Here is a 56,793-nt window from a genome sequence, read left to right as displayed (position 1 = left end):
CTTTCAATTCTTTATGTATTAATTTCGTCAGCTTTTCTGCCCATTTTTTACGAAGTTCAGTTAATTGCTTTGCTTCAAGGCTCAAATCCTTTTTAATGGAAGTTAATTCCTTTTCTAATTCCTCAATATGCGTTTCCTTGTTTTGCAACGTTTCAATCTCTTCTTCGATTTTAGCGGCATACTCCACTATTTCATTAATGTTTTTTCCGTATTTACGTTTTAATTGGTTGATTTCATTTAAACGATCTTCAATTTCATTTAACCTTTGAGGGTCAAACTCTAGTACGTCTAACTCATTTCTTAACGACCGGGCAGCATCCTCAAGCTGATAAAAGCTATTGGAGACCGATTCATAAATTTCTTTATAAGCATTATCGAGGGAAGCTGCATCTTCAAGATGCCCCATGACCAAACTAATCCAATCAAGTCCTTTATGTTCTCCGTTTAAGCCGTTGTAACTTGATTGTACAGCCGCAAATACCTTTTCGAAATTCCCCAGTCTCTTCTTTTCTTCATACAAATCTTCGTCTTCCTGGGGCTTTAAATTTGCTTTTTGGATTTCATCTAACTGAAATATGATTAAATCCAGACGATGAGCCGTTTGTTGATCATTATCACTTAAGGATTTAAGCTTTTGCCTAGTTTGTTCATATCGACGGAAAACTTCCTGATATTCTTCAAGTGAAGGCAGGATATCCTCTGTACCAAATTGATCGAGTAATGGTAAATGCCAGGTTTCATCCATTAATTCTTGGTGTTCATGTTGTCCGTGAATATCCACTAGGGCAGACCCGATTTCACGAAGTGTAGAAATGGTTACGAGCTTGCCATTTATCCTGCATACGCTTTTTCCGGTCTTTGCAATATCACGACGTAAAATGACCATTCCTTCTTCGATATCAATCCCGAACTCCATTGCTTTGAATATTACAGGATGTTGTGGATCATCTATTTGGAATAATCCTTCAATTTCTGCCCTTTCTTCTCCGTGGCGGACAAATTCCGCCGATCCCCTTCCGCCAACGAGGAGATGAATGGCATCAATGATAATAGACTTTCCAGCGCCTGTTTCTCCTGTCAATACGGTTAAACCTTTATTAAAAGAAATCGTTAAGTTTTCAATTATCGCGAAATTTTTAATTGATAATTCTGCTAACAAGGAACTCTCCCCCAATTAAAGCATGTCTAGGAACCGATTGGTTATTACTTCTGTATCCTCAGGTGTTCGGCAAATAATAAGCATCGTATCATCACCGCATATGGTTCCTAATATTTCGTCCCAATCCAAGTTATCGATGAGAGCACCAATAGCCATAGCATTTCCCGGCAGGCATTTCATGACTAGTAAATGTCCTGCAGAATCAATTCGAACAAATGCGTCTATTAATGATCTTTTTAGCTTTTGTAATGGATTAAATCGCTGGTCAGCCGGTAAGCTGTACTTATATCGCCCGTCACTTAGAGGCACCTTTACAAGGTGTAACTCTTTAATATCCCTGGAGACGGTCGCCTGAGTCACATTATAGCCTGCATTTTTTAGTTCATCGACTAAATCGTCCTGTGTTTCAATATCATTGGTGGCAATAATTTCTCTTATCTTTATATGTCGTTGTCCTTTATTCATCACTTTCACCTCGTAGTCGTTCAAACAACAGAGTATTTTGTTCTATTTTGTCGCTTCTACTCATATGTTAGCCCATTTTTCAATCCTTGTACATTTTTTTCTTAATAAATATGCAATGAAATACAAAAAAAGGGTAAGCGAACTTACCCTTTTTATTCTTGCTTTGTATGAAATTCGCTATGTGCATCCTTCACGACATCGGCTGGCAAAATCGGCAACGAGTTTACTCCCGCCTCTCTTTCACCTTCCCATTTCAGATGAAGAAGAAACTCAATGTTCCCATCTCCGCCAGTAATAGGTGAATAAGACAAGTTCATAATTGTAAACCCTTGTTGAATAGAAAAATGAATAATTTTATCAATCACTTGAAGGTGAACTTTTTCATCCCTTACAATGCCCTTTTTGCCCACTTGCTCCCTGCCGGCCTCAAATTGCGGCTTAATAAGGGCAATTATGTCACTCCCTGGTACTAAGAGTGTTTTTAGTACAGGCAGAATTAAAGTTAATGATATAAATGAAACATCAATGGAGGCAAAATTCGGCATTTCTCCGTTCAAATCAGTTGGTGTAACATAGCGAAAATTTGTTCTTTCCATGACAACAACCCTATCATCTTGGCGCAGCTTCCAGGCAAGCTGATTATAGCCAACATCAAGGGCATACGACATTTTCGCTCCATTTTGCAGGGCACAATCCGTAAATCCCCCAGTGGAAGCCCCTATGTCTAATAGAACCTTTCCCTGAATATTTACCTCAAAGGATTTTAATGCCTTTTCGAGCTTTAATCCTCCTCGGCTGACATATGGCAGCATATTGCCTTTAATATTAAGCGGGATATCCGTTTTAACTTTTTCACCTGGCTTATCCAAGCGCTCTTCGTTTGTATAAACCAAACCAGCCATTATCGCCCTTTTCGCTTTTTCACGTGTTTCAATTAATCCCCGTTCCACAAGTAAAACATCTAAACGTTCTTTATTTTTCATTTTTTAAGCCCTTTGTTGTTTTTTTCGTGCAAGAATGGAAATTCGTTTAACTACTTCCTCTGTTGTCAGGCCAATTTCATCAAGAAGTGCACCTACATCACCATGTTCAATAAATTGATCAGGGATACCTAATCTGTCTATTTGTGAATGATAAAAGCCATTTGTCTGGGCATACTCAAGAACAGCACTTCCAAATCCACCTTGCAACACTGCTTCCTCAATTGTAAGAATCGGCATATTTTTTTCTAAGAGATTATTAAGCATTTTTTCATCCAAAGGCTTAATAAAGCGGGCATTAACAATTCTCACAGAAATCCCTTGTTTCTCAAGGCGCTGAGCTGCTTCTAATGCCATTGGAATAGTCGTACCAAAGGTTAAGATCGCAGCATCTTCCCCCTCTTTGAGTACTTCCCATGTACCAATCGGAATACTGTGCAAATCCGTATCCAATGGCACACCAAGTCCATTTCCGCGGGGAAATCTTAAGGCTATTGGACCTTCATCATATTTCAAGGCCGTATAAACCATATGCTGCCCTTCATTTTCATCCTTCGGCATCATTAACACAATATTAGGAACATGCCGTAAGAAAGCAATATCAAATACGCCTTGATGTGTTTCACCATCTGCACCTACCAAGCCAGCTCGATCAATTCCGATAAACACATTTAAGTTTTGCCGGCAAATATCATGAACCACTTGATCATAGGCCCTTTGCAGAAAAGTTGAATAAATGGCTAAAAAAGGCTTCATGTTTTGAGTAGCTAGTCCTGCAGCAACTGTTGCAGCATGTTGTTCCGCGATCCCTACATCATACATTCGGTCAGGGAACTCGCTTGCAAAACCTTCAAGCTTGGAACCCACTGGCATCGCTGGAGTTATAGCAACAATGCGTTCATCCTCACGGGCAAGCCTTCGAACCGTCTCACTTATCAGGCTGCTCCAGGCTGGCGGTTGTTTTTTATCAGGTTTAACAAAAGCACCCGTATCCATCTTATACGGACCCGTCCCATGCCATGTTCCGGTTTTATCGCTTTCAGCAGGTTGAAAGCCTTTGCCCTTTTTCGTAATCACATGTATAAGTACTGGGCCTTCTGTTTTTTTAGCATAGCTAAGGTTTTCAAATAAGTCATCAAAGTTATGACCATCAATTGGGCCTAAATAAGTAAAACCAAGCTCTTCAAAAAACATGCCAGAAACAAATAAATATTTTAGGCTGTCTTTTACTCTCTCAGCCGTTGCAGCCAATTTCCCTCCAACAGCAGGGACCTTCTTTAATAAGACTTCTAACTCATCTTTTACCCATTGATATTTTCCTGCTGTCCTTAATTGACCAAGGATATTATGCAGGGCACCTACATTCGGCGCAATCGACATTTCATTATCGTTTAAAATCACGATCATATCTTTCTTCTCGTGACCAATATGATTTAAGGCTTCTAAAGCCATACCTCCGGTTAAGGCACCATCACCAATAACAGGAACAACGAACGATTTTTCCTTTTTTAAATCTCTGGCAATCGCCATTCCCATTGCAGCAGAAAGAGAAGTGGAACTATGTCCCGTTTCCCATACATCATGCTCACTCTCAATTCGTTTTGGAAAACCGCAAAGGCCCTTGAACTTTCTTAATGTATCGAACTCACAAGCTCTTCCCGTTAATATTTTGTGGACATAGGATTGATGGCCTACATCCCAAATAATTTTATCGGTTGGGCTGTCAAAGCATTTATGTAAGGCAATGGTTAATTCTACTACACCTAAATTAGGTCCAATATGGCCTCCAGTTACAGATAGCTTTTCAATCAAGAATTGGCGAATTTCCTGACTTAAAGCCTCTAGTTGTTTGTTTGACATCCTTTTTAAAAAGGATGGGTCTTTTATTGATAACAGATCCATTTTTGGACCACTCACTTTCATACTTTATCATTCTAAAAAAAGCCGCTAACACGAAAGTGATAACGGCATGAGAACGTTTCTACATTGAAAACAATTATAACACACTTATTTCATTGCCTCAAATAGCCCTTCTTAATGGTCTCTTGAAGCGACTAAATCCGTTAATTCCATTAGTAAATTCGTATCTAAACCTGTCTTTTCCAAATAATCCTTTGACAGTTTTATTTGCCTATGTAAAGCATCTCTAGCCCCATCTAAAGATAATAATTTTGGGTACGTACTTTTTTGATTCGTCTTGTCACTTCCAACAGGCTTTCCAATTAAATGTTCATTTCCGACCACATCCAGGATATCATCCTGAATTTGAAATGCAAGACCAAGATGATGGGCAAACGCTGATAAATTTTCTATCTGACTTTGAGTGGCACCAGCGATAATGGCACCAGCCAGAACACAATATTTCAACAGTTTCCCAGTTTTATGAATATGAATATATTCCAATTCCTCAAGGGAAAGAGCTTTCCCTTCTCCCTCCATATCTGCTACTTGACCGCCTACCATTCCTTCCGTCCCTGCAGCCTTTGCCATTTCTATCGTTAACTTTAGTTTTGTCTCAGGGCTGGCATATTCATTTGGAATTTTACCAACAACCTCAAAACTATAGGTTAGTAACGCATCTCCAGCCAGAATTGCGATTGCGTCTCCAAACACTTTATGGTTGGTCGGTTTCCCTCTTCGAAGATCGTCATTATCCATACTGGGAAGGTCATCATGGATTAAAGAGTAAGTATGTATCATTTCAATTGCTGCAGCTGCTAGAAGGCCGTTTCTTGGGTCCAACCCAAACGCATCCAAGGTTGCGAATAATAATAAGGGACGTATTCTTTTTCCGCCTGCTTCAAGGGAATAGGTCATTGATTCCTTGATGATAGAGGGTGCATCGAGTTCTTCAACCAGAGATTTAAGTTCATTCTCAAGGAGCTGTTTATAATCTTGTGAAAATGTGTGAAGTAAACCGGTTTCCAAGTCTATTCCTCCTCAGCAACGGAAAAATTCTCCGTGCGTCCATCCTCCGTAATAATTTGCGTCAGCTGTTCTTCTACGCTTTTTAATTTATCATGACAAAGTTTGGATAATTCCATACCTTCTTTATAGAAGATAATCGCTTCCTCTAAAGGAACATCCCCTTCTTCAAGTTTATCAACGATTTGTTCGAGCTTCGTCATCGCATCTTCAAAGGATAATTTGTTTTCATTCGGCACTTTTTTCGCTCTCCTTTATGTTCTCCACTTTACAGTATACACTGCCATCTGTTAATTGAATCTGTACTTGTTCATTCACCTTTACCTGGCTGACACTTTTGACCAGACGATTTTCTGCTGAATAAGCTAAACTGTACCCGCGTTCCATTATTTTCAACGGACTTAATGCTTGCAATGTTGATACTAAACGATCAAAATCTGTTTGTTTTTTTGATAAAATTTTGTGCATTGCACGGTCCATGTCTTTTTGTGTTCGGTCAAAACTTTTTTGGGCTGCGGCTAAGGCTTCGCTCGGGTGATTTCTCAGCAAACGTTTATGAAGAAGGTCATGTTGTCCCTTTTTAATCAAAGTCAAGCGAGAACTTCCACGGACAAGCAATTCAGTCAGTTTATCAACCTGCTCCAATTTTTGTTCATATAATCGATGAGGATAGCGGAAAGCATACGATTTTTGCACTCTGTTTAATCGTTCCTTTTCGAACCGAAATTTTTCCTGCATCGCCCTAAGCAGCCTTGTTTGCCGCTGAAGGACCCTTTCCATTAGTTCCTCAATATGGGGAACAGCAAGTTCAGCCGCACCGGTTGGAGTCGGCGCCCTTAGATCCGCTACAAAATCGGCTATCGTAAAATCCGTTTCGTGTCCAACTGCTGAAATAATTGGAATCCGCGATTGATGAATCGCCCGTGCTACCAGTTCCTCGTTAAAAGCCCATAACTCCTCAATTGATCCACCGCCTCGGCCAACAATCAATACATCAATTTCGTTCATGGTATTTGCTTTTTCAATTTGTCTGGCGATGGACGGGGCTGCATTCTCACCCTGCACAAGTGCAGGAAAGACAAGAATATTAGCAATGGGATACCGTCTTTTAATTGTTGTAATAACATCCCTTATTGCTGCCCCGGTTGGAGATGTGATGATTCCTACCGTTTTAGGAAATAAAGGAAGGGCTTTTTTAGTTTCAAGAGCAAATAAGCCTTCTGCCTCCAGCCGTTGTTTTAATTGCTCAAAAGCCAAAAATAATTCTCCAATTCCGTCCGGCTGCATTTCTTTTATATAAATTTGATATTGACCGCCTGGCTCGTATACGGTGATGTCACCTTTGACTATCACTTTCATTCCGTTTTCAGGCGAAAACTTCATAAACCTTGAATGACCAGAGAACATAACTGCAAGTATGCGGGCTTTTTCGTCTTTTAAGGTAAAATACATATGTCCACTCGAATGCTGTTTAAAGTTCGAAATTTCTCCTCTTACATGGATATCACGTAAATGAGGGTCCGCATCAAATTTTCTTTTTATGTATTTGGTTAATGCATTAACTGATAAATATCGTTCTTCCTGCATGGCCGCTCCTTTTTTTATAGGAAGGTATTTATATTGACTTTGAAAATTGTCCAGCTACAGCGCGCTTCCGCTTTTCTAATAATAAAACTGTCCTTATCGACGATAAGGACAAGATCCTGCTTAAAACCCTCCGATACTTTCAGAAGCCGATTTTAAGGTATTATACATAAGCATTGTAATCGTCATCGGACCTACTCCCTTTGGAACTGGAGTAATATAGCCGGCTTTATCGCTAACCTCATCAAAAGCTACATCACCACAAAGCTTGCCTGCCTCATTACGATTAATTCCGACATCGATGACTACAGCGCCTTCTTTTACATGATCAACTTTGATAAAATTCGGAATTCCCACAGCAGCAATTAAAATATCTGCCTGCCTTGTATGTACCGCTAAATCTTTTGTTTTGGAGTGACAATACGTTACAGTTGCATTTTTATTTAGGAGAAGCTGTCCTACCGGCTTGCCCACAATATTACTTCTTCCAACAACAACCACATGTTTTCCTTCTAATTGGACACCTGTTTCTTCAAGCAGGACTATGATACCGTAAGGAGTACATGGTAGAAAGGCATTCTGGCCAGTCATCATTCTGCCAATATTTATCGGATGAAAGCCATCAACATCTTTTAATGGAGAAATCGACTCAATTACACGTGTTTCATCAATATGTTTTGGGAGTGGAAGTTGAACTAATATTCCATGGATGGAAGGATCTGCGTTCAACTCTTCAATTTTTGCTAAAAGTTCCTCTTCAGAAACTTCTTCTGGCATCGTAATTAAAAGGGAGTACATACCAAGCTCTTCACATGTTTTTTGTTTGCTCCTTACATATGTCTTGGAAGCATCGTTATTTCCAACAAGAATAACGGATAATCCCGGGGTGACTCCCTCGCTTTTAAGTTTTTGAACCTCTTCAGCAATTTCTAATCGTTTCTTTGCAGCAATTTCTTTTCCATTAATAATTTCAGCGGTCATTTCCTTCTCTCCCTTACCCTAGAGAAAACCCAGTAATTAATCGTTTAGAATTTTTTCTTTTACCTTTGAAAGAACACCGTTAATAAATTTGCTTGATTGGTCATCTCCGAAAATTTTTGCAATTTCTATGGCTTCATCTAAAATAACTTTTTCCGGTACTTCAGAACGATAAAACATTAGTTCACATACTGCAATTCTTAGTAAGTTTCGATCAACTGTTGCCAGCCGGTCCATAGACCATTTTTCAAGGTTTTCAATAATTAATTTATCAATTTCAGCTTTGTGTTCTACCACACCTAAAACAAGCTTTGATAAATACTGGTCGCCTTCCTCTCCTTCCAAAACATGTTCAATAGCTGATGCTGGTTCAGTATTGCTTACATCAATTTGAAAAAGCGCCTGCAACGCTTTTTCCCTGGCTGTTCTTCTTTTCATTATACCTTTATCTCCTTTAGGGATATTAAGTAAATTTTGTCTATTTTATATACAAGATATAGTATTAAGGTAATCGTGAAACCTTACACATAAAATGATAATAGCATAACTAAAAACGATTCGCACATTTACAAAGACAATTTTCTAATTTGCAACCGCTTTTATTTAAAAAAAATGAAAACCAAAGGAATTAGCTCCTTTGGTTTTTCCATTTTATACTTCTGAATCGATTTCAGGCTCGATTTTTTGTGTTTCAAATTGAATGCCGACAACATGGATGTTAACTTCTTCCGCATCCAATGCCGTCATATTTAGCAGTGCCTGACGAATATTATCTTGGATTTCCCCAGCAACCGTTGGAATAGAAACGCCAAATTTCATTAAACAATAGACATCTACTTTTATTCCTGTTTCGGTTAGTTCCACTTTAACGCCTTTACCATGGTTTTTCTTCCCAAGGCGCTCGACTACACCTGTTGCAAAATTACCACGCATGCCTGCAACACCTTCGACTTCGGCTGCGGCAATACCAGCAATAACTTCAATTACTTCAGGAGCAATCTCAATTTTCCCAAGACCGTTATTACCTTGTTCCATTTCCAAGATGCTAAATTCGCTCATCAAAAACACCTCCAGATTTTAGACTGATTTCATCACATCATGCAATTCTAAGAACTTCGTATTAAACTGGCCTTCTACGAATTTATCGTGCTCAAGAAGTTTTAAATGAAACGGAATGGTTGTTTTGATACCTTCCACAACAAATTCACTTAAAGCACGCTTCATTCTTGAAATTGCCTCTTCCCTGCTGCTTCCATATGTGATAACTTTCGCAATCATCGAATCGTAGTATGGTGGAATTGTATATCCTGGGTACGCTGCTGAGTCAATCCGAACACCCAGCCCGCCAGGAGGTAAGTACATTTTGATTTTTCCAGCGGAAGGGAGAAAATTCTTCTCCGGATTCTCTGCATTAATCCGACATTCAATTGCCCAGCCTGTAAAGGTGACATCCTGTTGTTTTAAGGAGAGCTTTTCGCCATTTGCAACACGAATTTGCTCTTTAATTAGGTCGATTCCCGTGACCATTTCGGTAACAGGGTGCTCTACCTGAATCCTAGTGTTCATCTCCATAAAATAAAACTTTCGATTGCGATAGTCATAAATAAATTCTACCGTGCCTGCACCTGAATAATCAACTGCTTTCGCCGCTTTAACAGCCGCATTTCCCATTTCTGTGCGAATTTCGCCATCTAATGCTGGTGAAGGAGTTTCTTCGAGAAGTTTTTGTAGTCTCCGTTGGATGGAACAATCCCGTTCTCCTAAATGAATCGTGTTTCCATAATTATCAGCTAACACCTGTATCTCAACATGGCGGAAATCCTCAATATATTTTTCAATATAAACACCTGGATTCCCGAATGCTGTTAATGCTTCTTGCTGAGTAATATTGATTCCTTTAATTAATTCCTGCTCATTTTTAGCAACGCGGATGCCTTTACCGCCTCCGCCGGCAGTTGCTTTAATAATGACTGGATATTCTATCTTTTTCACAAGCTCAAGGGCTTCATCAATATTATTAATGATGCCTGTTGACCCAGGGACAATTGGGACACCTGCTTCCCGCATCGTTTCCCTTGCGATATCCTTGGTTCCCATTTTATTAATGGCCTCTGGACTTGGTCCAACAAAGGTGATATTGCATTCCCTGCATAACTCTGCGAAATCTGCATTTTCGGCTAAGAATCCATATCCTGGATGAATGGCATCACAAGCGGTTAACTTTGCAACACTAATAATATTTGTAACGTTTAAATAACTGTCTTTTGATGAAGTTGGTCCAATACAGTAGGCTTCATCGGCAAGCTGTACATGTAATGCTTCACGGTCTGCTTCAGAAAATACGGCAACTGATTCAATTCCCATTTCCCGGCAGGCTCTAATAATCCTAACTGCAATTTCTCCTCTGTTTGCAATTAACAGTTTTTTAATCATCCTGTTATCGCTCCTTATTCAGGCTTTACTAAAAATAAAGGCTGTCCGTATTCTACTAATTGGCCATTCTTAACAAGAACTTCTACAATTTCTCCATTTACTTCCGCTTCAATTTCGTTAAATAATTTCATTGCTTCAACGATACAAACAATGGAATCCTTAGAAACTTTAGATCCTGCTTTTACATAGACATCAGCATCTGGTGTTGGCGAAGCATAAAATGTTCCCACCATCGGCGAAGTGATCTTATGTAAGTTAGCTGTATCAGCTTGAGAAGGTACTTCCACTTTTGGTGCTTCCTGTTTGACTTCCTCTACTGCAGCTGCAGGTGCAACTGGGATTGGTTGAATAGGTGCAGCTGCCACTGGAGCAGCGGCATGTGGAAATGGTTGTACAGCCGTTACCACTTGAGCCCCATTCTTTTTCATTTTAATTTTTGAACCGTCAATTTCATATACAAATTCATCAATGCTAGACTGGTCAACTAATTTAATCAATTCACGAATTTCTTGTACTTTTAACATTATGTAACACCCCTTGTACTACTTTTAATTAGGACTTACTACTAATACTATACGATATTACCTCATAAAAGTTCAATAATCTATACCTGAAGGCAGGAGAATTTTGAGAGAATATATCAATTCAAAATATTATTTTCTCCTTAAAAAGTTAAATTAAACCATTTAAAAAGGAAAGTCTTTGACTTTCCTTTTTGTGCAAGCTATTTAGCTGGCTGGAAGGTTACAGCTACGAAATTAGTATCACCAATTTCTTTTTTCACTTCTTTAATAATTTTATTGGCCTCAGCAGCACTATGTTTCTTCTTAGATTTAACGGTTACGTTAACTTTTTCACCATTTGCTCTGACAAGGACATCATCATAGCCCATTGCTTTAATAAGGGTTTCGAGAATTTCTTCTTGTTGAGCTGTCTGCGTTAATTTATCCATTTGATCTTTTGCTTTGCTCCGTTCGTCAGGAGTTAGATCAGTAGAGGCAAGGGTTGCTGTTAGCTTTTCCTTCTCCTCACTTCGTGCATCTTCAAGCTTCATACGTAATTCTTCAAAGGCCGCATCCCCTGCAATTGAGGAAACAACTGTTTTTCCATCCTTTGCCTGGGTCTTCGTTTTTGCCTGTTTTTGGTCCATTTGGTCTTTAGGATTTTGTTGCACAGCTGCGAGATCATTGCTTTTTTGTTCCGGTGAAGTAATGTAATACACCGATAATACGACTACTAAGCTCAACATTGTTAATAACCAAACCGTTTGTTTTTTCAAAAGCATTATTAAAATCCCCCTTTTATTTTTTAGGCATAACAGCAACTCTATAGCTCGGAACTCCTAAGACACGTGTTACTGCTTCGACAATCCATTTTTTTACTTGAATATTATCTGCACCCTTTGCAACTACCAAGACACCGCGAATGTCGGGTTTCTTTGTTTCTACAACAATCGGAACCTCTTTATCTCCGTTCCTGATAATCACGAGCTGTTCATCTGAAGAGGTTTCCTGAACCTTTCGCTGTCCGCCTTCACGATCTGTTTCGTCGGTGGTTTGCGTTTTTGAAACCTTATTTTTTTCAAGCACCTTTTTATCTGTAGAATCTATATTTACAACAACGGTGACATCATCAACACCTAACATTTCCTTCAGTGCTTTCTCTAGCTGAGTTTCGTATTTCTCTTCATATTCAGCTATTGCTTTATTACCTGAACTCTTTTTTATCCCAAATGCAGGCACATCACTTGTTCCGCCCTTATCACTAGTTGTTGCAGGTACATTAGAAGAATTGGAGCCCGTTTTAAAGATGACATTGCCTGCCAGCATAAAGGCTGCTCCGATACAAAGGACAAGAAGCATATATTGATATTTCCCTGGTTTCTTTTCAGATTTCCCATCAAGTTTGAGCCATTTTTTCAAGATTGATAATGGTCCTTTATTATTATCCATTCTTTTTATTGATCCCCCCTTCAATCGAAACTTCAACTGTTTTTTCTTTTACATTCCATTTTTGCGATAGAAATGCGGCTATTTGCTCTGTTTCTTCTGTTGATTTTTTTGATGGAAGAGGTGTTTCTGTGTTAATTTCGATTTGTTTAATCGCTTCGACTGTCTTCACTTTTGTTTCTGGCTGTTTCAGAAGAACCATAACCTTTTGGAGGTTTTCAGGGAATGCTAGATCACTTTCTTCGTTTATGGCGATATCGATATTTGCTATCTCCAATCCGTATTGTTCCATCAACTCCTCTTTAACGTCCTTTTTGAGTCGGACAGCCATTTCTTCTAAAATATATGCATGTTGGGAGGCTTGTATTTCTTTTTTCTTTAAATCTATTGAATTTTTCATATTTTTTTCTCCAGGGGCTTGATATGAAGGGATTGAACCAATAGCTGTTTCGAAGTCCTTAGAGATTAATTTGAAGATTGGGGTTAAAATAATGGCAATTAACAGCAATCCGGTTACCATCTTCGTATATTTTTGCATACTTGAATTTGGAAGGAGCATATCGATTACTGTTGCTAAAAGAATAAAAAGAATAATATTTGTTACCCATTCTTTCAAAAAGTCCATTGCTAAGATCTCCCTCCTATCTCATCATCATCGTTAAATTTCCGGCCGCGACAATGACAGTAATACTTAAAAAGAACATAAGGGATACAATGCCAAGGGCGGCGAAGACGTAAATCACGCTTTTGCTTATAATGTCCAGACATTTTATGACCGGCCCTCCCCCGATTGGCTGAAGGATAGCGGCAGCAAACTTATAAATGAAGGCAATCATTAAGATTTTAATAGCCGGAAAAGCGACAATGATTAAAAGGATGGCTACCCCAGCAATGCCAACCGTATTTTTTAACAGTACGGACGCACTAACGACGGTGTCTGTTGCGTCCGTGAACATTCTGCCGATAACAGGAATGAAATTCCCTGTCACGAATTTAGCTGTTCTAATGGTTACCCCATCCGTTACTGCTGCTGATGCACCTTGTACAGAGATAACGCCAAGAAATACGGTTAGAAATAGCCCCATTAACCCGATGCTCCAGTTTCTTAATAGAGCCGCCAATTGTGACACTTTGTATTGCTCTGACATTGTACTGACGATGCTGAGCAAAGTGGCTAAAAATAGGAGCGGCAGAATAATATATTGCATGAATACTCCGCTCATATTCATTAAGAAAAGAATAACTGGATGAAAGAAGGCAGCTGAGATGAGTCCACCGGACGCGGCAATTAAAGCCAGCAGCAATGGGACGAGCGCTAGTATAAAGGAAATCATAGTCCCTATTGCTTCATTGGTGTAATTAATAGCAATATGAAAGCTATTTAAGGCGAGTATAACAAGTACCATGTAAACGATAGAATAAGCAACCTTACTTATGGCACTTTGTTCAAACGCATTTTGCATGGATTGAAGAAACATGCTAAAAATGGTCAGCATGATTAAAGATCCAAGTAATTTACCGTTTGCAACAAATTCATGGAAGGCAAACTTTAGTACCCCCTGCCCCCATTGTTTAAAAGAGAACTTTTTTTCACCGCTTACAAAGTCATACAAGCTTCCCTTTTGGCTTTCTGGCAGGAAACCGCCATATTTATTGGAAATATCCTCCCAATATTGTTTAAGTTCTGTTAAATCCAAGGATTTAAGCTGTTCGTCAACCAATGCCTGAGGTGAAATTGGAGCAGCTGGGTCTTTAGATTCTTCGGCAGCTTGTACACTTGGAATAAATAAAAAGGAGAATAAGAGAACGATAATGGGAATAATCTGCAGCCTAGCCTTCAATTTTTACACCTCATTAGCTCGGAATTAGTTTGATTATTGTTTCGATCAGTACCGTCAGAATCGGTATCGCCATGGCAAGTATGATAATTTTTCCTGCTAATTCAATCTTTGATGCCAGCGCCCCCTGCCCAGCATCCTTGGTGATTTGCGTAGCAAATTCAGCAATATAGGCAATGCCAATTATTTTTAGAATGGTTTCAACATAAACCAAGTTTACCTTTGCATTGACGGCCAATTTTTCGAGCATATGAATAATTTCATAAATTTTATCTACTAAAAAAAGGAAAATGGTACAACCAACAAAGACGATTAATAGGAAGGCAAAATTAGGTTTTTGTTCCTTTACAATTAAAGCCAGAAAGGTTGCAACTAGAGCTACGCCGATAATTTTTATGATTTCAATGGCAGAGCCCTCCCTTCTATTGAAACAAAAATACTGATTTTATTTTCTGGAAGAGATCATCGACTATTGAAGCTACCTGAAATAAAATGTAAATAAACCCAAATAGGGTAACCCATTGTGCATATTCCTTTTTTCCAACCTGATCAAGAACTGTATGCAAAAATGCAACGACTATCCCCACTCCAGCTATTTTAAAAATAATATCCACTTCTAAGCCCATTGCTTTTCCCCCTAAAATAATAGAATGATCAGTAATAATCCCGATAAGAACCCGAGACTCTTTACCATTTTTTCGTATTTTGCCTGTGCTTGAATCGCGTCAGCTTCTTCTCTTTCCAAATGGGAAAGAGTCAGTAATATATGTTTCTGTTGGGAAAAGCGATCATGACGGCCAAGGGTTTCCCCAAATTGCTTCATAATTTCAAATTCTCCCTGCTTTAAAGCCGTTGACTTCCATATCTCTTTTAAGCTGGTTTCCCAAGCCTCTTTTACTGTTGTTTCCGTATCCGTTAATCTCTTGGCAAAACTATCAAAGAAAGAGGATAGTGGTTTTGACAGCTGGACGGCCAATCTTCTTGCTGCTTCATGTAATGGTGTATGGCTGTACATAATTTCAGCCTCAAGAGATTGCAAAGCAGACCTTAGTGCACGAAGCTGCTTAGGCCGTTCACTAAAATGCCGGGCCGCCTCAAATCCAATGACAGTGGTTGCAACAATTATAAAGATGGCTCCAATAAGCTTAACCATTTATGTCACACTCACTTTTTGTTTCATTTCTTTGCCTGTTTCATCTAATATTTGGGTAATGGTACCAGGACCACTTTTTCGGCTAAGAACAACAAATCGCTCGAAAATTTTTTGATCAAGGATTTCCCTTAAGGAAGGTCTGCTCCTTATTTCCTCCAAGCTCGTCCCATGTGTTGTCATTATGAGTTTTATTCCCGCGTGAACAGCCTCCTGAATGGCTTCAGCATCCTCTTTCCTGCCAATTTCATCCACAACGAGGACTTCCGGACTCATCGAGCGAATCATCATCATCATTCCCTCTGCCTTTGGACAAGCATCTAAAACGTCTACCCGGTGGCCAAAGGTCAGCTGCGGCACTCCATTTACACATCCGGCAATTTCACTGCGTTCATCTACTATCCCTACCTTATTAGACTCAATGCCTTTCACTCTATCCCCTGCAGAGATAATTCTTGCAATATCACGAAGCAAGGTTGTTTTTCCCGTTTGAGGCGGGCCGATAATCATGGTGTGCTTCCAGCTTCCGTTAAACAGATACGGAATCATCGGGTCTGCAATCCCAATCTTTTCTCTGGCGATCCGAATGTTAAAAGAAGCGATGTCTCTGATTGCCTTCACTTTTTCGTCTTCAAGAATAACTTTGCCGGCAAGACCGATTCTGTGTCCGCCTGAAACGGTTATATACCCTCGTTTAAGTTCCTCTTCAAGGGTATAGATGGAGAATTGACTAATTTTATTCATTAGATGGAAGGCATCATCGGGCTGGATGATATATGAAAGGAATTTTGGTGTACCCTTCATCGTTATTTCAATTGGCCGGTCGATACGAATCCGTATTTCTTCCAAGTTTTCTTTTTGATCAGAGGGGATTTGTTTAATTAGGCCGGCGATATTTTTAGGTAAAAAGTTTAGGATCGTTTCCACAAAAAGCTTCCTCCTCTTAAATGCCTGTCTCATTAATTAAAATGTATGCCTGCTAAGACACATTATGACTTTCAAATCTGTCAAAATATGTTTTCAATCTATTAATAAGCGGAACCTTTATAAAGGGGTATCGTATTTTATAGGAAAGAGAAAAGCTTTTGGAGGGGAGATATGTGTACTATTACCATCCATCGATTCGTAACGGTTTTCCAAGAGTTGGGGAATCTTTAATCAAAGTGAATGGCGAAGGAGAATTAGCGGTACAACCGGATTCAGCTTCGGTAAACTTAGGGGTCATAACGGAAGAAAAGGAGCTAATAACCTCGCAGCAGCAAAATTCTCAGGTATCTACAAAGGTAATCAATGCTTTAGTATCGCAAGGAGTCAGTAAAAATCAGATCCAAACCTTCGATTACCGTATTGAATCAGATTATGATTACGAACAGGGAAAACAAATATTCCGCGGATATAAAATCACTCATATACTCCAAGTGAAGATAGACGATTTATCGAAAATCGGAAAAGTAGTGGATACAGCAGTCCAAAACGGAGTTAATTATGTCTCTAATGTTCAGTTTAAAGTAAAAAATAAAGATGCCTATTACCAGCAAGCACTGAATCTTGCGCTGGCCAATGCAATCCAAAAAGCAGAAACGATTGCCGGCTCTTTAAATGTGACATTAATACAAACTCCTAGCCTAGTCGTTGAGGGGGGGGCACCGGTCCAACCTTTTTCCTATCAGCCTGAAATCATGGTTAAAAGCATGACTGCTACTCAAATTGAACCGGGACAAATTATTGTAAGGGCCAATATATTGGCCGAATTTCATTACACATAAGAAAAACGTAAGCGCCTTGGTCAGCCCCGACAAGAAACCTCGAGGGGCTAGGCGCTGGTGCTGGACAGTCTCGAAGTCGAAATTTATACTTTCCATTAAAAAAAGGATTGAGCCCAAGCTAAATGGTTCAATCCTTTTTTTATTATTTGTCGTATTTCTTAACCCAATTATATAACTGCATTTCGGTTACCGGGCCGTTATAATGTTCTCTAATAATTCCCTGCTTATCAATAACAAATGTTTCAGGCTGCCCTGTAACATTATATAATTTGGAAATTTTAGCATTATAATCAAATAGATAGGTCATTCCCTCTTGATTTTTTTTCGTAACCTTATTGATTCTATCCATCGTTTCTCCACGGTTTATCATGATTAATGGATACTTTTTGCCATAATCTTTTTGAAAGGCCGCCAGCTCTGGAAATTCTTGCTTACAAGGGGCACACCAGCTGGCAAAATAATTCAATATAACCACTTCGCCCTTATAATCTGTGAGTTTTGTTTTGCTGCCATCCAAATTGGGTAATTCGAAATTATAAGCCTTATCTCCCACATCTGTATGTTTGCCCTTCGTTACTAAACTATAACCAAAAAAGCCAAACATCCCTACGATGAGAATCATTACGAGCAATTTGCCAACTCGTTTGTTCATCGGACTTCCTCCTGACGCGGATCAACATTTATTTATCGAGCTGCTTTAAGAATTCGATTTCCTTCTTAAGCTTGTCATGACGTTTTCCAATGATAAACATATAACTAAAAATGATTACCCAAGCAACGGAATACGCACCTAACATATATTCATAATTCATGATTCATTCCTCCTATTTATCCAATGTTTCTCTTAATTTTTCTTTATACTGATCCACTTTAATTTTCATATTTTCAAACGAAACACCTTTATGAAGAAGATAAGAATAAAGAATCGTAAAGGCCGTGATGGTAACAAGCAGTGCAACTAACATCGTATCCTCAATACCTCCGCCCTTTTGGGACGGCCCTTCACCAAACACAATTGGATGGAATTTTGTCTGCCACCAGCGAATCGCGAAGAAAACAATCGGGACATCTGCAAACCCAATGATGCCAAAAACGGCAGCAAGACGAGCCTTTTTATCCCAAACACCATCCATTTGACGGATCATAATATAGGCAACGTAAATAAAGAAAAGAATTAAGGTCGTAATCAACCGTGGTTCCCATACCCACCAAGTATTCCATGCGGACCTTGCCCAGATCGGACCTGTGGTTAATACGATGATGGTGAAGACTACACCAATTTCAGCAGAAACATATGCGTAGGTATCAAATATTCTTTTCCGTTTGATTAAAAACAAAATACTAAACACAAAGGTTACAAAAAAGGTTAGAAAAGCCAGCCATGCTGAACTCACATGGAAATAAAAGATTTTTTGAGCAGCGCGCATGGTTGATTCTTCGGCAGCAAAAATAAAGATAAAATAAAGTGAAACCAGCATGGAAATGGCGGATGCACCAAACAATACTTTTGATAGATTCTCCCCCCTGGTTTCAGTCAGGCCTGAACCAGGAAGCACCGCTTTCTCTCGTTCGAGATTTATACTCATCACTTAAACCTCCAGCACATAATCGATTAATAAGAAACAAACTACAAAAAAAATCACATCGTAAGCAGAAACCAATTGAATCCAAGCAATTGCACTTGGGAGTTTTTCCATATTGGTTAAAATAATTTTTGTTGCTTGAACAACACCAATTAAAATAGGAGTTGTAATGGGAAATAACAATAACGGCAGCAGCATTTCACTGCTTTTTGAATTGGCTGCGAGGGCTGCTAAGAACGTACCAATGGCGATAAACCCAAAACTCCCTAAGAAAATGACTAAAATAAAATATGGAAGGCTTCCAAAAAACTTAAAATCGAATAATAGAAATAAAAACGGAATCGAAACAAGTTCGACTACAAGAATCATAGAGAAATTCGCCAGGAATTTTCCAAAATATATACTCGCAGCCTCCATTGGTGCTGCCAATAAGCCTTGCATGGTATCATTTCGCTGTTCCGATATAAATGACCGATTAAGTCCTAATATTCCTGCAAACACAATAATGACCCATATAACTCCGGGAATAACTGCTTTTGTTGTGTTATTAGCCGGATCAAAAGCAAAACTGAATACGACAATAACAAGTCCTGCAAAGATAATTTGCGTAACTAGAATTTGTTTTGTTTTTAGTTCTGAATATAAATCCTTTTTAGCAAGAAGGAGAGCTGTACGAAATAAATTCATGATACCCCCTCCATCTGCATTTCATATTTTTCTGAAACAAGCTCTAAATTACGATTCTTAATTTTAAAATCATCGACAATTTTTCCGTTTTTCACAATGATAATTCGGTCACAAATTTCAGCGGCTTGTTTGAAATCGTGAGTAACCATTAACGTAGTAGAGCCCTTTTCTTTCATCGAAAGGATGACATTATTTAAGATTGATATAGCGCCTTGATCCAAACCAGTATGGGGCTCATCTAAAAGGAGAACCTCAGGGTCATGGACAATTGCCCTTGCAATCGCAATTCTTTGAATCATTCCCCGAGAGAAGTTCTTAACCGGTTCATTTAAGAAAAAAGATAGCCCAACGTCCTTCACAAGCTTCATCGCTCTTTGTTCTACATCCCGCACTCCATATACATTTCCGAAGAATACAAGATTTTCTAATGGAGAGTAGTGATCATAAAGCAAACTGGAATGGGGTAAATAACCTAAAATTTTTTTTATTTCAATATGGTTCTTTTTAAGATCTAAACCATTTATTCTGACAATACCTGATGTCGGTTTAATTAGAGTTGCCAGCACCTTAAGTAAGGTACTTTTACCAGCACCATTAGGTCCAAGGATGGCGACCGTTTCCCCTTTTTTTACCTGGAGGTCTACACCACGTAAGATTTTTTTATTATTGGCTTGCTTCGTCAAATTTTTTATATCTATCATTCGCGTTCCCTCCCCCTGCCTGCTGCTACTCTATGAAATGACGTAAATTTAATTTCACTTGAACTAAATGCTGTTTATAAGCGTCCAGCTTAGCATGGTATTCACTCTCTGAAAGTTTTCCATCACCCAAGGTTTCTTCCAGTTCTATAATTTTATCCATTATGGCCTTTTGCTTAGCCATTAATAGTTTGAAAGCTTTTTCTTCCTTATCAGCGGCTAGTCTTTCCTCTTCCAATCTCGCCTTTCTTTTGAAATAGGCAAAATAGGAGATTCCGGCGATGATAATGGCTCCTAAAATAATTAAGAAAACATGCGGATTAAAGCGGTGTAATGGCGATTGTGCCCACATTCTAAGATGCCCTGGATTATGAAAAGCCGGTGCTGTGTGAGTTACGGCACTATTTTTTGAACTGTCACTTGTTGTTTGAGCTTGTTTTGTCTCATCCGCTGCAGGCTGTACATCTTTGTTGTATACCAGCGAGAAGCTTTGACCTGCCTTAAGACCTTCAATGCTATAGCCAAAATAGTTTTGATCATCAAATTTAAATAGTCCTTGACTTGTAGCTTGGACGCCTTTCGTTTCAATGCTTCCCATTCCTTCAGGAACAAGAATTTGCATCATTTGTACTTGATAATCTACCGTAAGTGAAATCTCCTTGCCTTTTTCCATTCGATAACTGTAAGGGAGTACCTGTGTTTGGCTTGCTGGCACAGGAGTTGTCGTAATAAACCCTTCTTCTACCTGTTTAAAGGCAATTTTGTTATCTAAAAAGTTTAGGTCTTTTGCTCCTTTAGGCAGAGTCACCTTTAATACGGCCTCATCTGAACCGTCACCTTTAAATTCTTCAGATGATGTATTCGTGTAATTTACCATATTCATCATATTCGTTGACCCATCTTCAGCTGGGCTAACAACAATGTAATGCATATCAATGGAAACCTTTGATTCAGATGCAGCTAAACCGTTTATTGGAATAAGCAGCATTAGTCCAAGGAGGAGAATGGTGATTTTTTTAATCACTTTCCTTCCCCCTTTTCTGTTCATAGTTTTTCATTTGAGCCTCAATTTCTTTTTCCACTTCAGCCATTAAATCTCGATCAACTCGTGCTGCGATTGTAAGTTCTTCTTCTTTCATAATTCCTGCTACTTCTGCTTCATATTGTTTCTTTAAATTTTTATAATCAGCGTGGGAGATTTTATCCATTTTGTATTCAAACTCTAATTCATTCAAGGTTATTAACAGTGCTTCCTTTGTGGAAACTAAATCTTGACCTTTTACACCGACGTTTAAATAAGTGTCCCATTTAAAATAAGGTGATAATATTAAAAACAGGCAAGCAAGAGCTAATAAAGCGGTTAAGATTATAGAAATAATTGAGATATCGTGCATTTTATTCACATCCTAAAGATACTTTTTGCGTTCTTCATCGATCATGGATGAAAGTATTTCTCCTTCAACTTCATCTTCAGTGTTCTGATAATCAGTGATTAGTTCTACTTTTCCTTTTCTCTTCACCCATTTACGAATGATAAAAAATAATGCTGTCGCTGCAACACCCAATACCGCAAAAGGAATAGCCCAAGCCGTTAAGCTAAAACCGCTTTTCTCCGGAGCAGTAAGGATTTCTTCTCCATAAATATTGACATAGTACTCACGGATTTTATCCTTATCCCATCCTTTTTTCATCATGCCAACTAAATCTTTTTTAAATTCAGTAGTCAGACTGCAAGTATTGGGATCACATTCATAATGGTCTTGGCCGCAGCCGCAGGTACAGGCAAATTGAGAGGCAACTGCTTTAAATTCAGCCGATTTATAGTCGAACTCTTTTGCTTCTACACGAAAGAATGATCCTTGAAAGATAAACGCTATAATTAGGAGCCCAAGGTATATTTTATTTTTCATATTAAGACACCTCTTTGCGAACTCCAGTGTACCTTGGAGTGACATTCCCATATTTTCCGTTCCAAACAGCGAATAGGGCACCGATTACAATCATAAAGGAACCAAACCATAACCAATTCATCATTGGATTAACCTTAACAACGAACGTTGCCTTCCCATCATCTTCCCAAGCACTCAACACAATATACAAGTCTTCTTTAACCGATGAAATAATGGCTACTTCTGATGATGGCTGTTCCCAGTTTCCATAAAAAACTTTTTCCGGCTGGAAAGTACCAAGTTTTTTTCCATCCCTAAACACTGTCACATCTGCATAAACGATATCGTTTATGCCTTCTTTTTTCTGATCAAGGCGATCATAATTAATTCGGTAATCCTTTAATTCAATCGATTGGCCTAATGAGACTGTTTTCATTGTTTCTAAATCATAGTTTTGTGAACCGATAATCCCCATTGTAATAAAGGCAATTCCAAGATGGACGATATATCCCCCATATCTGCGGCGGTTACGAATCATTAAACGGTATAAAGCCGTAATTGGAGCTTCTTTTGTCATCTTTCTTCTTGCTTTAACTCCTCGATAAAACTCTAGGAAGTGAGTGATTAAAAGTAAAATAATAACTCCATAGCCAATAACAGCCCATGCTTTTTGAATTCCAAGTACAATCATCAGTACCATGCCGGCTACGGCAAGGATAGAAGGTATCAAGAAATTTTTCCTTAGATTTTTTATTGTTGACCTTTGCCACGCAAGCATTGGACAAACGGCCATGACAAACATCATGGATAAAAGGATTGGTGCTTCTACTTTATTGAAAAATGGAAGTCCGACAGTTACTTTCGTACCGCGAACCGCTTCTGATACCAGTGGGAAAATCGTCCCCCAGAAAACTGCAAAGGCTGCACCTACTAGCAAAAGATTATTTATTAAGAAGCTGCTTTCCTTTGAAACAAAGGATTGGAATTCTCCGGCACTGCGCTTTAGCATGTTGTAACGACTCATTAAAACGTATAAAGCAAGAATGACAGCAACACCCATAAATATTAAGAAATATAACCCTAAATTCGAATTGGCAAAAGCATGGACAGATGTCAGAACACCACTTCGGACGAGGAAAGTACCAAATAACGTAAGAGCATATGAAACGATGATTAAACTAATATTCCATATTTTCAACATGTTTTTTCGTTCTTGAATCATGACAGAATGCAGGAATGCAGTAGCAGTTAGCCATGGCATAAATGAAGCATTTTCTACCGGATCCCACGCCCAATATCCGCCCCATCCAAGCTCAACATATGCCCATTGTCCGCCAAAAATATTTCCGAGACTTAAAAATAACCAAGCAATAATCGTCCAGCGCCTTGTCATTTTAATCCAGAAGTCATCAACATTTTTGAGAATTAATGCGGACATAGCAAATGCAAATGGCACAGCAAGACCCACATAACCAAGGTAGAGAGTAACTGGATGGATGATCATTCCAGGATTTTGAAGCATCGGGTTTAAACCCTTACCCTCAATCGGAATTGTATCTAAAAGAACGAATGGTTTTGCGACAAATCCTAGGATGAAAAAGAAGAAAACCGCATTAGCTAAAAGAATAGCTGAGATATATGGAACCATCGGGTTACCCTTCATCTTCCTTGAAAAAGCGATCATAATCGAGTAAAGGGTAAGGAAGAATGTCCACAATAACAAAGAACCAGCATTCCCCGCCCAAAGGGCAGTCAGTTTATAGATGATTGGCAGTTCACTGCTCGTATAATCAGTTACATATTCATATTGAAATTGTGATGTTGCTAAAAGGTAGAAAAGGGAAAGCATCGCCATTGCAGCACAAACAAATAATGCAATCATTCCGCCTTTACCACTGTTAATCAGTCTTTGATTTTTCGTGCTAATTCCCAAAGTTATAATAAGCAATGAATATATGGCAACAGCTAACCCTATATAAATTGTTGTGTTTGCGAATAAAAACATTTCTTCACCTTCTTATGTTTGCCTGTTATTTTTCTTTCGGTGGTTGATTAAGCTTATCCTTATGGGTTTCTGGATCATAGTTCTTCATATCTTTTCCTTCATATTTAGAAGGGCATCTCGTTTTGACTGTTTCCGCGACAAAGGTGTCTTTCTTTGTTGGAGCCCCTTGAAGAATGGTGATAACCCCCTCTGAGAAGTTATCCGGTTTTGGCCCTTTGTGAATCACGTGCATGATATTACCGTCGTTGTCCTTTACATCAAATTTCAATTCTATTTTGTCAGGATTCCATTTGATAGAGTCCTCGATTAATAGACCTTCTACCGTAACAAAATCGTCTTTATGTTGATCTTGTGTTGCAAGAAGCTCTTTCATGGTCAATTCGATTCCACTTGAACCTGGGGTAGCTACCATTAATAGAAAAACAATGGCTCCCGCAATAATAAATCCTCCAAGCATGACAAGCGTGTTCTTTCTCATTCTACTCACCTCATTAAATTAATTTTTTCATTTCTTCTTCGTACATTTCCTGATCGATCTTTCCGGTTAAAAGCTTTTTACGAAGTTCCTTTTTCTCATCCTCATTTGCAGTCTTATGTTCATTTTTTACATTTGTTGGTTTTTTCGGTTGTTGTTTATTTAGTTTGGTTATCTTTGTTGGATATTGTGATTTCCCTTTTAGTCCTAAGAAAATAAAGGCACCGGCAATAATAATCGCAATCCCAATAATTGATGCTCCTGCAACTCCAATAATTGGCTGTTTAGAATTATCGTTTCCGCTTTTTTTCACTTGATCTGTTGCTGTTCCATTAACACTGGAATGGTTTTTATCATTTGGTGGCTGCTGCTTGTTTATCGCTTCCATAGTTGATTCTGTTCCATCTTTTTTATAGGTGAAGGAATATTTTAAACTATCAGCCGGTTTTACATTTTTGTATTGGTAGTAATACAGCTCTTCACCATATTCACTTTTTGAATTTTTTTGTGCTTTCGGTTCAAGCTTGATATCTTTAGCATTCATAGGTGCATAAAAGATAACATCCAGCAGCTCTATATCAGCATTTTTTTGAAGTTCGTATGTAAAAGTTTTGTTGTCGTTTACACCCACAGTTTTGGTATAATATTCGATAACAAATTTATACGATTCGTTACTTTTTATCGGTTTCGCTGGTTTCCAGGTGATGAGCCCCTTATTTTTATCAACATCATATGGCCGCTGAACCTCTGGCTTATTTTCTTCTGGAAATTCTGCTACTAAATAGGCTTCAAAGCCTTTTTCCATTGCAGGTATTGGGACTTCAATTTTCCCATCATAATCTTGACCACTTTTGTTGGTAATGGTACCGTATTGGCCTACAAGTAATGAAGGAATATCCCGGGATCCCCAATCCTCTGGGTAATCAAATTCTGGCATTACTTGTATCTGCATTTCCTTAAAAGGAAATTTTTCCGCTTGAAACACTGTTTCGGCACTAGCCTTTGGAATGATAAAATTCGTAAAAAATGATCCAATTACGAATAATGCCAACAACCTCTTTTTAAGCATATTAATCCTCCTTGACCTATGGAAAGCTGAGTAATTTATACTATAGTCCTCTTTGAAATAAATATAATCGTTATTGAATCCTCTTTGTTGAACCACTCTTGAACATTTTGTTAAAGGACAAAAAACGTTACCTTTTCGCCAAAAATCAACCACAAATTGGACACATTTGATAAAAAATGAAAAAAACCTTAAATCTACCATGTAGATTTAAGGTTTTGCTTTCATCATTTTTTCTCCCAAGAACGAATATAAGAAACAATATCGGAAATATCTTTTTCTTTAAGCTGCCGTACCCCATCAAGACCCTTCAAAGAAGAACCCATGCGTGTTTCTTCACGGCCGTAAGCAATATCAATCCAAATTTGCTTATCGGTTGTATACTTCAAATACATTGGATTTGACAATGCTGTTCCCATTTTTTGCTTCCCTGAACCAGCTTCGCCATGACAAGTTAAACAATACATATTATATTGTTTCTTGCCTTTTTCCGGATTACCAGAAAACGTTTTTGGAGCATTAAATTTTATCTCCTCAGTTTGCCAATCCCTTAAGAATGCAACAAGATTTTTCAAATCCTTTTCCGGTAAACTTGAACCATAAGCCGGCATCGCGGTCGCTTCTCTGCCGGATTTTACATAATTATAAAGATCTTTATCCGATACAGAGCTTAAAAAGTGTTGATTGTTTATGGCTGTCCCAGTTTTTAAACCTTCACCTTTTCCGGTTTTACCGTGACAAATAAGACAGTTTTTATTGTAAACTTTTTCACCTGCAGCAATTGAATTAGAGTTCTTGGAATTAATAAGATCGCTATTCCCTATACAAAAAATGATTCCAATAATAATCAAAATGTAACTTCCGATTAGTATTTTTTTCATGGGTTACTCCCTTACTTTGGTTCCTGTGTTGGAGTTGGTTCCCCAAAATCTTCATATTTTCTTGTAATTAAATCATATATTTTACTAGGACTTTTTCCGTCAAGATGCATTTCTACCGCCTCCCGGGCGATATTGACACAAGTGTCTCATGCTATACCATGCGAATCCCATTCTTCCACGGCATTTTCTCCACCCATTTGTCCTACAAAGCAATCTAGATTGCTCTTATGTCCATCGCTTACACAGCCGCAATAGCAAGGAACTTGCGCTACCACTTCTGGATAGGTTGCTGCCATTATATAGGTCTCTTGAATTTTCTCTGAAGAATTCAACACATAATCGGGAAGCGGCTTATGTTTTTTATCAAGCTTTAAATCTTGTATTTTTGAACTGCAGCCAGCCGCAACAATTGCCATAACAATGACTAGAAATAAAAGAGATGTTATTCGTTTCATGTATTGTGTCCCCCCTTCCCTTTTATTTATTTTTTCAAGTTCATTTTAGCAAATAGGAAATGGCTGAATTGTTATTAATTCTTACTATTTCGTGAAGTTTTTAAGATAATTAAATGTAAAACGCTGAAAAGCCCTTTTTGGAATCTTCAGCGATTTCGCTCTACATATTCATCATGTCATGACCACCATGACCTACTGTTCCAATTGAAGGGTCGACCATCCCAAAAATCATGGCCACGTGGGCAACGACTAGGAACATCCCCACGAAAAAGGCATGAATCTTCAACTTTTCTTCTGCGGTTTTGCTTTTATAGATAAGACCCAAATCTAAGAGGGCCATTCCTAGTAATGGTACGATTCCAAGCAGGTAAAAAGTCACCGCGACAACATCAATCCAGCCTTTCCATTCTCCATTTACGGATAATGGAATATACGCTGTCTTCATTAAGTAAACGAAAATTCCTGTAAAATAAAAACCAGCTATAATGCTTACGATCTTATTAACTTTTCTTAAGCAGCCATTTAGATTCCGGGTAAAAAGGATACCTAATTCAGTAATCGCAATGGTTTCTGCACAGATGACTGGTATCGCCATAAAAATGATTAAATTCCACGGCTGATTGTCTGCTAATAATCCCATATAATGTGTCATGTTCATATTTATCTACTCCTTTAGTTTGATTACACTTTTAATCTAAAAAAAAAGTGTGCAGAAACTTAGGAGAAAGTTTGGAGAATTTGTTAAAAATATGATCATAAACTTGGTTGTTTATTTGCGCTCCAATCAACAATGTCTTTTAACAGAGCTAAAAATAAAAAAAGCCTTAGTACCGTTTTTTGCGGTCTAAGGCTTTTTTACTCATTATTATGCTCTTGATACGTATGATGCTTCTGTAGTATTGATAATTAATCTGTCACCTTGGTTAATAAAGAATGGCACTTGAACAATTAATCCAGTTTCAAGTGTTGCAGGCTTCGTACCACCGGACGCAGTGTCACCTTTAATTCCTGGTTCTGTTTCTGTTACTTCCAATTCAACTGTGTTTGGCAATTCTACTCCAAGTGTTTCATGATTAAACATCATAATATGAACTTCCATGTTTTCTTTTAAAAACTTTAATTCATATTCAATGTTATTGGCAGGAAGTTCTACTTGCTCGTATGAATCCATATCCATAAACACATGCTGGTCACCGCTTGCATAAAGATATTGCATTTTGCGGTTATCGATTTGTGCTTTTTCTACCTTTTCACCCGCACGGAATGTTTTTTCTTGAATGGCTCCATTACGCAGGTTACGCAGTTTAGAACGAACAAACGCCGCCCCTTTCCCTGGCTTTACGTGTTGGAAATCCATGACGCGCCAAAGGCCGCCATCCACTTCGATAGTTAATCCTGTACGAAAATCGTTAACAGAAATCATGTTATAAATCCTCCTATGTTCGTTACAAAATAATTAGATCTTTCGTTGAATGAGTAAGTGCTTCGTTATGATCCTTGGTAATTAAGGTATCATCTTCAATCCGAACGCCGCCAAGTCCTGGAATGTATATACCTGGTTCACAAGTAACGACCATTCCTGGTTCTAAAACGAGATCAGATTTGCTGGATAGACCTGGGCCTTCATGGACCTCTAGACCAATTCCATGGCCTGTTGAATGCCCGAAATATTCACCATAACCTTTTTCAGTGATGTAGTCTCTCGTTAAAGCATCTGCTTCTTTTCCAGTTATTCCTGGTTTAATACCATCCATACCGCGTAATTGGGACTCTAGAACGATATTATAAATTTCCTTCAGCTTTGCATCAGGCTCACCAACAGCAACTGTTCTTGTGATATCGGAAACATATCCCTTGTAATACGCACCGTAATCAAGTGTTACCATGTCACCTTTTTCGATTACTTTGTCACTTGCTACACCATGCGGAAGTGCAGAACGATGTCCAGAAGCTACAATGGTATCAAAAGAAGATGAAGTTGCTCCAGCTTTTCTCATAAAGAATTCTAACTCATTCGATACTTCCAGTTCAGTTTTCCCTGGACGAATAAAATCTAAAATATGTTTAAATGCAGCATCAGCAATATCCGCTGCTTCCTTTAATATCTTAATCTCTGCATCGGTCTTAATCAAGCGTAATTTTTCCACAACCCCTGAAACCGGAACAAGTTCAGCTTCAACTTCTTTGTCATATACTTTAAAGGAAGAGTAAGTTAAATAATCCTCTTCAATTCCAAGCTTTTTAATGCCTAAATTTTTTGCCTGCTTGGCCACTTCCTCAGGAATGGAACCAGAAAACTTAATGATTTCAAAACCGCCGCATTGTTTCGAAGCCTGCTCAATATAGCGAAAATCGGTAATAAAAAGGGCTTTATCTGCACTGATTAAAACAACCCCTGCAGAGCCTGTGAAATTTGATATGTACCGGCGATTAAACGAGCTTGTAATTAGGATTCCATCAATCCCATATGCACCAAAGCTTGACCGTAATTTTTCTAATTTCTCCATCGTTCCCACTCTCCTTTTCAAATCCAAACGAAGACACAAATATTTTATCATAACGAGCGGATTCCGACTAATTACAAGTTAAGATGATGCTTCATTCTCTTGTGCTATATTATTTTGGTACTCGTAATTAATGGAATATCCAATAAAAATTCCATAAACGATATAAATACAAATAGACGTAATAATGGTATCTCGGCTTAAATCAAAAAATGGTTTTATTCCAGGAAAAAGAGGATTTAGGACAAAGAATACCAAAAAGTACAAGATAAGCCCATAAATGATACCAAACCAAAATCCTTTCAGTTTCCTTAAAACGAAATAGTATATAAACGCCGCCACGACTGAAATAATTCCTAATAATAAAAGAGAAATTACCGTTCCCTGCCATTGAGTTTTCCAATCCCCAAAAGCCCATGGCCCTAAGATTACATTTGGATGAATTTCCGTAAAACTTAAATAATTCGCAAGATATCCAATAAACCCCCAAAAAACACCACCAAATAAACCAGTCCAGAAGACCATTACAGGAAATGACATTGGTTTTGGATAATCATCTGTTTTTAGTATATTAGCCATTAGCATAAACCTCCAATTTTAACTTTCAAACAAAAGCTTATTTTTACAAATCATGTATGCACTTGAATAAATTCCACCTTATTATGTCCCTCGGGTTTCATTCCCTTGCATGCAAAAAAAAAATTACTGAATTTAGATGGAAAAATTATGTCATTCCTAGAGGTTTTTTCATTTTTCTAGTAGAATACATTTAAGTACATACAGATTTATCATTTCTGCTATTGTGCAACTTTTGTAATAGGTTGGTGTTCACTTATGTCCCATACTCAAAAACCCGTATATGGCGGTCAAGCCGTTGTAGAAGGAGTCATGTTTGGCGGAAAACATCATTATGTGACCGCGGTTCGCAGAAAAGATCATTCTGTAGAATTTTTCCATTTGCCACGTAAAGGAAACCCTTATTTTTCATTTTTGAAAAAAATTCCGTTTATTAGAGGGATTATTGCCATAATTGAGGCAAGTGCGAATGGCTCCAAACACTTAAACTTCTCCACGGAAAGATTTGATTTAGACCCAAAAGAAGATGCAAAAATTAAAGAAAAAGAAGTCTCCAAATTTACGATGTATCTTGGAGTTGCTGTAATAGGAGTCATTTCATTTTTATTTGGTAAATTCGCTTTTACCCTAATTCCAGTTTTTTTAGCGGAATTAACAAAACCCATCTTCCCATCAGATGTTGCTCAAGTATTAGTAGAAGGGTTGTTTAAGCTTCTACTGCTCCTTTCCTATATATATTTCGTATCACTTACTCCTCTTATTAAAAGGGTGTTTCAATATCATGGGGCTGAGCATAAAGTAATTAATACCTTTGAAGCTGGAGTCGAATTGACAATTGAAAATGTTCAGGCACACTCACGGCTTCATTATCGGTGTGGCAGCAGTTTCATCCTATTTACTGTCATTGTCGGCGTTTTTGTCTATTTACTTGTACCAACATCGCCGCTTTGGTTACGCATTGTCGACCGACTTCTTTTAATACCTGTTGTATTAGGCATTGCCTTTGAAGTTTTGCAGATTACAAACAAACTTAGAGATATACCAGTATTGAAATACCTAGGTCTGCCTGGACTTTGGTTACAGCTTTTAACGACTAAAGAACCAAATGATGACCAGGTCGAAGTGGCTATCCTTTCCTTTAATGAATTGTTAAGAAGAGAAAAGGAATCTGAGGTCTCTTTTGAAGAGGAAGAAATTGTTTAATCTTTGCTTTTTTCGGGTTTAAAAGGTTAAAAAAATGCTTATGATGCTCTTAGGGAGGTGGCTTTCTTGAAAAATCGGACATCCGTGTTTGTCGTTGGCGGTCTTATTATTCTTGCTTTATTAGGTATTTATGGCTCTTTTACAGCTAATCCTGCCGGTTTCATTCAGAGAATAGCTGTCATCGCATTGATCGGTTTAATCATATATTTCGTTGTACGTAAATTTTCAAATTCGAGCCCCCAAAAAAAAGAGCAGCGGGCATTTCTTAAAGCAGCAAAACAATCGAAAAAACGATTGCAGCTAAAGGGCGGAGATGCATCTGTTAAAGGATCTGCCCATGGGACGTTAACCTCATTAAAGAAAAGCAGCAAAACAAAAAAGAAATCTCCTGCTCATCTCACCGTTATTGATGGGAAAAAGAGTAAAAAGAAAAATCGAGCATCGTTTTAGATGCTCGATTTTTTAATAACACCATGTTTTTAAAAACTGTTTAGCCTGCTCTTTTCCTAACTCAAACAGTTTTTGTTTCTTATCATCTGTTAATTGGAACTCCAATGAGAAAAAACCATCAGTTGGAATAAAGATGATATTTTTTGCATGTTTTTTGGAAATGTACCTTGCATCATGTGCATCCTTCATGGTCTCGAATAAGGCTGCCATTAATTGAATGCCATTGTTGATCTTGTGTTTTTTATGTTCGTATTCATTTGGACTTAGCTTGATTCCCAGTACAGGTCTTACTTTTTGAATATTATCCTTATCAAAAAGCCACATCGGGAAATTACTTAGGACTCCTCCATCCACTAAAATGTTTGAATGCATTTTAACAGGTTCAAAAAAATATGGAATGCTGCAGCTCATTCTAATGGCTTTTGCGACTGGAAAGGAACCAGGATCGATCCCGTATTTTACTAAATCATCTGGCAATACGACCATTTGACCATTTGATAAGTCTGAAGCGATTACTCTTAAAGATTGTGGAGGTAAATCGGAAAAGGTACTTATTCCTTTAGCTTCCAGCTTTATTTTCATCCATTTTTCAAACTTTTTTCCTTTATAAAGACCAAGTTTCCAATAAACAGATAGCCATTTTATAAATGGAATTGGAATGAATGTTTTACGGGCATCGAGCATGTTTGATATATCCAGCTCATCTATCATTTGATAAATTTCTTTGCTTGTGTAGCCGGCAGCGATTAGCGCTGCCACGATTGATCCTGCACTGGTTCCTGCCACCCTGACAAACTGTATTCCTCTGCTTTCAATTTCTTCACAGGCACCTACAAGTGCAAAGCCTTTCATTCCTCCCCCAGAAAAAACGCCGTCTATTTTCATGGCAGCCACTCCCTAGATGAAGTCATTGTTACATTTTTAATCGGCTTGTTAGCAAAATAGTACAGCGGACAAAGAGAAAATTTTTAAGTATGTGGTATTTAAGAAAGGAGATAATTAAATGGAAGCATCGGAAAAGAAATTAAGGATTTGCAGTCAAGGACACAAATATTATAAAAGCAGCGATTGTCCAACCTGTCCGACATGTGAGCAAGAACGTAAACCTGAAAATGGATTTCTTTCATTGCTCTCTGCTCCAGCTAGGCGAGCATTGGAAAACAATGGGATATCTACATTAAGGACGTTATCAAAATATAGTGAAAAAGAAATTTTACAATTCCATGGGATGGGGCCAGCTTCTTTACCTAAACTTAGGTCTGCTTTAAAGGAAAATGGATTGACATTTAGGTCATAAAAAAGAACATCGCCATGGACGATGTTCTTTTTTGTACAATTAGATTCGTTTTGCTCCAATGTATCTTGGCTTCCAATAGCTGTTGCTTGTATAGGTAATGATTACACCCTTTGAAGATGAAGCCATAATCATTTTCCCTGCACCAATATAAATCGCAACGTGATCTGGTCTGCTTGCTTTCGTTGGTGCAAAGAACATTAGGTCTCCCGCCTGTAAAGAACCTACACGATACCCTTTTGTGTAAAACATGTCTGCTGCCGTCCTAGGTAAAACTTTACCTGCTTGTCCAAACGAGTATTTTACAAGACCTGAACAGTCGAAGCCTCTAGGAGTAATGCCGCCATATCGATATGGAACGCCTAAATGGGCTTTTGCTACTGAAATTGCTTTTGTATGATAATATGCCGCTTCTGCTTTATCACCCGCAGTGGCAAACAAAGAAGTTGTTATAGTAGCTGTAATTGCTAAAGCTGCGATAAGTTTCTTCAACATTTGTTAGTCCCCCTTGGAGTGATTTGATATTCATACTATACAAGGGAAGAGTAACAGAGAGGTCACAGCCAGATTACAGTTCTGTTACAAAAATTATTCTAGAATAACTTCATGTAAGTGTAAATTAGAGGATCATGAGGCCCTAAGCATAGTCAAAATAATAAAAAAGCGAACGGACATTTACCTTCCATTCGCTCTAATATATTCTATAATCCACATTTTAATTGGGCATTACAATTTGTACAAGTATTACAGCCGCCAATTTCCTTTACTTTTCCTTTACGGCAGACTGGGCATGTGTTGCCAACTTCAGATCCGATAGTCACGTCAGTTGAACGAAGATCGCTGATCGTATCGACTAGAACAACATGCTGTTTTGGTTTTTCATCAAACATGGATAACTGCTCATTCGTATTCTCTTCTGCTTTCAGTGTTAGTACTTGAGAATCACGTGAACCGTCTACATAGACAGTACCGCCTTTTGCACCACCGCGATATAGACGCTCATATACCTTTTCTACTTGTTCCACACTGTATCCTTTTGGTGCATTTACAGTTTTACTGATAGAACTGTCGATCCACCGCTGAATAACGCATTGAACATCTGCATGGGCTTCAGGCGCAAGCTCCATTGCTGTCACAAACCATTTTGGCAGATTGTTTGGATCAGCTTCAGGATGCTTCTCAAGATATTCTTGAACAATATCTGCATTTACTTCAATAAATTTGCCTAAACGTCCGCTGCGGAAGTATGAGAATGAGAAATAAGGCTCTAATCCGGTTGAAACACCAACCATTGTTCCAGTGGATCCCGTTGGGGCAACAGTCAGCAAATGAGAATTTCTAATTCCGCTTTCTAAAATAGATTCGCGGATGTCTTCAGGCATTTTCTTCATATATCCCGTTTCAATGAAAGCCTTTCGTAAACGATTTGTTTCTTCATAGGTTTCACCGTTTAAGAATGGGAAGCTTCCCTTCTCTTTCGCCAATTCAACAGATGCTTTATATGCAGTCGTTGCAATTGCTTCAAATACCTGATCAACGAGTTGGTTACCTTCTGGTGAACCATACTCTGTTTCGCAGTAGATTAATAAATCATGCAGCCCCATCACTCCAAGACCCACACGACGTTCACCTAAAGCTTGCCTTTTGTTTTCTTCTAAGAAATATGGAGTAGCATTGATGACGTTGTCCTGCATGCGGACGCCAATAGCTACAGTTTGCTTTAATTTTTCAAAATCAACGGTTTTTGTATCCTTATCAGCCATCTCAGCAAGATTAACTGCTGCCAGGTTACATACAGAAAATGGTGCAAGGGGTTGTTCACCACATGGATTTGTTGCAACAACTTGTTGACCATATGCTTTCGCATTTGTCATGTCGTTTGCGTTATCAATAAAGAATATTCCAGGTTCAGCAGAGTAGGTTGCGCAGATATTTATTAGATTCCAAAGCTCTTTTGCTTTAATCTTTTTATAAACACGCACTTTATAACCGAGCTTTTCCCACTCACGAACATCTCCGACTTTATGCCATTCTTCGTTGTAGAATTTCATTTCCTCTTCATTGTAATGCTCTACATATGGGAAACGAAGTTCATATTCACCATCGTTTTCAACAGCTTCCATAAATTCCTTTGTTAAACACACAGAGATGTTTGCACCCGTTAAGAATTCAGAATTATGAACTGTAAAATTACCGCCGGTTTCTAGTTTTTCTTCAGCCTCAGCTATAATCGAATCACTGAACCCTCCAAAACCAGGGATGTTTTTATAATTGACAATTCCTTGATACATCGCCGTTTCCTGCAAAGTCAATGCTGTGAACTTTAGCTTATCTTTAGCATGCTTTTTAATTGTTTCATCATTTGTATTTTCAATTAAGAATCGTAGAATTCTAGGGTTTTGCATTTTTGAAATAATGAATTCAATAATGTCAGGATGCCAATCCGCCAGCATAATCATCTGAGCGCCCCTGCGGCTGCCCCCTTGTTCGACTAAGTGAGTCAACTTCGCAATATCATCCAGCCACGAAACCGAACCCGATGACTTTCCATTTACACCTCTTGCAAGGGTGTTTCTTGGTCTTAATGTCGAACCATTCGTTCCAACACCGCCGCCGCGGCTCATGATCTCCATGACCGACTTCCGGTGGTCTGAGATACCTTCTCGAGAGTCCGGAACAAACGGCATTACGTAACAATTAAAGAATGTTACCTCCGTACCGGATCCTGCTCCGTAAAGAACACGCCCAGCAGGAATGAAGTTCATGTTTACAAGCTCCTGATAAAACTTTTCTGTCCACTCAATTCGCTTCTCTTCTGTTTCTTCAACAGAAGCAAGGCCCGTGGCATTCCTTTTTGCAATCTGCTCATAAAAAAGTTCCAGCGGCTTTTCGATTACATCGAGAGAGCGCCAGATCATTCCTGTTTCAGATTCCTGTTGATCATCCAGAACGCCTCTGAATTCCTCTTCCACCAAAACCTTTGCCTTTTTCTTTTCCCAATCGATTTCTTTTATAGTACCAAGCCCTCTAGCTGGAAATTTCGGATCCTCTTTAATCGTCAAAACAACAAAGTCACCATTCGTCAGGGTAATTTTTGCAGTATCTTTAAAGGTATAGCGGTCTAGCATGACCAATCGCGAAACGCCCTTGTGGGTTATTTTCATATCTGGGGTTACTGGGTGCACCTGGGGAAATAAGCCGATGTCCTCATTCAACCTCTCAAAATCGATATTCATTTTTTGTCTAAAAACTATAGACATGAAAACAACTCCTTCAATTAAAAAATTCTGTATATTGTGTTAGATTCTAGTAAGCTAAGCTATATCTAGTTGTCTTAATAAACATAAGTTAACATAGAATTACAGCACAAATCAACTAAAACTCAATATATGGTACCGAAAATATTTTCGACACTACTACATATTGTAGATTAGGCAAAAAATAATTATTTTGTCAAACTTAAAATACACTAGATTTTTAAGCAAAATAAAGATTTCTTTGGTTTTTCGGCAAAAAACCGCAATTTTTAACATATTTTGCGGTTTGAGAATTATTTTTTATCCGAATACAGGCATACCAATTTATAAGCTTTGTCCAAAATGATATTATAAACTAATAGATTTTTGGGAGGGGTATAAAATGCTTGCGGAAATAAAAAAAGACGGAAACGGCTATATCGCTAAATTCGAACGGCATTTAAACCATTCGGCTGAAGATGTATGGTCATATTTAACGGACAATGACAAACTGCCAAAATGGTTCCCAGAGCTTCGAGTAGGTGAGCTTCGTGAGGGGGGCGGCATTAAATTTAATATGGGCAATGGCACCTTTATCGAGATGACGATTACAGAGTTAAAAATGCAATCCATATTGGAATATACCTGGGCAGCGGATCTGGTTCGGTTTGAACTTTATCCCAAGATTGATGGCTGCAAATTAGTCCTGAATGAAAAATTAACTTCAATTACCGGCCATACTCCTCGGGACCTTGCTGGATGGCACGTATGCTTAGATGTCATCGAGGCTATGCTCGATGGACGGACAATTGAGTCTCGAAATGACGTATGGAAAATTTGGTATGAGAAATATATAAAGGCAATTGAGGAAGTCTCTGTATAATAAAAAAAGGCGAAAAATTTCGCCTTTTTTTATCTTTTAAAATTCCACTCATCATTCTCATAGCGTTCTTTTGCAATTTTTTCAACATATGCAAGCTCTTCTTCTGTTAACTGATAAGGTTCAAGCTCAATATTTAGTCCCTCAGCAAAGCCCTTGTAAAAAGCCTCTTTGGCCTCTTCCAGCGTTATTCTTCTTGGACTAATCGCATTAATTGCGACAGCTTTATCTTTAAAGGCCTTCTTCATCCGTTCCTTTACACGGTCATTCGGATACTTAAATAAGCTAAACAGCTTATCTTCATCTAAATCTAATAATATCGATCCGTGCTGGAGAATGACTCCCTTCTGCCTTGTTTGCGCGCTGCCTGCCACCTTCCGGCCTTCCACTACAAGCTCATACCAGCTCGGAGCGTCAAAGCAGACTGCAGAGCGAGGGTTTTTAAGGGCATCCCGTTCTTCTGCCGTTTTCGGAACAGCAAAATAGGCTTCTAACCCTAGATGGTGAAACCCTTTTAAAATGCCTTCTGAAATCACTCGGTAAGCCTCTGTGACCGTTTTCGGCATCTCTGGATGGTCTTCTGATACGATTACACTATATGTAAGCTCATGCTCATGAAGGACGCCGCGTCCGCCCGTTGGCCTTCTGACAAAGCCTAACTGATGTGCTTTTACTGCCTCCATATCGATTTCTTTTTCTACTTTTTGAAAGTAACCAACAGAAAGCGTTGGAGGGTTCCAGCCATAGAAGCGAATGACCGGCGGAAATTTCCCTTCGCTGTGCCAGTCAAGAAGTGCCTCATCTAATGCCATGTTAAAAGATGGTGAACTATTTCCTGTATCTATAAAACGCCAAACTTCCTTTTCCATGCAAAAACCTCATTTTTGTAAAATTATATGTTAAGTCTACCAAAATCTGATAGGAATTCAAAATGAGATGATTCTGCTATAATATTTTTAGGTACTCTTTAAAGAATTTTTTCCATTCATCTTTATCTTTCCGGGTTTGGCTTATATAATAAATACTAGTGCAGCAAAGCTTGAAAGGAGCAAAAAGGAATTGAATTCACTTTATTTCTTATTAGTCGTTATCGCAGCAGTTATTATTTACTCCGTTTTCACGTATTTCTACCAAAAAAGGATTGTCAAAACGGTAACTGAAGAGGATTTTCGTTCAGGGTATCGTAAGGCACAGCTAATAGATGTTCGTGAACCGAACGAGTTCGAAGGCGGTCATATTCTAGGCGCACGTAATATCCCAATGTCTCAAATGAGAATGCGAATGAAAGAAATTCGATCTGACATGCCTGTTTATCTTTATTGCCAAAGCGGCATGCGCAGCGCCCGTGCAGCCCAATTTTTACACCGTAAAGGCTATAAAGACCTAACCCAGTTGCAAGGCGGATTTAAAAAATGGTCTGGAAAAGTAAAAGCAAAGAAATAAGTTTGAGGCTCCGGAAGCAGTTTCCGGAGCCTTTTTTATGTATGTTGGTGGATTGGACAATTTTTTATGAGTATTGGATATTTTTTAAGCATTATTGGACAATTTTAAGTGGTGTTCGGACAAATTATAGACAGTTTTGGACATTTAAACCTTTTTTCCAACAAAAAAGGGATGATTCACAAACGAATCATCCCTAAACTTATTAGGCCTTTTGGTATTTTAATACTGGTTTCCGAGCGGCAGTAGTTTCGTCCATACGGCCGACCACAGTTGTGTGCGGCGCCTCTTGAACAACCTCTGGATTTTCCTCTGCTTCTTTGGCAATTTGGATCATAATATCGACGAAAGAATCCAAAGTTTCCTTTGATTCAGTTTCTGTCGGCTCGATCATAATACACTCTTCCACATTTAACGGGAAGTAAATGGTTGGCGGATGGTAGCCAAAATCAAGCAGGCGCTTCGCAATATCAAGGGTACGCACGCCTAACTTTTTCTGACGGCGGCCGCTTAAAACAAATTCATGTTTACAATGTCTATCAAACGGAAGATCATAATATTCAGCAAGTCTTCTCATCATGTAGTTCGCATTTAGAACTGCATATTCTGTTACCGCCTTTAAGCCGTCTGGACCCATGGAACGGATATAGGTATAGGCACGAACGTTAATACCGAAGTTTCCGTAATATGGCTTTACACGTCCGATTGATTGTGGACGGTCATAATCAAGAACATACTCTTCACCGCGTTTCGCGATCACCGGTTTTGGGAGGAAGGGAATTAAGTCAGCCTTAACCCCAACAGGACCAGAACCTGGTCCGCCGCCTCCGTGAGGGCCGGTAAAGGTCTTATGAAGATTTAAGTGAACAACGTCAAAGCCCATGTCACCTGGTCTTGCTTTAGATAAAACTGCGTTTAAGTTCGCGCCGTCATAGTAAAGCTTACCACCAGCATCGTGCACAATCTCAGCCATTTCAAGGATATTTTCTTCAAATAGTCCTAGTGTATTTGGGTTGGTCAACATTAATGCAGCCGTATCCTCGCCAACAACTCTTCTTAAATCCTCAAGGTCTACAAGACCATTTTCATTCGATTTAACGGTAATTGTTTCAAGACCTGCAACTGTGGCAGAGGCAGGATTGGTACCGTGCGCTGAGTCAGGAACGATTACTTTTGTACGCTTCAAATCGCCATTCGCTTCATGATAAGCACGGATCATCATCAATCCTGTCCATTCACCATGGGCACCTGCAGCCGGTTGAAGGGTTACTTCGTCCATTCCCGTAATTTCAATTAAATGCTCTTGCAAGTCATACAAAAGCTCTAGTGCGCCTTGGACAGAGCTTTCGTCTTGCAATGGATGCACATGGGCAAATCCGTTAAAGCGGGCAACATTTTCATTGATTTTTGGATTATATTTCATTGTACAAGAGCCAAGTGGATAAAAGCCAGAATCTACTCCGTGATTTCTTCTTGATAGGGCAGTATAATGGCGCATGATATCAAGCTCAGATACTTCAGGAAGCTCCGGTTCATCAACACGTAAGAATCCTTCTGGGAGAAGACCATTTAGATCTGCTTCCGGAACATCCATTTCCGGCAGGCTGTATCCAATACGTCCGGGTGTGCTTAGTTCAAAAATGAGCGCTTGATCTTGATTATGCATGCATATCCCCCAATTCTTTCACTAGTGTATCAATTTCTTCCTTCGTTCTTTGCTCCGTAACGGCAATAAGCATATGGTTAGACAACTCAGGATAATCACGGCCTAAATCATAACCGCCAATGATTCCTTTTTGTAAGAGCTGTTGATTGACTTCTTTAACAGGCTTATTTAATTTGACCACAAATTCGTTAAATGAAGGGCCATCGTAAATAACTTCAACCCCTGCTTCTTTAAAGGCAGTTTTCGCATAGTGCGCCTTCTGTAAGTTGGATGCAGCCATTTCTCGAACGCCTTTTTTACCAAGAGCCGTCATGGCAACCGACGCAGCAAGTGCATTTAGCGCCTGGTTCGAACAAATATTGGAAGTCGCTTTATCACGACGGATATGCTGTTCACGTGCCTGAAGGGTTAATACAAAACCGCGACGGCCTTGGTCATCGGTTGTCTGTCCAACGAGACGTCCAGGTACTTTACGCATTAATTTTGTTGTTACAGCGAAAAATCCGCAGTGTGGTCCGCCAAAGGCAGTTGGAATTCCGAACGGCTGTGCATCGCCAATCACAATATCTGCACCAAATTTCCCTGGAGGTGTCAAAACTCCAAGTGATAATGGATTGCTTGAAACAACAAACATCGCTTTATGTTCATGAATGACTTCTTCAAGTTCATTCAAAGGTTCGATTCTGCCGAAAAAGTTCGGATATTGGACGATAACAGCAGCAACTTCGGAATTCACCAATCCTTTTAAAGCCTCAACGTCAGTGACACCGTCTTTTACAGGAACTTCTACAACGTCAAGATATTGACCTTTTGCATAGGTCTTTAATACTTCACGGGACTCTGGATGTACTGCACCTGATACAACAATCGTCTTGCGCTTTGTATGACCAGCACTTAGCATCGCTGCTTCTGCAAGAGCTGTTCCACCATCATACATTGAAGAGTTAGCTACATCCATTCCTGTTAATTCACAAATCATTGTTTGGAATTCAAAAATGGCTTGAAGTTCACCTTGTGAAATCTCTGGCTGATATGGTGTATAGGCTGTATAGAATTCTGATCGGGAAATGACATGGTCTACAATTACAGGCATGTAATGGTCATAAACACCAGCACCTAAGAAAGAAACATTTCTTTTTAGGTCTGCATTACGGCTTGCCATATTAAATAGTTCTTTCATTAATGCCGTTTCTGATTTTGCTGCTTTTATATTATATTCACCTTTAAATCTCACTTTTTCAGGGATATCACTAAAAAGCTCATCAACGGAGGAAACACCAATTGTTTCAAGCATAGCCTTCTTATCTTGTTCAGTCATTGGTAAATAACGATGTTTCATTAACCTAGCTCCCTTCTGTTATTTCTTTTCTCTTTTATAAAAAGGTGTTGGAATTACTGTAGCTTTCAGGCGTTTACCGCGAATTTCCACTTCCACCTCTGATTCAAGACCAGCAAATTCTGTTTTAATTAAGGCAAGACCAATATTTTTCTTTAAGGTTGGTGACTGAGTTCCTGTCGTAACCTCTCCGATTAATTCTTCACCTTTATAGACTGGGTAGCCGTGACGCGGAATTCCACGGTCAATCATTTCGATACCAACCAATTTTCTTGGGAGGCCGTTTTCTTTTTGCTGCTTTAATGCTTCTTTCCCGATGAAATCTGCTTCTTTAGTTAATTTCACCGCAAACCCAATACCGGCTTCCAGCGGAGAAATTTCCGCTGATAACTCTTGGCCGTAGAGTGCTAACACTGCTTCGAAACGAAGAGTATCGCGCGCTCCTAATCCACAAGGGAGAATTCCTTCTTCCTTTCCTGCTTTTAAAATTTCTTTCCAAAGCACTGCGGCTTCAGCCGAATCACAATAAACCTCAAAGCCATCTTCACCGGTATAGCCGGTTCTAGATACAAGCGCCTTTTTTCCATTTATGAGCACTTCCTGCTGAAATTTGAAAAAGCCAACACCACTTAAATCAGTATCCGTAAGCTTTTGCAGTACCTTTTCAGCGAGAGGTCCCTGAACGGCGAGCTGTGCCATTTTTTCAGAAAGGTTTTCAAGGCTGACATCGCCCTCTAAATGTTCTTCAAGCCATTTATAATCCTTTTCAATATTGGATGCATTCACAACCAATAAATAGTGATTATCTTCGATTTTATAGACGAGCAGATCATCAACTGTACCGCCATTTTCGTAACACATTGCTGTGTATTGGGCGCCGCCGTTTTTAATTTTTGAAATATCGTTTGTCATCATTTTTTGTAAATATTTTAAGCTGTCAGCACCTTTTACTTCTACTTCCCCCATATGGGAAACATCGAATAATCCGGCTTTTGTTCTTACGGCTTCATGCTCTTCCTTAATGCTTGAAAACTGGACAGGCAGTTCCCAGCCTCCGAAATCAATCGTTTTACCGCCGTATTCTTTATAAACGTCAAACAGCGGAGTACGTTTCAATTCAGTCATCATAAATCCCCCTTCAATCTTTTACATGTTCATTATTCGTAAAAATTGACTCTTTAACAGAGATTAACCCATTAACAAAATCAGGAAAAATATTATTCTGATTTTGCATTTAAAAAAGTATTTTGACAAAGGAAAACATAAAAAAGGACAGAAACCTCCCTTTAAACGAAAGAAGGTCTCTGTCCTTGCACCTGAAAGTTTAACCTGGAATGGCTTTCCCCTTTGGTGGCTGCCCAATCTATACAGCACTCTCCAGAGCCGCGTCAAACAAGAGTTCTTTTGCCTGAGAGATTCACATGGTCTGCTTGCTCCTTCGGCGCTACAAAGTAGTCTCTCCCCTTGTTATCATTCGCATTTATAATATTTTCCATTTTGGTCATACTAATTATACTTCTAAAATAAATTACCTTATTAAAATATTTAAAACTTTCAAAGCTATTATCATCCTACCATTAAAACAATACATTGAGCAATAACTTTTGTAAGGAACTTTTGCAGGAACAGGAGCTGAAACGATGTCTGTCGAAATTGAATTTGATTCCTCATGGCAGGATGATTTTTTGCATAGAATTGACAACGATGGTCCTTGGGGAAATTGGGAGCTTTTTAAACTGGCTATTGGGGTTGAAAAACACCTTGTCATCCCTGAATTTGAGGGCCTTCAGGCACCAAATCATCTGGCTAATTTAACACCGCTTCCTCACCAGCTTGAAACCGCTAAGCAAGTAATTGAAAACATGAATGGCAAGGCGATTCTTGCCGATGAAGTCGGACTGGGTAAAACGATTGAAGCCGGCTTAATTTTAAAAGAATACATGATTCGCGGACTGGTAAAAAAAGTATTAATCCTTGTTCCCGCTTCATTAGTTACCCAATGGGCCATTGAACTGAATAGCAAGTTTTTTATCCCTGCCATCACCCAAAGGAAAAGCTATGTATGGGAACAGTGCGATGTGGTGGTTTCTTCGATTGACACAGCGAAGCGGAATCCGCACCGGGACATTATTTACCAGCAGGATTATGACCTTATCATTATCGATGAAGCCCATAAATTGAAAAATAATAAAACGAAAAACTATGAATTTGTTCAGAATCTAAAAAAGAAATTTTGTTTATTGTTGACGGCCACTCCCATACAAAATAGGATTGAGGAAATTTTTAACCTTGTTTCGCTTCTTAAGCCAGGTCATTTAGGTAGCGAAACCGCATTCTATGAAAAGTACAAGCGCGATTCTCGGTCCTTAAATGATGACGAGCATTTAAAAGAGCTGGTCAATAAGGTGATGATTCGAAACCGCCGTGCTGATACAGGCATTGAATGGACGAAACGGCATGTTGAAACCATTCCCATCGAATTTACACAACCTGAAAAAGAACTGTATATGTCGATTACAGACCTAAAAAGCGAAGGTGACTGGGTCCAGACCAGTTCTTTCTCGGTCATGACCCTGCAGCGGGAAGCTTGCAGCAGCAGAGAAGCTGTTTTTTACACATTGAAAAATATGCTTCAGAAGAAAGAAAATCCTACGCAGGCTTTTGAAGAACAAATCCAATATTTGATTAAAAAGGTGGAAGCAGTTCAGCAAAATTCTAAGGCAGAAAAGGCGCTCGAGTTAATTCAAAAAGTAAATGACAAAGTCATTATTTTCACGGAATACCGAGCAACCCAGTTATATTTGCAATGGTATTTAAAGCAGCATGGAATTTCTTCTGTTCCATTTCGCGGCGGGTTTAAACGCGGTAAAAAAGACTGGATGCGTGAATTGTTTCAAAAGCACGCCCAGGTGTTAATTGCGACGGAAGCAGGCGGTGAAGGAATTAACCTGCAATTCTGTAATCATATTATTAATTTTGATTTGCCATGGAACCCGATGAGACTGGAGCAGAGGATTGGACGGATTCATCGCCTTGGGCAGGAAAAAGATGTCATGATCTACAATTTTGCGATAAAAAACACGGTCGAAGAGCATATTCTCAAGCTATTGTATGAAAAAATTCATTTGTTTGAAAAGGTTATCGGCGAGCTCGATGATATTCTCACGAAACTGGAATTCGGCAATATTGAGGATCATTTAATTGATATATTTGGACAGTCCGCTTCAGAGGGTGAAATGCGGATCAAAATGGAAAATTTATCATCGATGATTGAATTTGCAGAAAGTATGAAGAAAGGAGATTCACATGCAGCAGCAGGAAATTCATAGTTTTCTTTTGAATTATTTTAAAGCCAATGATTGTCCGATTATCGAAAATAAGCCGGGATATTTAACGGTTCAGTTGACGATTGAACTCGATAAAGCTTTAATGAATCGCCCTTTTTACTGGCATTATTTAGAAAAAACGGGCGGAATTCCGAATCCGATGAAGCTGACGTTTATTACTAATCAAAAAGCGGCACCTGAAAATATGAGAGGGGAGATTATTCATTTCGGCTCCCCTCGGCTCCACCAAATATTTGAATCAACGAAAAATTTAGCCAGTTACATACGGCTTTATGAAAACCATCAAAATGGCACCAGCCAAACTCCATTAATGCCTTGGCTCTGTATGAATGTTAAAATTTCTTATCAATGTGATCGGAAACGAGATATTTTTAAGTCTATTGGCTTACAGCTGATTAATGGACAAATGGTGGTGGATTTCCATGACCGGCTTCAGAAAATACCGCTGACACCTAAAATACCGGATTACTCTTTTACCCTATCACCATTAGTGAAGCCGAAAAGCGGGATGTCAAGAATTGAAAATTACCTTAAATCGATGATTGAGGATGATGACCATTCTTGGGCAGATGAAGCCAGAAAACGCTGGGAGCAGGATTTACGTCTTTTAGACCATTTCTATGAAGATGCCGAAGAAGAAAGCGAAAGCTACGAAACAGAAAAACAGGCATTAAAGGAGCAATACGAACCTAAAATAAACATTTCCTTCATTAATGGCGGGCTTTTCTACTTAACTGAAAAAGCAATCTAATCCTAGGGTGTCAGGCACCATGTGAAAATTTCACATGGTGCCTGACACCCTCTTCAAATATTTTTGTAAAAAAATATTTTTTTTAAATATTAGGAGGAAAAGAGAGAACCATGTCGAAATTTAAGTAAAGACAAAATAAAAAGGTGGTGTTACCCATTGTTAGCTCGATTGAAATTTTAGCGAACAGGATCATCACAGATGCAGCCCGAAACCAGGCGACAGATATACATATTATTCCACGGAAGAAAGACACTCTTGTCCAGATTCGTTTAACCAACAAGCTCATTCCCCGATTATCACTTCCAAAAGAAGAATGCGACAGATTAATCTCACACTTTAAATTTACAGCCAATATGGATATCGGAGAAAGAAGACGCCCGCAAAGCGGAGCCATTTTTTGCGAGGTCGACGGACAATTAATGGGCCTTAGGCTTTCCACTCTTCCATCTAACAACAGAGAAAGTCTTGTGATCCGGCTATTACCCCAGCAGGAACAAATTCCTTTTCATCAGCTCTCACTCTTCCCTTCTATGACTAGAAAACTGCTAGCACTTCTCAAACATGCTCATGGATTAATTATTTTCACAGGTCCAACTGGCAGCGGCAAAACGACCACACTTTACTCCCTTTTGAATGAAACTGCCCACCTATTTCATCGCAATGTCATCACCCTTGAAGACCCAATAGAAAAAAACTACGACTCCGTTCTGCAGGTTCAGGTCAACGAAAAAGCCGGCGTCACTTATGCAGCAGGTTTAAAGGCCATTCTTCGTCATGACCCTGATATTATCATGGTTGGGGAAATCAGGGATGCCGAAACTGCTAAAATTGCCGTAAGAGCAGCTCTAACTGGGCATTTGGTTCTCAGCACGATGCATACAAGGGATGCCAGAGGGGCGGTATACCGCCTCAGAGAATTTGGTGTCAATTGGTTAGAGGTGGAGCAGACATTAATTGCCGTTACAGGGCAAAGATTGGTTGAGCTAACCTGCCCCTATTGTGAGGGAGATTGTTCTCCATTATGTTATTCAGATGGAAGATGGAAAAGAGCCAGCGTGTTTGAACTGTTATCAGGTAGAAATTTAAGCAATACAATGAAAGCGGCAAAGGGTGAGAACATTGAAACACAGTATCGGACAATTAAAGATGTGATTAAAAAGGGTATTGCCCTTGGTTATATACAAGAATCTGAATATGACCGGCTGGTATACGATCATGAAAAAACGTAAATGGTCAGTTAACGAACAAGCCGCCTTTTTAAAGAGAATTGGTGAACTTTTAGCCAGGGGGTATCCAATTGCAGCAGCAATTGAGTCCATATCATTACATTTACCTAAGTCTAGAAAGGAGGAATTATATGATTGTTTAGTAGAGTTAAAAAGAGGTTTGCCTTTTCACGATGCACTGGACAAACTAGGATTTCACAAAGACTTAATTGGTTATGTTTATTTTGCTGAGCAGCATGGAAGCTTCGCGGAAGCCCTGCTCGAGGGAAGCAGCCTTGCACAATTGAAGAATAAGGATTTACAGAAGCTGATAAAACTCCTTCAATATCCTTTTGTTTTAATCCTGATCACTGGGTTCCTCTTTGTGTTTGTAGAAAATACCCTGCTCCCGAGATTTACAACCCTGTTTACATCGCTTGGCCTTGAAGAAAATTTCTTTACAAGTGTCATCTACGCCTTTGATCATTATTTTCCTGTCTATATTGAGACATTACTTGTCCTGTTATTCTTAACAGCAATCTACTACTTCTTCATCTTCCGAAAATACTCTATCCTAAAGCAACGGGAACTTCTTGTTCGGATACCTATTGCTGGCAGAATCCTCAAATTGCTGTTTACCCACTACTTTTCCATTCAATTAAGTTTCCTTTTATCCGGCGGAATTTCAGTTTCAGAAGCTCTTGTACTTTTTGAACAAAATGAAAAACAGCCCTTTTATAGTGAACTGGGTAAAACAATTAAATCAAAGCTTGTTACCGGAGAAAAATTGGAGACGATTATTGCAACTTTTTCGTTTTTTGAAAAAGAATTTCCAATGATTATGAAGCATGGCCAAGAAAATGGAAAATTAGAGCAGGAATTGCTTTTTTTCAGCAAACATTGCGTGTCAATCATGGAGGAATTAATTGAAAAAAGCTTAAAAACCATTCAACCAATTCTTTACTTATTTATTGGACTTCTTATTGTGTCGATGTATTTATCAATTTTATTACCAATGTTTCATCTAATGGATGGAATATAAAAATGGAGGTTATTAAAATGAACTTTAAAAAGATGAAAAACGAAAAGGGATTTACCTTAATTGAAATGATGATTGTTATGCTCGTGATTTCAGTAATATTAATGATTACGATTCCGAATGTCACAAAACATAATTCGAATATCAATAACAAAGGTTGTGATGCTTATGTAAAAATGGTTCAAGCCCAGGTTCAGGCTTACGAAATGGAACATAACGAGGTTCCTACCCTGGCCGAACTGGAAACAGCAGGATATTTAAAAGAAAAACAAGGTTGTCCTAACGGCAAGAATGTTGTCATCGATGCTGCAGGAAATGTTTCTGTTGCCTCATCATGATAAACAACCAAAAAGGATTTACATTAGCTGAGTCCTTGATCGTTCTCTCCATCTTTATGATTCTTTCCCTAGTTACAGCCATTTCTTTAAAACCACAGCATGCTGTATTAGAAGACGCAGCGTTTTTTACCCAATTGAAGGCAGACTTATATTATGCTCAGAACTACGCCATCTCACATCAACATGATGTATCTGTAGTTTTTATCCCAAGTGAGTATAAGTATTATATGTTTTTGCGGACCGAGGTCCCGCCCATAGTTGAGAGAACATATTCAAACAACATTAATCTCACGGTAGGAACTCTCCCTTTATATTTCAAATTCCTGCAGGACGGAAATGTAAATAAATTCGGTTCCTTAGTGATCCACACTCAGAAAAATGATTACCTCTTGACCGTTTTGATTGGAAAGGGACGGTTTTATGTTACGGAAAAATAATGGATTTTTTTTGCTGGAACTATTATTATCGCTTTCAGCCCTTTTAATGATTTGTCTGTTTTTGATCCCTTTATTAATCGATATAAGAGCCCAAGCCAGAACACTGGAAATTGAAAAAAAGGCCCGTCAAATCATGTTTGAGGAGCTGCAAGCACAATTAAATAACAATCCCGTTTTCTTAAATTACTCAGTTAATCACAATAGCATTGAGTACAAAATCAATTGGACTGAAAACAGCCAGTACAAGGAGGTGTGCGTTAGAGTTGAGGACGGTTCAATCCATAAACAAACCGAAATTTGCAGCCTACTTGAATAATAAAGCTTTTACGCTCATCGAAGTGCTCATCGCCCTTTCTATTTTTTCTGTCCTAGCTTTTTTTATGATGCCTATTTTTCAAATTTTGTTTAACAGCAAAGATTCGCAAGCAGAATTACAATCTTTGGAGTGGGAAGTTTTTTGCAATCAGATAAAAAAAGAAATCCGATTGTCCACAAAGGCCCAAGTTATTTCTGGCCGATTAATCCTCACAAAGGACGGAGAAACGATTCAGTATGAGAAATATGGATCCAATCTGCGCAGGAGGGTCGATTCCACCGGACATGAAATTCTTCTGCAAAATGTATCTCAGTATTCCTTTTCCATTCAAAACAATTCTGTAAAAGTAACGGTTAAGGATCTTTCTGGGAAGGATTATTCAGTGATTGCTTATTCCATAGTGAATTGGAATGCAGCCCCATGAAAAATAGGCAAAGTGGATTTACCTATCCTTTAACACTTTGCTTGGTGATCCTTTTTCTTATGTTTCTCTCAATCCATATTGATCAATTACTATCCGAAAGAAAAATGGGTCATGAAACGGCCACAATTCTGCAGGAAGAGTTTTATTTTCTCTCATCAGTGAAAAAAATTGAGAATCTGTTCCAATCAGCCGGAGCAATACCTTTAAAAGGAACGCTCGTTTATCAAAAGGGCAATTTGGGATATCAGGCGGAAACTCCTTTAATGTATGTTCAGAAGGTCAATTTTACGCTTAATCTATACTCTGGAGAAACGGTATATGGGATAGGATATTTTGATACGAGAACAAAAAAGTTAATAAAATGGGTAGAAAAAATGAATTAATTTGTTTGAAATAATAAATCTTGGACATACTTATATGTGTACAAAAAGGCAGGTGTGTCCATGAAAACAAATGATTATGTAAAATATATGACACAAACGATTGTTAAATATGCAGACCAGCCAAAAGAGGAAAGGCAACGTATACGTCAAGAACGTAAAGACGGAAGAGCATCCTTTTGGTATCGTTGGTTTGGAATTCTCCCTTATATCCTATACACCGAAGTTAAGAAAAGAAGGAAAATATAAGAAGCGGTCGTTCATGACCGCTTCTCTTTTTTAATATACATTCCAATAAAAAACATATTGCCCTAATAATTCATAGTTCAATTTCAACCCAAAATTAATATTGTTACAATATAAAGTCCATAATTGTGAACATTTTCTAAACATATAGTGTTTACCTTGTTAACCTCATTCCCTCTTTATTATTGCTGTATTATAATGGAATAAATTATGGGGTCCGAGGTGAACAAGAGATGGAACAAACTTTAAAGATTACAAACGTTTTGTCAGATCCAACGAGGTACTACATTTATCAATACATTACGAAACGCCATCAAGAAGTAACTGTTCAAGAAGTGGCAGATAATTTTAATATTCATCCAAATGTGGCAAGACTACATTTATCAAAGCTTGAAGATGTCAACATGTTGGCATCCGAAACAAAAAAAACGGGTAAAGGCGGCAGACCCAGCAGATTATATCGCTTATCTGATGATGTTATTCAGCTGCATTTTCCATACCGCGACTATATGCTCCTTTCGAAGGTTGCGATTCAAACCATGATTTCCCTTGGGGAGGCTGGCAGAGAAGCCCTTTTCTTAACAGGAAAACGGTTTGGTGCAGAAATTATTGAGCAGGAAATGACAAAAAGTTCACTTGGTGAAGAATTAGAATTCGAGCAAAAGCTAAATATATTAAAGAGTGCAGCAACACTCGCAGGTTTTTATCCGGAATTTGAAGCAAATGGCGAAAAAACCAAAATATACTTCCAAATTTTTAATTGTCCTTTTAAAGAAGTGGCTGAAGAACATACGGAAACAGTTTGCAGTATGCACCATGAATTTTTAAAAGGAATGTTTGGAGCTCTTTTTGAATCGGTAGAGTTGATTGAAAAAGAAAATATGATTTCCGGTTGTGAAACCTGTTCTTATCAAGCACTTGTCACAAACTAATTCGAAACCATTATTTACATTGCACCTCCTTTTCTTTATAATATTGTAATGATGGTATCGTAGGGTAAAAGGAGGGATACATATGGATCGCATGTTCAGAGTTTGTGGTTTCTGGACGGGCATTTTCACCGTTATGTTATATCTTGGTGATTTGGATAAGACAGCTATGCTTTTCTTAGCCCAAACAGGATTCTTTGTTCTGTTAAGTTATCTTAAACTTTCCGAGCGTATGTATTTGTATGTTTTCGGAGCATATTTAACTATTTTCTTCGCTGGCTTTACATATTGGACAACGTTCATGATGCCACTTGGTGGCGGAGAATAAGAAAAAATAAAAACGCCGTTAAAACCGGCGTTTTTATTTTTTATACGGAGAATAGATCACTTTCACTTAATTGAAGAGCTTTTTGTTGAATAATAATATGAAAGTAAGAACTCATTCCCGATGGCATGATCAAACTACGTATAGCCCTATTCCTTTTGCTAACCTCTGAAAAAGGATTTGGGTCAAAATGGTCCTCTAGTTCCTTAAGAATACCCGTTTTAAGTAAAAATTCATCCTGCCTAAGTTTTGTTAAGAATCGTAAACTTACTTCTTCCCCTTTTTGGATCAGATAATCAAAATGGATATGTGTAGTAATATCCATTTCACCGGGATATTCTAGGACATTATTTATCATCCTATGTTGATAATAGCCTCTCAAGCTTCCCTCTGCCCTTCTGGGATTCATCCACTCTTCATTTGTATATCCATAATCAGCCGTTGCCACAAATCCTTTGGAAAGTACATTCGAGATATTCTGCAACATTTTTTCCATTGCTATAGGAATCTCTATCCGTTGATTATCTCGCAAAGCTAGATCGCTTTCTCGTAAAAAGCGGAGAATATCTTCATTTTCTAAAGGTATCTTTTTCTCTACAAGACCTTCACTTTGATAACCGACCATCACCTCGAATAACTGCCCATGACCTTTTTCAATCACATGAACCGGAAGTGCATCAAAGAGTTCATTGGAAAAAATCACCCCTTCAAAGGCTTGCAGCTCCATCAAGTTCTCAATTTGGATCACTGAAGGATAATTTTTTAGTAATTCCTTTTGCAGGTTTCGGTGAAAGGGACTTGTTTCCACAATAATGTATTGTAATGATGTATGGATTGTTTCATGCCATTCCTCCAAGAAAGATTGAGCAAATCTGCCATCCCCTGCCCCAATTTCGCAAAATACAGGTTCAAGGTTCGCTATTTTACATATTCGTGAAAACCATTTGGCGATTAGCCTGCCATATACGTCTGAGATATTACTAGTAGTAATAAAATCGCCAAGACGTCCAATTTTTTGTTTATCTTTCATATAATATCCCAATTGTGGATGATAAAGGGCTGCACCAATAAAGTCAGCATAGGATATTAAACGAGTTGGTGAATTTGACATTAGCTGCTGTAAATATTTATCCATCATTGCTCCTTTGAATTACCACTATTGACATAGTGAAAACTTTAATATATTGTAAAGTTAGTAGCTTAACAATATCCCCTCCCATTATTTTGAATGAATAGAACATCCCCCAGAAAGACCCTTCTCTTTATGAGAAGGGTCTTTCTATTTAGAACCCATTCAAAAACGGATTACCGTCCATTTCATCAACAATCGTTGTTGCAGGACCATGACCTGATAGTACATAGGTTTCCTCTGGCAATGTTAAGAGCTTGTCATGAATACTTTTTAGCAGTTGATCCTGATTTCCGCCTGGAAGATCTGTTCGGCCGATACTGCCTTGAAACAGAGCATCTCCTGAGATGACAAACCCGTCTTTTTCAAAATAATAAGAAACACTTCCAGGTGAATGACCTGGTGTATGTAATACAGTAAACTCAAAATCATCGATTTTCATTACGCCTTCATTTTTAATAAGATGGTCGGCGGGATTAACCCTAATTTCTTCAATTAACCTAAAGAAGGCGGATCCATTTAGCGCTGGGTCCCCGAGCCATTTTTCTTCCTGTTTGTGGATATAGACGGGAATATTATAAAAATCTCTTACTTCACTTACTGCGCCAATATGGTCAAAGTGCGCATGGGTAAGCATGATTGCAGCAGGCTTTAAGCCTCTCTTTGTTAATAAATTAATCAGTTTTTTCCCTTCACCGCCCGGGTCGAAAATTAAACAAGCACGATCCGGATTTTCAACAATATAACAATTGGTTTGTATACTTCCTAAGGGTATTTGCTGCCATTTCATTTTCATTGTTCCTCCAAATTGGAATTGAGATACAATTATTTTACACTATTAATTAAGAAGGCGGAAGAATTGCCTTTAAAAGGGGGATACTAAAATGATAAAAGCTTTTGCAGTCGAAGCTAATTCTGAAATTGCCGATTTCCCGGAATTTCATGATTTGTTATTTGAAGAGACCAACATTAATTGGAATGTTAGAAACTTTTTTATTTACCTTATAGATGAGGAGGCGAACCTCGCTCAAGAATTATTAAAGGCTGCTGAACTTTTTGAACATATTCACCCGTTATTCGTTGTGGCTAATGGTAAAAAGAGCACAACTTTCGAGGATTATGCGCTTGAATTAGACGTAGACCATTGCGGTCTATTTGCGTCTGATATCATTCCCTTCTGTATTACCAAGGGAAATCAAAATGACATTCAGATGGCGATGTATCAATTTGAGGAGCATCTAGTATTTGAAACAAGGGAAAATGGGTCAGCTCTTTTCTTTATTGATAAGAACAATATTGAACTGATTCACAAAATTGCCAGGGCATATGATATTGTTGTCACTTTTGCCCTCGACAAATGAAAGAAAAAAATATAAAATAGGAATCGAATGTATATAATATTGTTACATAATTTTCTTTTAAACTTAGGCTTCATGCCTGCTTATTACTTATAAAGGGGGATTTCTCATGGGTTTGGTTATCATTTTTGCTCTCATTACCGTGCTCGCTGTATTTGGAGGATTAAGGTCACTAAAGTCTAAAAATATGCTAGGTGCATTTTGGGGTGTAGCATCCTTTCTTGTTTTTGGCTGGTTTACCGTTATGACCATTGTTGAACACGGTTTCCCTACTGGAACACATTAAAAAAAAGACTGTCAGCCGACAGTCTTTTTTTTATGTCATTCTTTTATCATCTTATATTTTTTCTTTGCTTTTAAATCGATAATATTTTCAAAACTGTTTCCAAATAATAAGGCATCGCCGGATGGTGAAATAGTGATGGGCTCGTTATCTAAACCTTCCATAATAACTTTTTTGCTCCCCTTTTTAACATCATATAATACTAATTGAAAACCACTCATATAAGAATCAATTTCACCACTACTCAGCGGTTGAAGAGTGATAAATTGTCCCTTATTCTCATCGTAATCATAAAAAGGAACTAACCAATCCGAGAAATTCGTCAATTGCGGGATAGAGAATGAAAATATTTCTTTTTTGCTTTGATTATAGAAGGAATAGGCAGCCTTAGATTGATCTTGCTTACTCACCGTGACGGTCATAATTAAATGGCGAAATGTTGAAAAATGAATGGCTGATGGAAATATTGGTTTCTCCCTTTCATTATCCAGGTTCATCCCGATAAGTGGAGCAAATAAAGCAGGTTTATTTTCATCCCAATTTAAGAAAGCTATTTCATCCTCGTTCATCCATTTAATAAATGGCTGAGGTATGGAAAGCTCTTTTGTTTTTGAATTTTCGATGTCCAGTAATGAAACAGAGAAAGTCCAATCTTCTGCAAATTTGGTAACGAGTATTTGTGACTCGTTATATGGATTCCACTCAAACTCTAACTCATGAGAGGGAAATGATTCATTTAGTTTTTGTGAACCCTTAGCATCGATTATTGTAACTAAGCCCTCATACGAAGATGGAGAGGAATGAATTAATATATAATTTTTTGATGGACTAATTTCAACAGTAACGATTGGATACTTACTTTTATAAATTAAATCACTTTTGCCGGTTAATAAATGATATCGGTAGACATTGGAAGTCTGCTCGACGTTTGTTATATAGAGGACTTCGGTATCTGAGATCCACCCTGCAAATTTGTAAAATTCACCTTCTGGTGGTGAAACAGGCAGCTTCCATTCTGTTCTTTGTTCTGTAGTAGAAGTTTTGCTCTTATTTGGTTTAGCTGAAGTCTTTGATTTCTGCGGTTCTTTATTCACGCAGGCACTTAAAAGGAGGGTCATAACAATCAATAGTATGGACAAAGTATGATTTTGATAGGACACTTTTCTCTTTAACTGAATCATCTTCCCCCTCCTTGTATCCCTCTTTTGCTTTTTTTATAATGATAATTAATTTTAATGAGAATAAACGGACAATACAAGTAATGAGCTTACTAAATTTATAAATAAAGGGCTGCTAAAAATATTGCTTCGGCCCGTTTCAATATTTCTGGAAATTGCGATAGCGGCAGGGGGTTTATTCCTTTTCCTAACTCCAACGTAAACCCTGGCTGTTTAAACTCCTGAATAAACCAGTCCTTATATCCTGCATGGCTATTTACATAGCGAATCGCCTCATAACCGCTTACTTTTTCAAATTCTTTAGCAATTGTCTCTGATTCAGCAGGTTCAAAGCCTTCATAGCCCCAATAAAACTCCTCCCCTTGGGTATGGAACGCTAATACACGATTAAATGGGTTATTTTTTGCCAAGTCAGCCATGGCGATAGCTTCTGGTTCCGTTAACGGCAAATCGCCTGGATAGTCCCTTGGCGCTGGTGATTTGGGCCGCTTATTTTGTTTACAAATATCCCAGTTAGCCGGAAATTGATTATTTAAATCAATGCCCCGGATATTGGCTTTCCAATGAATAAAATCATCTGTACCTTCATTGATGCTGATGACTTCGTCTCTTAAACTAATAGGAGGTCCGTTTAAAACCAAATCCACTCCATCGGGATTAACCATTGGAACGATAGACAATTCTACATTTTGATATAGTTCAAGAGTATTCTTCCCTTCAATTAAGCTTCCATTTGTTAAGGATAGCAGATACTGATTTAACAAAATCATCAGCACCAAAGTTGTAATCCATTCATTTGCATGGAAAGAGGCATTCATATGTACTTTTTTAGCACCCTTTCCAATCCGGATTTCATGAATCGAATTTCCAAGTACACTGTTTCCGATTACAGAAACTTTTATAAATGGGTATACCTTTTGTAAATGATTAATTATCTTAACTAAACTCTTATAATCGCAGCCCGCCTTTGCTGAGGTATTGGGTTTAGTAATCCTTTCAGGCAAGTACATCGTTTTACCCAATGTTAACTTTTTAGAATCCAGGTTTTGATTTAATAAATGAATGGCATCTACGGGTATATTTTTAGAACGGGCAATTTTCCAAAAGGTATCATCTTTTTTAATGGTATATGGTACAGAAATATATCCAGGCATAAGTATTTTTTCTGAGACTTTTAATTGAATTGGGTCGACATCCAGGTTGGAATCGATAATGAGTTCAAGCGGTACCATAAACAAATTACTTAAATATGACATGGTATCTCCGGAGCGTACAATTATCTCCATTATATCTCCCTCCATTTTATATGTAACATATGAAAGAGATTTGAAAAAATGATTTCAAAAGAAAAAACCTGCAATATGATATTATCCCCTTTAAGTAGACAGTGTAAAAAAGCCCGCTATTTGGCGGGAATGATACACTACTACTTGGAGGGGATTTTTAATGGCTAAAAAGGGGACAAAATTTCAATCCTATACAGAGGAATTCAGGCGTTTAGCAGTTGAAAGATATTTAAATGGTGATGGTAGCTATCTGACTCTCTCTAAGGAGTTA

68 protein-coding genes and 1 riboswitch (1 of these 69 only partly in view) are annotated in these 56,793 nt (G+C 38.4%); of the genes, 20 read left to right on the top strand and 48 right to left on the bottom strand.

The features are described from left to right. The 20 genes from recN to spoIIIAA form a co-directional block, all read right to left on the bottom strand. Positions 1–1,159 carry the 5' portion of a DNA repair protein RecN gene (recN, locus tag PH210_RS10280; RefSeq protein WP_289985118.1) on the bottom strand. The gene continues 530 nt to the left of window position 1, outside the view, so only the first 1,159 of its 1,689 coding nucleotides appear in the window; the start codon lies at positions 1,157–1,159; its stop codon lies off the left edge, out of view. A 15-nt stretch (positions 1,160–1,174) separates the two neighbouring features. Then, positions 1,175–1,624, bottom strand: coding sequence for a transcriptional regulator AhrC/ArgR (gene ahrC, locus PH210_RS10275; RefSeq protein WP_223591477.1), 450 nt, complete (start codon positions 1,622–1,624; stop codon positions 1,175–1,177). Between the two features lie 152 nt (positions 1,625–1,776). Continuing rightward, complete coding sequence (locus tag PH210_RS10270; RefSeq protein ID WP_289985115.1) at positions 1,777–2,607, bottom strand: TlyA family RNA methyltransferase; 831 nt, start codon at positions 2,605–2,607, stop codon at positions 1,777–1,779. A gap of 3 nt (positions 2,608–2,610) precedes the next feature. Further along, the gene (gene dxs / locus PH210_RS10265) at positions 2,611–4,506 is read right to left on the bottom strand and encodes a 1-deoxy-D-xylulose-5-phosphate synthase (protein ID WP_289985113.1); all 1,896 of its coding nucleotides are present in this window, start codon (positions 4,504–4,506) and stop codon (positions 2,611–2,613) included. Positions 4,507–4,638: 132 nt separating this feature from the next. Beyond that, positions 4,639–5,532 carry a polyprenyl synthetase family protein gene (locus PH210_RS10260; RefSeq protein ID WP_289985111.1) on the bottom strand — a complete coding sequence of 298 codons (894 nt, stop codon included), beginning with the start codon at positions 5,530–5,532 and terminating at the stop codon, positions 4,639–4,641. 2 nt (positions 5,533–5,534) lie between these two features. After that, a complete protein-coding gene (locus tag PH210_RS10255; RefSeq protein WP_289985110.1) occupies positions 5,535–5,768 on the bottom strand; it encodes an exodeoxyribonuclease VII small subunit in 234 nt (77 codons plus the stop codon). Next, the gene (gene xseA / locus PH210_RS10250; RefSeq protein WP_289985109.1) at positions 5,758–7,116 is read right to left on the bottom strand and encodes an exodeoxyribonuclease VII large subunit; all 1,359 of its coding nucleotides are present in this window, start codon (positions 7,114–7,116) and stop codon (positions 5,758–5,760) included. Before xseA ends, PH210_RS10255 begins: the two co-directional genes overlap by 11 nt. Positions 7,117–7,236: 120 nt before the next feature. Next, positions 7,237–8,094, bottom strand: a complete 858-nt coding sequence (gene folD, locus PH210_RS10245; RefSeq protein ID WP_289985108.1) for a bifunctional methylenetetrahydrofolate dehydrogenase/methenyltetrahydrofolate cyclohydrolase FolD — start codon at positions 8,092–8,094, stop codon at positions 7,237–7,239. A 36-nt stretch (positions 8,095–8,130) separates the two neighbouring features. Next, complete coding sequence (nusB, locus tag PH210_RS10240; protein ID WP_289985107.1) at positions 8,131–8,529, bottom strand: transcription antitermination factor NusB; 399 nt, start codon at positions 8,527–8,529, stop codon at positions 8,131–8,133. 213 nt (positions 8,530–8,742) lie between these two features. Beyond that, a complete protein-coding gene (locus PH210_RS10235) occupies positions 8,743–9,150 on the bottom strand; it encodes an Asp23/Gls24 family envelope stress response protein (protein ID WP_289985105.1) in 408 nt (135 codons plus the stop codon). A gap of 18 nt (positions 9,151–9,168) precedes the next feature. After that, positions 9,169–10,524 (bottom strand): acetyl-CoA carboxylase biotin carboxylase subunit, encoded by a 1,356-nt coding sequence (accC, locus tag PH210_RS10230; protein WP_289985103.1) that lies wholly within the window; start codon positions 10,522–10,524, stop codon positions 9,169–9,171. 14 nt (positions 10,525–10,538) lie between these two features. Further along, positions 10,539–11,048: an acetyl-CoA carboxylase biotin carboxyl carrier protein gene (accB, locus tag PH210_RS10225; protein ID WP_289985102.1), complete on the bottom strand. Its 510-nt coding sequence runs from the start codon at positions 11,046–11,048 to the stop codon at positions 10,539–10,541. Between the two features lie 200 nt (positions 11,049–11,248). Next, positions 11,249–11,809: a SpoIIIAH-like family protein gene (locus PH210_RS10220; protein ID WP_289985100.1), complete on the bottom strand. Its 561-nt coding sequence runs from the start codon at positions 11,807–11,809 to the stop codon at positions 11,249–11,251. A 16-nt stretch (positions 11,810–11,825) separates the two neighbouring features. Next, positions 11,826–12,476, bottom strand: a complete 651-nt coding sequence (gene spoIIIAG, locus PH210_RS10215; RefSeq protein ID WP_289985098.1) for a stage III sporulation protein AG — start codon at positions 12,474–12,476, stop codon at positions 11,826–11,828. Then, positions 12,469–13,098 (bottom strand): stage III sporulation protein AF, encoded by a 630-nt coding sequence (gene spoIIIAF, locus PH210_RS10210; RefSeq protein ID WP_289985095.1) that lies wholly within the window; start codon positions 13,096–13,098, stop codon positions 12,469–12,471. The genes spoIIIAG and spoIIIAF overlap by 8 nt, the downstream gene beginning before the upstream one ends. A gap of 16 nt (positions 13,099–13,114) precedes the next feature. After that, positions 13,115–14,314: a stage III sporulation protein AE gene (gene spoIIIAE / locus PH210_RS10205; protein ID WP_289985094.1), complete on the bottom strand. Its 1,200-nt coding sequence runs from the start codon at positions 14,312–14,314 to the stop codon at positions 13,115–13,117. Between the two features lie 13 nt (positions 14,315–14,327). Further along, the gene (gene spoIIIAD / locus PH210_RS10200) at positions 14,328–14,717 is read right to left on the bottom strand and encodes a stage III sporulation protein AD (RefSeq protein ID WP_289985496.1); all 390 of its coding nucleotides are present in this window, start codon (positions 14,715–14,717) and stop codon (positions 14,328–14,330) included. 16 nt (positions 14,718–14,733) lie between these two features. Further along, on the bottom strand, positions 14,734–14,937 hold the full coding sequence (spoIIIAC, locus tag PH210_RS10195; RefSeq protein WP_007084610.1) for a stage III sporulation protein AC: 204 nt from the start codon (positions 14,935–14,937) through the stop codon (positions 14,734–14,736). An 11-nt stretch (positions 14,938–14,948) separates the two neighbouring features. Further along, positions 14,949–15,464 carry a stage III sporulation protein SpoIIIAB gene (gene spoIIIAB / locus PH210_RS10190; protein ID WP_223591453.1) on the bottom strand — a complete coding sequence of 172 codons (516 nt, stop codon included), beginning with the start codon at positions 15,462–15,464 and terminating at the stop codon, positions 14,949–14,951. Further along, positions 15,465–16,388, bottom strand: a complete 924-nt coding sequence (gene spoIIIAA, locus PH210_RS10185; RefSeq protein ID WP_289985076.1) for a stage III sporulation protein AA — start codon at positions 16,386–16,388, stop codon at positions 15,465–15,467. Positions 16,389–16,561: 173 nt separating this feature from the next. Here spoIIIAA and PH210_RS10180 point away from each other — a divergent pair, with 173 nt between their 5' ends. Continuing rightward, positions 16,562–17,227 (top strand): SIMPL domain-containing protein, encoded by a 666-nt coding sequence (locus PH210_RS10180; protein ID WP_289985075.1) that lies wholly within the window; start codon positions 16,562–16,564, stop codon positions 17,225–17,227. Positions 17,228–17,369: 142 nt separating this feature from the next. Here PH210_RS10180 and PH210_RS10175 read toward each other — a convergent pair whose 3' ends face one another. From PH210_RS10175 to PH210_RS10095, 17 genes are all read right to left on the bottom strand, one after another. Further along, positions 17,370–17,879, bottom strand: coding sequence for a TlpA family protein disulfide reductase (locus PH210_RS10175; RefSeq protein WP_289985074.1), 510 nt, complete (start codon positions 17,877–17,879; stop codon positions 17,370–17,372). Between the two features lie 28 nt (positions 17,880–17,907). Then, positions 17,908–18,039: a CcmD family protein gene (locus PH210_RS10170; protein ID WP_223591446.1), complete on the bottom strand. Its 132-nt coding sequence runs from the start codon at positions 18,037–18,039 to the stop codon at positions 17,908–17,910. 12 nt (positions 18,040–18,051) lie between these two features. Further along, positions 18,052–18,813 carry a cytochrome c biogenesis protein gene (locus PH210_RS10165; protein ID WP_289985073.1) on the bottom strand — a complete coding sequence of 254 codons (762 nt, stop codon included), beginning with the start codon at positions 18,811–18,813 and terminating at the stop codon, positions 18,052–18,054. Positions 18,814–18,816: 3 nt separating this feature from the next. Continuing rightward, complete coding sequence (locus PH210_RS10160) at positions 18,817–19,497, bottom strand: heme exporter protein CcmB (RefSeq protein ID WP_289985072.1); 681 nt, start codon at positions 19,495–19,497, stop codon at positions 18,817–18,819. Continuing rightward, the gene (locus PH210_RS10155) at positions 19,494–20,198 is read right to left on the bottom strand and encodes an ABC transporter ATP-binding protein (protein ID WP_289985070.1); all 705 of its coding nucleotides are present in this window, start codon (positions 20,196–20,198) and stop codon (positions 19,494–19,496) included. Before PH210_RS10155 ends, PH210_RS10160 begins: the two co-directional genes overlap by 4 nt. 25 nt (positions 20,199–20,223) lie before the next feature. Further along, positions 20,224–21,219, bottom strand: coding sequence for a hypothetical protein (locus PH210_RS10150; protein ID WP_289985069.1), 996 nt, complete (start codon positions 21,217–21,219; stop codon positions 20,224–20,226). Next, positions 21,212–21,589: a hypothetical protein gene (locus PH210_RS10145; RefSeq protein ID WP_289985068.1), complete on the bottom strand. Its 378-nt coding sequence runs from the start codon at positions 21,587–21,589 to the stop codon at positions 21,212–21,214. Before PH210_RS10145 ends, PH210_RS10150 begins: the two co-directional genes overlap by 8 nt. 12 nt (positions 21,590–21,601) lie before the next feature. Next, entirely contained in the window at positions 21,602–22,105 is a 504-nt protein-coding gene (locus PH210_RS10140) for a cytochrome c-type biogenesis protein (RefSeq protein ID WP_289985066.1), read from the bottom strand. A gap of 1 nt (position 22,106) precedes the next feature. After that, positions 22,107–24,089 carry a heme lyase CcmF/NrfE family subunit gene (locus tag PH210_RS10135; protein ID WP_289985065.1) on the bottom strand — a complete coding sequence of 661 codons (1,983 nt, stop codon included), beginning with the start codon at positions 24,087–24,089 and terminating at the stop codon, positions 22,107–22,109. Between the two features lie 25 nt (positions 24,090–24,114). After that, positions 24,115–24,567, bottom strand: a complete 453-nt coding sequence (locus PH210_RS10130; protein ID WP_289985064.1) for a cytochrome c maturation protein CcmE — start codon at positions 24,565–24,567, stop codon at positions 24,115–24,117. Positions 24,568–24,580: 13 nt separating this feature from the next. Next, on the bottom strand, positions 24,581–25,633 hold the full coding sequence (locus tag PH210_RS10125; protein ID WP_289985063.1) for a hypothetical protein: 1,053 nt from the start codon (positions 25,631–25,633) through the stop codon (positions 24,581–24,583). 224 nt (positions 25,634–25,857) lie between these two features. Further along, positions 25,858–26,511, bottom strand: a complete 654-nt coding sequence (locus tag PH210_RS10120; RefSeq protein ID WP_289985061.1) for a c-type cytochrome — start codon at positions 26,509–26,511, stop codon at positions 25,858–25,860. A gap of 11 nt (positions 26,512–26,522) precedes the next feature. After that, positions 26,523–26,966, bottom strand: a complete 444-nt coding sequence (locus PH210_RS10115) for a PCYCGC motif-containing (lipo)protein (protein ID WP_354669977.1) — start codon at positions 26,964–26,966, stop codon at positions 26,523–26,525. Positions 26,967–27,126: 160 nt separating this feature from the next. Continuing rightward, a complete protein-coding gene (locus tag PH210_RS10110) occupies positions 27,127–27,624 on the bottom strand; it encodes a DUF6803 family protein (protein WP_289985058.1) in 498 nt (165 codons plus the stop codon). Positions 27,625–27,831: 207 nt separating this feature from the next. After that, positions 27,832–28,389 carry an elongation factor P gene (gene efp, locus PH210_RS10105; protein WP_223591422.1) on the bottom strand — a complete coding sequence of 186 codons (558 nt, stop codon included), beginning with the start codon at positions 28,387–28,389 and terminating at the stop codon, positions 27,832–27,834. Positions 28,390–28,411: 22 nt separating this feature from the next. After that, positions 28,412–29,473 carry a M24 family metallopeptidase gene (locus PH210_RS10100; RefSeq protein ID WP_289985057.1) on the bottom strand — a complete coding sequence of 354 codons (1,062 nt, stop codon included), beginning with the start codon at positions 29,471–29,473 and terminating at the stop codon, positions 28,412–28,414. Between the two features lie 78 nt (positions 29,474–29,551). Beyond that, positions 29,552–30,049 carry a YqhR family membrane protein gene (locus PH210_RS10095; RefSeq protein WP_289985056.1) on the bottom strand — a complete coding sequence of 166 codons (498 nt, stop codon included), beginning with the start codon at positions 30,047–30,049 and terminating at the stop codon, positions 29,552–29,554. A gap of 255 nt (positions 30,050–30,304) precedes the next feature. Between PH210_RS10095 and PH210_RS10090 the strand changes: the two genes are divergently transcribed. Then, the gene (locus PH210_RS10090) at positions 30,305–31,249 is read left to right on the top strand and encodes a DUF1385 domain-containing protein (protein WP_289985055.1); all 945 of its coding nucleotides are present in this window, start codon (positions 30,305–30,307) and stop codon (positions 31,247–31,249) included. A 57-nt stretch (positions 31,250–31,306) separates the two neighbouring features. Then, entirely contained in the window at positions 31,307–31,699 is a 393-nt protein-coding gene (locus PH210_RS10085) for an SA1362 family protein (RefSeq protein ID WP_289985054.1), read from the top strand. 12 nt (positions 31,700–31,711) lie between these two features. On the opposite strand, the gene PH210_RS10080 is transcribed toward PH210_RS10085, so the two are convergent. Beyond that, positions 31,712–32,584: a patatin-like phospholipase family protein gene (locus PH210_RS10080; protein ID WP_289985053.1), complete on the bottom strand. Its 873-nt coding sequence runs from the start codon at positions 32,582–32,584 to the stop codon at positions 31,712–31,714. A gap of 118 nt (positions 32,585–32,702) precedes the next feature. Between PH210_RS10080 and PH210_RS10075 the strand changes: the two genes are divergently transcribed. Beyond that, complete coding sequence (locus PH210_RS10075; protein ID WP_289985052.1) at positions 32,703–32,996, top strand: RNA polymerase alpha subunit C-terminal domain-containing protein; 294 nt, start codon at positions 32,703–32,705, stop codon at positions 32,994–32,996. Between the two features lie 39 nt (positions 32,997–33,035). Here PH210_RS10075 and PH210_RS10070 read toward each other — a convergent pair whose 3' ends face one another. Continuing rightward, the gene (locus tag PH210_RS10070; RefSeq protein WP_289985051.1) at positions 33,036–33,488 is read right to left on the bottom strand and encodes a C40 family peptidase; all 453 of its coding nucleotides are present in this window, start codon (positions 33,486–33,488) and stop codon (positions 33,036–33,038) included. Between the two features lie 206 nt (positions 33,489–33,694). Then, on the bottom strand, positions 33,695–36,253 hold the full coding sequence (locus PH210_RS10065) for a vitamin B12-dependent ribonucleotide reductase (RefSeq protein WP_289985050.1): 2,559 nt from the start codon (positions 36,251–36,253) through the stop codon (positions 33,695–33,697). Positions 36,254–36,632: 379 nt separating this feature from the next. On the opposite strand from PH210_RS10065, the gene PH210_RS10060 reads away from it, so the two are divergent. Beyond that, complete coding sequence (locus PH210_RS10060; protein ID WP_289985049.1) at positions 36,633–37,112, top strand: SRPBCC family protein; 480 nt, start codon at positions 36,633–36,635, stop codon at positions 37,110–37,112. Between the two features lie 29 nt (positions 37,113–37,141). Here PH210_RS10060 and lipM read toward each other — a convergent pair whose 3' ends face one another. Next, entirely contained in the window at positions 37,142–37,978 is an 837-nt protein-coding gene (gene lipM / locus PH210_RS10055; protein WP_289985048.1) for an octanoyltransferase LipM, read from the bottom strand. Between the two features lie 190 nt (positions 37,979–38,168). Between lipM and PH210_RS10050 the strand changes: the two genes are divergently transcribed. Continuing rightward, the gene (locus PH210_RS10050; RefSeq protein ID WP_289985047.1) at positions 38,169–38,552 is read left to right on the top strand and encodes a rhodanese-like domain-containing protein; all 384 of its coding nucleotides are present in this window, start codon (positions 38,169–38,171) and stop codon (positions 38,550–38,552) included. Positions 38,553–38,754: 202 nt separating this feature from the next. Here the strand turns inward: PH210_RS10050 and gcvPB are convergent, their stop codons facing one another. Genes gcvPB through gcvT form a run of 3 tightly spaced genes read right to left on the bottom strand, consistent with a single transcriptional unit; the run spans position 38,755 to position 42,676 of the window. Then, the gene (gcvPB, locus tag PH210_RS10045; protein WP_289985046.1) at positions 38,755–40,215 is read right to left on the bottom strand and encodes an aminomethyl-transferring glycine dehydrogenase subunit GcvPB; all 1,461 of its coding nucleotides are present in this window, start codon (positions 40,213–40,215) and stop codon (positions 38,755–38,757) included. After that, positions 40,208–41,554, bottom strand: coding sequence for an aminomethyl-transferring glycine dehydrogenase subunit GcvPA (gcvPA, locus tag PH210_RS10040; RefSeq protein ID WP_289985045.1), 1,347 nt, complete (start codon positions 41,552–41,554; stop codon positions 40,208–40,210). The genes gcvPB and gcvPA overlap by 8 nt, the downstream gene beginning before the upstream one ends. Before the next feature lie 18 nt (positions 41,555–41,572). Next, complete coding sequence (gene gcvT / locus PH210_RS10035) at positions 41,573–42,676, bottom strand: glycine cleavage system aminomethyltransferase GcvT (protein ID WP_289985044.1); 1,104 nt, start codon at positions 42,674–42,676, stop codon at positions 41,573–41,575. 261 nt (positions 42,677–42,937) lie between these two features. Then, positions 42,938–43,025: riboswitch (glycine riboswitch) on the bottom strand. Positions 43,026–43,191: 166 nt separating this feature from the next. Here gcvT and PH210_RS10030 point away from each other — a divergent pair. The 12 genes from PH210_RS10030 (at position 43,192) to PH210_RS09975 (ending at position 51,291) form a co-directional block, all read left to right on the top strand. Continuing rightward, positions 43,192–44,880 carry a DEAD/DEAH box helicase gene (locus PH210_RS10030; protein ID WP_289985043.1) on the top strand — a complete coding sequence of 563 codons (1,689 nt, stop codon included), beginning with the start codon at positions 43,192–43,194 and terminating at the stop codon, positions 44,878–44,880. Then, positions 44,858–45,649: a YqhG family protein gene (locus tag PH210_RS10025; protein WP_289985042.1), complete on the top strand. Its 792-nt coding sequence runs from the start codon at positions 44,858–44,860 to the stop codon at positions 45,647–45,649. The genes PH210_RS10030 and PH210_RS10025 overlap by 23 nt, the downstream gene beginning before the upstream one ends. 146 nt (positions 45,650–45,795) lie before the next feature. After that, a complete protein-coding gene (comGA, locus tag PH210_RS10020; protein ID WP_289985041.1) occupies positions 45,796–46,878 on the top strand; it encodes a competence type IV pilus ATPase ComGA in 1,083 nt (360 codons plus the stop codon). Next, entirely contained in the window at positions 46,865–47,896 is a 1,032-nt protein-coding gene (gene comGB, locus PH210_RS10015) for a competence type IV pilus assembly protein ComGB (RefSeq protein ID WP_289985040.1), read from the top strand. The genes comGA and comGB overlap by 14 nt, the downstream gene beginning before the upstream one ends. 32 nt (positions 47,897–47,928) lie before the next feature. Beyond that, complete coding sequence (gene comGC / locus PH210_RS10010; RefSeq protein WP_289985493.1) at positions 47,929–48,231, top strand: competence type IV pilus major pilin ComGC; 303 nt, start codon at positions 47,929–47,931, stop codon at positions 48,229–48,231. Then, entirely contained in the window at positions 48,228–48,668 is a 441-nt protein-coding gene (gene comGD / locus PH210_RS10005; RefSeq protein WP_289985039.1) for a competence type IV pilus minor pilin ComGD, read from the top strand. Before comGC ends, comGD begins: the two co-directional genes overlap by 4 nt. After that, positions 48,652–48,984, top strand: a complete 333-nt coding sequence (comGE, locus tag PH210_RS10000; RefSeq protein WP_354669975.1) for a competence type IV pilus minor pilin ComGE — start codon at positions 48,652–48,654, stop codon at positions 48,982–48,984. Before comGD ends, comGE begins: the two co-directional genes overlap by 17 nt. Beyond that, complete coding sequence (comGF, locus tag PH210_RS09995; protein ID WP_289985038.1) at positions 48,932–49,408, top strand: competence type IV pilus minor pilin ComGF; 477 nt, start codon at positions 48,932–48,934, stop codon at positions 49,406–49,408. Before comGE ends, comGF begins: the two co-directional genes overlap by 53 nt. Beyond that, a complete protein-coding gene (gene comGG, locus PH210_RS09990; protein WP_289985036.1) occupies positions 49,405–49,791 on the top strand; it encodes a competence type IV pilus minor pilin ComGG in 387 nt (128 codons plus the stop codon). The genes comGF and comGG overlap by 4 nt, the downstream gene beginning before the upstream one ends. 60 nt (positions 49,792–49,851) lie before the next feature. Then, the gene (locus tag PH210_RS09985; RefSeq protein ID WP_289985035.1) at positions 49,852–50,037 is read left to right on the top strand and encodes a YqzE family protein; all 186 of its coding nucleotides are present in this window, start codon (positions 49,852–49,854) and stop codon (positions 50,035–50,037) included. Between the two features lie 230 nt (positions 50,038–50,267). Next, complete coding sequence (locus PH210_RS09980; protein WP_289985034.1) at positions 50,268–50,966, top strand: helix-turn-helix transcriptional regulator; 699 nt, start codon at positions 50,268–50,270, stop codon at positions 50,964–50,966. Positions 50,967–51,048: 82 nt separating this feature from the next. Then, entirely contained in the window at positions 51,049–51,291 is a 243-nt protein-coding gene (locus PH210_RS09975) for a DUF2626 domain-containing protein (RefSeq protein ID WP_289985032.1), read from the top strand. Positions 51,292–51,331: 40 nt separating this feature from the next. Here PH210_RS09975 and PH210_RS09970 read toward each other — a convergent pair whose 3' ends face one another. After that, on the bottom strand, positions 51,332–52,423 hold the full coding sequence (locus tag PH210_RS09970; protein ID WP_289985031.1) for a class I SAM-dependent methyltransferase: 1,092 nt from the start codon (positions 52,421–52,423) through the stop codon (positions 51,332–51,334). Positions 52,424–52,571: 148 nt separating this feature from the next. Beyond that, a complete protein-coding gene (locus PH210_RS09965) occupies positions 52,572–53,207 on the bottom strand; it encodes an MBL fold metallo-hydrolase (RefSeq protein ID WP_289985489.1) in 636 nt (211 codons plus the stop codon). Positions 53,208–53,301: 94 nt separating this feature from the next. Here PH210_RS09965 and PH210_RS09960 point away from each other — a divergent pair, with 94 nt between their 5' ends. Next, positions 53,302–53,778, top strand: coding sequence for a hypothetical protein (locus PH210_RS09960; RefSeq protein ID WP_289985029.1), 477 nt, complete (start codon positions 53,302–53,304; stop codon positions 53,776–53,778). A 106-nt stretch (positions 53,779–53,884) separates the two neighbouring features. Then, complete coding sequence (locus PH210_RS09955) at positions 53,885–54,061, top strand: DUF2759 domain-containing protein (RefSeq protein WP_289985027.1); 177 nt, start codon at positions 53,885–53,887, stop codon at positions 54,059–54,061. A 35-nt stretch (positions 54,062–54,096) separates the two neighbouring features. Here the strand turns inward: PH210_RS09955 and PH210_RS09950 are convergent, their stop codons facing one another. After that, entirely contained in the window at positions 54,097–55,239 is a 1,143-nt protein-coding gene (locus tag PH210_RS09950; RefSeq protein ID WP_289985019.1) for a YqgU-like beta propeller domain-containing protein, read from the bottom strand. A 95-nt stretch (positions 55,240–55,334) separates the two neighbouring features. Next, a complete protein-coding gene (locus PH210_RS09945; RefSeq protein WP_289985016.1) occupies positions 55,335–56,522 on the bottom strand; it encodes a M14 family metallopeptidase in 1,188 nt (395 codons plus the stop codon). Positions 56,523–56,793 lie beyond the last annotated feature (271 nt).

Source organism: Paenibacillus sp. BSR1-1 (assembly GCF_030403775.1).
In the GTDB taxonomy this organism is placed as follows: domain Bacteria; phylum Bacillota; class Bacilli; order Bacillales; family Cytobacillaceae; genus Neobacillus.
Note: the sequence above shows the minus strand (reverse complement) of the source record. Positions and strands in the feature narration are given on the sequence as shown.

Excerpts from the sequence above, each read along its gene's own strand:
- PH210_RS10065 (WP_289985050.1), bottom strand. The coding sequence starts at position 36,253 with ATGTCTATAGTTTTTAGACAAAAAATGAATATCGATTTTGAGAGGTTG.
- PH210_RS10025 (WP_289985042.1), top strand. The coding sequence starts at position 44,858 with ATGCAGCAGCAGGAAATTCATAGTTTTCTTTTGAATTATTTTAAAGCC.
- PH210_RS10235 (WP_289985105.1), bottom strand. The coding sequence starts at position 9,150 with ATGAGCGAATTTAGCATCTTGGAAATGGAACAAGGTAATAACGGTCTT.
- PH210_RS09970 (WP_289985031.1), bottom strand. The coding sequence starts at position 52,423 with ATGGATAAATATTTACAGCAGCTAATGTCAAATTCACCAACTCGTTTA.
- efp (WP_223591422.1), bottom strand. The coding sequence starts at position 28,389 with ATGATTTCTGTTAACGATTTTCGTACAGGATTAACTATCGAAGTGGAT.
- PH210_RS10030 (WP_289985043.1), top strand. The coding sequence starts at position 43,192 with ATGTCTGTCGAAATTGAATTTGATTCCTCATGGCAGGATGATTTTTTG.
- comGC (WP_289985493.1), top strand. The coding sequence starts at position 47,929 with ATGAAAAACGAAAAGGGATTTACCTTAATTGAAATGATGATTGTTATG.
- PH210_RS09975 (WP_289985032.1), top strand. The coding sequence starts at position 51,049 with ATGGATCGCATGTTCAGAGTTTGTGGTTTCTGGACGGGCATTTTCACC.
- lipM (WP_289985048.1), bottom strand. The coding sequence starts at position 37,978 with ATGGAAAAGGAAGTTTGGCGTTTTATAGATACAGGAAATAGTTCACCA.
- PH210_RS10070 (WP_289985051.1), bottom strand. The coding sequence starts at position 33,488 with ATGTTGAAGAAACTTATCGCAGCTTTAGCAATTACAGCTACTATAACA.
- nusB (WP_289985107.1), bottom strand. The coding sequence starts at position 8,529 with ATGAAAAGAAGAACAGCCAGGGAAAAAGCGTTGCAGGCGCTTTTTCAA.
- PH210_RS10135 (WP_289985065.1), bottom strand. The coding sequence starts at position 24,089 with ATGTTTTTATTCGCAAACACAACAATTTATATAGGGTTAGCTGTTGCC.
- PH210_RS09985 (WP_289985035.1), top strand. The coding sequence starts at position 49,852 with ATGAAAACAAATGATTATGTAAAATATATGACACAAACGATTGTTAAA.
- spoIIIAB (WP_223591453.1), bottom strand. The coding sequence starts at position 15,464 with ATGGTTAAGCTTATTGGAGCCATCTTTATAATTGTTGCAACCACTGTC.
- PH210_RS10145 (WP_289985068.1), bottom strand. The coding sequence starts at position 21,589 with ATGCACGATATCTCAATTATTTCTATAATCTTAACCGCTTTATTAGCT.
- ahrC (WP_223591477.1), bottom strand. The coding sequence starts at position 1,624 with ATGAATAAAGGACAACGACATATAAAGATAAGAGAAATTATTGCCACC.
- gcvT (WP_289985044.1), bottom strand. The coding sequence starts at position 42,676 with ATGACTGAATTGAAACGTACTCCGCTGTTTGACGTTTATAAAGAATAC.
- gcvPB (WP_289985046.1), bottom strand. The coding sequence starts at position 40,215 with ATGCATAATCAAGATCAAGCGCTCATTTTTGAACTAAGCACACCCGGA.
- PH210_RS09950 (WP_289985019.1), bottom strand. The coding sequence starts at position 55,239 with ATGATTCAGTTAAAGAGAAAAGTGTCCTATCAAAATCATACTTTGTCC.
- PH210_RS10165 (WP_289985073.1), bottom strand. The coding sequence starts at position 18,813 with ATGAGTATAAATCTCGAACGAGAGAAAGCGGTGCTTCCTGGTTCAGGC.
- PH210_RS09965 (WP_289985489.1), bottom strand. The coding sequence starts at position 53,207 with ATGAAATGGCAGCAAATACCCTTAGGAAGTATACAAACCAATTGTTAT.
- comGG (WP_289985036.1), top strand. The coding sequence starts at position 49,405 with ATGAAAAATAGGCAAAGTGGATTTACCTATCCTTTAACACTTTGCTTG.
- comGD (WP_289985039.1), top strand. The coding sequence starts at position 48,228 with ATGATAAACAACCAAAAAGGATTTACATTAGCTGAGTCCTTGATCGTT.
- PH210_RS10130 (WP_289985064.1), bottom strand. The coding sequence starts at position 24,567 with ATGAGAAAGAACACGCTTGTCATGCTTGGAGGATTTATTATTGCGGGA.
- PH210_RS10140 (WP_289985066.1), bottom strand. The coding sequence starts at position 22,105 with ATGAAAAATAAAATATACCTTGGGCTCCTAATTATAGCGTTTATCTTT.
- PH210_RS09945 (WP_289985016.1), bottom strand. The coding sequence starts at position 56,522 with ATGGAGATAATTGTACGCTCCGGAGATACCATGTCATATTTAAGTAAT.
- accB (WP_289985102.1), bottom strand. The coding sequence starts at position 11,048 with ATGTTAAAAGTACAAGAAATTCGTGAATTGATTAAATTAGTTGACCAG.
- spoIIIAF (WP_289985095.1), bottom strand. The coding sequence starts at position 13,098 with ATGGACTTTTTGAAAGAATGGGTAACAAATATTATTCTTTTTATTCTT.
- dxs (WP_289985113.1), bottom strand. The coding sequence starts at position 4,506 with ATGGATCTGTTATCAATAAAAGACCCATCCTTTTTAAAAAGGATGTCA.
- PH210_RS10270 (WP_289985115.1), bottom strand. The coding sequence starts at position 2,607 with ATGAAAAATAAAGAACGTTTAGATGTTTTACTTGTGGAACGGGGATTA.
- comGE (WP_354669975.1), top strand. The coding sequence starts at position 48,652 with ATGTTACGGAAAAATAATGGATTTTTTTTGCTGGAACTATTATTATCG.
- PH210_RS10060 (WP_289985049.1), top strand. The coding sequence starts at position 36,633 with ATGCTTGCGGAAATAAAAAAAGACGGAAACGGCTATATCGCTAAATTC.
- accC (WP_289985103.1), bottom strand. The coding sequence starts at position 10,524 with ATGATTAAAAAACTGTTAATTGCAAACAGAGGAGAAATTGCAGTTAGG.
- PH210_RS10100 (WP_289985057.1), bottom strand. The coding sequence starts at position 29,473 with ATGGAGAAATTAGAAAAATTACGGTCAAGCTTTGGTGCATATGGGATT.
- PH210_RS10110 (WP_289985058.1), bottom strand. The coding sequence starts at position 27,624 with ATGAACATGACACATTATATGGGATTATTAGCAGACAATCAGCCGTGG.
- PH210_RS10175 (WP_289985074.1), bottom strand. The coding sequence starts at position 17,879 with ATGAACAAACGAGTTGGCAAATTGCTCGTAATGATTCTCATCGTAGGG.
- xseA (WP_289985109.1), bottom strand. The coding sequence starts at position 7,116 with ATGCAGGAAGAACGATATTTATCAGTTAATGCATTAACCAAATACATA.
- PH210_RS10090 (WP_289985055.1), top strand. The coding sequence starts at position 30,305 with ATGTCCCATACTCAAAAACCCGTATATGGCGGTCAAGCCGTTGTAGAA.
- PH210_RS09955 (WP_289985027.1), top strand. The coding sequence starts at position 53,885 with ATGGGTTTGGTTATCATTTTTGCTCTCATTACCGTGCTCGCTGTATTT.
- PH210_RS10080 (WP_289985053.1), bottom strand. The coding sequence starts at position 32,584 with ATGAAAATAGACGGCGTTTTTTCTGGGGGAGGAATGAAAGGCTTTGCA.
- PH210_RS10170 (WP_223591446.1), bottom strand. The coding sequence starts at position 18,039 with ATGAATTATGAATATATGTTAGGTGCGTATTCCGTTGCTTGGGTAATC.
- PH210_RS10120 (WP_289985061.1), bottom strand. The coding sequence starts at position 26,511 with ATGAAAAAAATACTAATCGGAAGTTACATTTTGATTATTATTGGAATC.
- comGB (WP_289985040.1), top strand. The coding sequence starts at position 46,865 with ATGAAAAAACGTAAATGGTCAGTTAACGAACAAGCCGCCTTTTTAAAG.
- spoIIIAC (WP_007084610.1), bottom strand. The coding sequence starts at position 14,937 with ATGGGCTTAGAAGTGGATATTATTTTTAAAATAGCTGGAGTGGGGATA.
- PH210_RS10155 (WP_289985070.1), bottom strand. The coding sequence starts at position 20,198 with ATGATAGATATAAAAAATTTGACGAAGCAAGCCAATAATAAAAAAATC.
- PH210_RS10075 (WP_289985052.1), top strand. The coding sequence starts at position 32,703 with ATGGAAGCATCGGAAAAGAAATTAAGGATTTGCAGTCAAGGACACAAA.
- PH210_RS09960 (WP_289985029.1), top strand. The coding sequence starts at position 53,302 with ATGATAAAAGCTTTTGCAGTCGAAGCTAATTCTGAAATTGCCGATTTC.
- PH210_RS10220 (WP_289985100.1), bottom strand. The coding sequence starts at position 11,809 with ATGCTTTTGAAAAAACAAACGGTTTGGTTATTAACAATGTTGAGCTTA.
- spoIIIAG (WP_289985098.1), bottom strand. The coding sequence starts at position 12,476 with ATGGATAATAATAAAGGACCATTATCAATCTTGAAAAAATGGCTCAAA.
- PH210_RS10095 (WP_289985056.1), bottom strand. The coding sequence starts at position 30,049 with ATGGCTAATATACTAAAAACAGATGATTATCCAAAACCAATGTCATTT.
- PH210_RS10125 (WP_289985063.1), bottom strand. The coding sequence starts at position 25,633 with ATGCTTAAAAAGAGGTTGTTGGCATTATTCGTAATTGGATCATTTTTT.
- gcvPA (WP_289985045.1), bottom strand. The coding sequence starts at position 41,554 with ATGAAACATCGTTATTTACCAATGACTGAACAAGATAAGAAGGCTATG.
- folD (WP_289985108.1), bottom strand. The coding sequence starts at position 8,094 with ATGACCGCTGAAATTATTAATGGAAAAGAAATTGCTGCAAAGAAACGA.
- PH210_RS09980 (WP_289985034.1), top strand. The coding sequence starts at position 50,268 with ATGGAACAAACTTTAAAGATTACAAACGTTTTGTCAGATCCAACGAGG.
- PH210_RS10160 (WP_289985072.1), bottom strand. The coding sequence starts at position 19,497 with ATGAATTTATTTCGTACAGCTCTCCTTCTTGCTAAAAAGGATTTATAT.